This is a genomic window from Candidatus Pelagibacter sp. HIMB1517, assembly GCF_052047895.1.
Classification (GTDB): Bacteria; Pseudomonadota; Alphaproteobacteria; order Pelagibacterales; family Pelagibacteraceae; genus HIMB114.
Window position 1 is genome coordinate 1 of sequence record NZ_JBNAIW010000005.1, and the last position, 55,931, is coordinate 55,931.

Annotated in this window: 65 protein-coding genes, 2 tRNA genes, 1 rRNA gene, 1 other RNA gene and 1 pseudogene (1 of these 70 running past the window's edge); 48 read left to right on the forward strand and 22 right to left on the reverse strand. The window is 30.4% G+C overall.

Annotated elements, in window-relative coordinates; translation table 11 throughout:
- Positions 1-646 (reverse strand): annotated as a pseudogene (locus tag ACTTAT_RS03070) (hypothetical protein); the annotation flags it as partial.
- Positions 636-1,322: a glycosyltransferase family 2 protein gene (locus tag ACTTAT_RS03075; RefSeq protein ID WP_440679603.1), complete on the reverse strand. Its 687-nt coding sequence runs from the start codon at positions 1,320-1,322 to the stop codon at positions 636-638. The gene ACTTAT_RS03075 and the pseudogene ACTTAT_RS03070, both read right to left, overlap by 11 nt.
- A gap of 11 nt (positions 1,323-1,333) precedes the next feature.
- Between ACTTAT_RS03075 and ACTTAT_RS03080 the strand changes: the two genes are divergently transcribed.
- Genes ACTTAT_RS03080 through ACTTAT_RS03090 form a run of 3 tightly spaced genes read left to right on the forward strand, consistent with a single transcriptional unit; the run spans position 1,334 to position 4,399 of the window.
- Positions 1,334-2,206, forward strand: a complete 873-nt coding sequence (locus tag ACTTAT_RS03080) for an FkbM family methyltransferase (protein ID WP_440679604.1) — start codon at positions 1,334-1,336, stop codon at positions 2,204-2,206.
- Positions 2,206-3,447: a class I SAM-dependent methyltransferase gene (locus ACTTAT_RS03085; RefSeq protein WP_440679605.1), complete on the forward strand. Its 1,242-nt coding sequence runs from the start codon at positions 2,206-2,208 to the stop codon at positions 3,445-3,447. The genes ACTTAT_RS03080 and ACTTAT_RS03085 overlap by 1 nt, the downstream gene beginning before the upstream one ends.
- Positions 3,448-3,460: 13 nt before the next feature.
- Positions 3,461-4,399, forward strand: coding sequence for a GDP-L-fucose synthase family protein (locus tag ACTTAT_RS03090; protein WP_440679606.1), 939 nt, complete (start codon positions 3,461-3,463; stop codon positions 4,397-4,399).
- A 6-nt stretch (positions 4,400-4,405) separates the two neighbouring features.
- Here the strand turns inward: ACTTAT_RS03090 and gmd are convergent, their stop codons facing one another.
- Positions 4,406-5,437 (reverse strand): GDP-mannose 4,6-dehydratase, encoded by a 1,032-nt coding sequence (gene gmd / locus ACTTAT_RS03095; RefSeq protein ID WP_440679608.1) that lies wholly within the window; start codon positions 5,435-5,437, stop codon positions 4,406-4,408.
- 80 nt (positions 5,438-5,517) lie between these two features.
- On the opposite strand from gmd, the gene rrf reads away from it, so the two are divergent.
- The 8 genes from rrf to ACTTAT_RS03135 all read left to right on the forward strand — a co-directional run bounded on the left by rrf (position 5,518) and on the right by ACTTAT_RS03135 (position 9,884).
- Positions 5,518-5,631: ribosomal RNA gene (gene rrf / locus ACTTAT_RS03100) — 5S ribosomal RNA — on the forward strand.
- An 11-nt stretch (positions 5,632-5,642) separates the two neighbouring features.
- Positions 5,643-6,647 (forward strand): NAD-dependent epimerase/dehydratase family protein, encoded by a 1,005-nt coding sequence (locus ACTTAT_RS03105; RefSeq protein WP_440679609.1) that lies wholly within the window; start codon positions 5,643-5,645, stop codon positions 6,645-6,647.
- 30 nt (positions 6,648-6,677) lie between these two features.
- Positions 6,678-6,803 (forward strand): type B 50S ribosomal protein L36, encoded by a 126-nt coding sequence (ykgO, locus tag ACTTAT_RS03110; RefSeq protein ID WP_009360555.1) that lies wholly within the window; start codon positions 6,678-6,680, stop codon positions 6,801-6,803.
- Entirely contained in the window at positions 6,803-6,913 is a 111-nt protein-coding gene (locus tag ACTTAT_RS03115) for an aa3-type cytochrome c oxidase subunit IV (RefSeq protein ID WP_440679610.1), read from the forward strand. Before ykgO ends, ACTTAT_RS03115 begins: the two co-directional genes overlap by 1 nt.
- 91 nt (positions 6,914-7,004) lie before the next feature.
- Positions 7,005-8,084, forward strand: coding sequence for an NAD(P) transhydrogenase subunit alpha (locus tag ACTTAT_RS03120; protein ID WP_440679611.1), 1,080 nt, complete (start codon positions 7,005-7,007; stop codon positions 8,082-8,084).
- Between the two features lie 3 nt (positions 8,085-8,087).
- Positions 8,088-8,393: a proton-translocating transhydrogenase family protein gene (locus ACTTAT_RS03125; protein ID WP_440679612.1), complete on the forward strand. Its 306-nt coding sequence runs from the start codon at positions 8,088-8,090 to the stop codon at positions 8,391-8,393.
- Positions 8,394-9,803, forward strand: a complete 1,410-nt coding sequence (locus tag ACTTAT_RS03130; RefSeq protein ID WP_440679613.1) for an NAD(P)(+) transhydrogenase (Re/Si-specific) subunit beta — start codon at positions 8,394-8,396, stop codon at positions 9,801-9,803.
- 6 nt (positions 9,804-9,809) lie between these two features.
- Positions 9,810-9,884, forward strand: a tRNA-Val gene (locus ACTTAT_RS03135).
- 4 nt (positions 9,885-9,888) lie between these two features.
- Here the strand turns inward: ACTTAT_RS03135 and ACTTAT_RS03140 are convergent.
- Both ACTTAT_RS03140 and rpsU read right to left on the reverse strand, forming a co-directional pair.
- Positions 9,889-9,965 (reverse strand) — tRNA-Met (locus tag ACTTAT_RS03140).
- Positions 9,966-9,987: 22 nt separating this feature from the next.
- On the reverse strand, positions 9,988-10,182 hold the full coding sequence (rpsU, locus tag ACTTAT_RS03145; RefSeq protein WP_440679723.1) for a 30S ribosomal protein S21: 195 nt from the start codon (positions 10,180-10,182) through the stop codon (positions 9,988-9,990).
- 69 nt (positions 10,183-10,251) lie between these two features.
- On the opposite strand from rpsU, the gene mrdA reads away from it, so the two are divergent.
- The 5 genes from mrdA to ACTTAT_RS03170 all read left to right on the forward strand — a co-directional run bounded on the left by mrdA (position 10,252) and on the right by ACTTAT_RS03170 (position 14,899).
- Positions 10,252-12,099, forward strand: a complete 1,848-nt coding sequence (gene mrdA, locus ACTTAT_RS03150; protein ID WP_440679615.1) for a penicillin-binding protein 2 — start codon at positions 10,252-10,254, stop codon at positions 12,097-12,099.
- Positions 12,092-13,210 carry a rod shape-determining protein RodA gene (gene rodA / locus ACTTAT_RS03155; RefSeq protein WP_440679617.1) on the forward strand — a complete coding sequence of 373 codons (1,119 nt, stop codon included), beginning with the start codon at positions 12,092-12,094 and terminating at the stop codon, positions 13,208-13,210. The genes mrdA and rodA overlap by 8 nt, the downstream gene beginning before the upstream one ends.
- A 75-nt stretch (positions 13,211-13,285) precedes the next feature.
- Positions 13,286-13,744 carry a bactofilin family protein gene (locus ACTTAT_RS03160; RefSeq protein WP_440679618.1) on the forward strand — a complete coding sequence of 153 codons (459 nt, stop codon included), beginning with the start codon at positions 13,286-13,288 and terminating at the stop codon, positions 13,742-13,744.
- A gap of 24 nt (positions 13,745-13,768) precedes the next feature.
- On the forward strand, positions 13,769-13,996 hold the full coding sequence (locus ACTTAT_RS03165; protein ID WP_440679619.1) for a DUF6356 family protein: 228 nt from the start codon (positions 13,769-13,771) through the stop codon (positions 13,994-13,996).
- A gap of 18 nt (positions 13,997-14,014) precedes the next feature.
- On the forward strand, positions 14,015-14,899 hold the full coding sequence (locus tag ACTTAT_RS03170; RefSeq protein WP_440679620.1) for a DMT family transporter: 885 nt from the start codon (positions 14,015-14,017) through the stop codon (positions 14,897-14,899).
- 27 nt (positions 14,900-14,926) lie between these two features.
- Here ACTTAT_RS03170 and ACTTAT_RS03175 read toward each other — a convergent pair whose 3' ends face one another.
- Genes ACTTAT_RS03175 through ACTTAT_RS03185 form a run of 3 tightly spaced genes read right to left on the reverse strand, consistent with a single transcriptional unit; the run spans position 14,927 to position 16,592 of the window.
- On the reverse strand, positions 14,927-15,640 hold the full coding sequence (locus tag ACTTAT_RS03175) for a cytochrome c biogenesis CcdA family protein (RefSeq protein ID WP_440679621.1): 714 nt from the start codon (positions 15,638-15,640) through the stop codon (positions 14,927-14,929).
- Positions 15,640-15,897, reverse strand: a complete 258-nt coding sequence (grxC, locus tag ACTTAT_RS03180) for a glutaredoxin 3 (protein ID WP_440679623.1) — start codon at positions 15,895-15,897, stop codon at positions 15,640-15,642. The genes ACTTAT_RS03175 and grxC overlap by 1 nt, the downstream gene beginning before the upstream one ends.
- Positions 15,898-15,902: 5 nt before the next feature.
- Entirely contained in the window at positions 15,903-16,592 is a 690-nt protein-coding gene (locus ACTTAT_RS03185) for a formylglycine-generating enzyme family protein (protein ID WP_440679624.1), read from the reverse strand.
- A 21-nt stretch (positions 16,593-16,613) separates the two neighbouring features.
- Between ACTTAT_RS03185 and ACTTAT_RS03190 the strand changes: the two genes are divergently transcribed.
- The gene (locus tag ACTTAT_RS03190; RefSeq protein ID WP_440679625.1) at positions 16,614-16,985 is read left to right on the forward strand and encodes a phosphoribosyl-ATP diphosphatase; all 372 of its coding nucleotides are present in this window, start codon (positions 16,614-16,616) and stop codon (positions 16,983-16,985) included.
- Positions 16,982-18,046, forward strand: coding sequence for a tartrate dehydrogenase (locus ACTTAT_RS03195; protein ID WP_440679626.1), 1,065 nt, complete (start codon positions 16,982-16,984; stop codon positions 18,044-18,046). The genes ACTTAT_RS03190 and ACTTAT_RS03195 overlap by 4 nt, the downstream gene beginning before the upstream one ends.
- On the opposite strand, the gene ssrA is transcribed toward ACTTAT_RS03195, so the two are convergent.
- Positions 18,046-18,347: a transfer-messenger RNA gene (gene ssrA / locus ACTTAT_RS03200) on the reverse strand. The genes ACTTAT_RS03195 and ssrA overlap by 1 nt on opposite strands.
- 9 nt (positions 18,348-18,356) lie before the next feature.
- Here ssrA and thyX point away from each other — a divergent pair.
- Entirely contained in the window at positions 18,357-19,304 is a 948-nt protein-coding gene (gene thyX, locus ACTTAT_RS03205) for an FAD-dependent thymidylate synthase (RefSeq protein ID WP_440679628.1), read from the forward strand.
- Here thyX and ACTTAT_RS03210 read toward each other — a convergent pair.
- Positions 19,301-20,119 carry an Mrp/NBP35 family ATP-binding protein gene (locus ACTTAT_RS03210; RefSeq protein ID WP_440679629.1) on the reverse strand — a complete coding sequence of 273 codons (819 nt, stop codon included), beginning with the start codon at positions 20,117-20,119 and terminating at the stop codon, positions 19,301-19,303. The two genes, thyX and ACTTAT_RS03210, sit on opposite strands and share 4 nt — an antisense overlap.
- A gap of 76 nt (positions 20,120-20,195) precedes the next feature.
- Here ACTTAT_RS03210 and hflK point away from each other — a divergent pair, with 76 nt between their 5' ends.
- The 13 genes from hflK to ACTTAT_RS03275 all read left to right on the forward strand — a co-directional run bounded on the left by hflK (position 20,196) and on the right by ACTTAT_RS03275 (position 32,572).
- Positions 20,196-21,275: an FtsH protease activity modulator HflK gene (hflK, locus tag ACTTAT_RS03215; RefSeq protein ID WP_440679630.1), complete on the forward strand. Its 1,080-nt coding sequence runs from the start codon at positions 20,196-20,198 to the stop codon at positions 21,273-21,275.
- The gene (gene hflC, locus ACTTAT_RS03220) at positions 21,276-22,181 is read left to right on the forward strand and encodes a protease modulator HflC (protein WP_440679631.1); all 906 of its coding nucleotides are present in this window, start codon (positions 21,276-21,278) and stop codon (positions 22,179-22,181) included.
- A gap of 2 nt (positions 22,182-22,183) precedes the next feature.
- Positions 22,184-22,369, forward strand: a complete 186-nt coding sequence (locus tag ACTTAT_RS03225; RefSeq protein ID WP_440679632.1) for a DUF2065 domain-containing protein — start codon at positions 22,184-22,186, stop codon at positions 22,367-22,369.
- Positions 22,366-23,784 (forward strand): DegQ family serine endoprotease, encoded by a 1,419-nt coding sequence (locus tag ACTTAT_RS03230; RefSeq protein WP_440679633.1) that lies wholly within the window; start codon positions 22,366-22,368, stop codon positions 23,782-23,784. Before ACTTAT_RS03225 ends, ACTTAT_RS03230 begins: the two co-directional genes overlap by 4 nt.
- A 7-nt stretch (positions 23,785-23,791) precedes the next feature.
- Positions 23,792-24,706: a tRNA (adenosine(37)-N6)-dimethylallyltransferase MiaA gene (gene miaA, locus ACTTAT_RS03235; RefSeq protein ID WP_440679634.1), complete on the forward strand. Its 915-nt coding sequence runs from the start codon at positions 23,792-23,794 to the stop codon at positions 24,704-24,706.
- 39 nt (positions 24,707-24,745) lie between these two features.
- Positions 24,746-26,506 carry an acetolactate synthase 3 large subunit gene (locus tag ACTTAT_RS03240; RefSeq protein WP_440679635.1) on the forward strand — a complete coding sequence of 587 codons (1,761 nt, stop codon included), beginning with the start codon at positions 24,746-24,748 and terminating at the stop codon, positions 26,504-26,506.
- Between the two features lies 1 nt (position 26,507).
- Positions 26,508-27,068, forward strand: a complete 561-nt coding sequence (gene ilvN / locus ACTTAT_RS03245) for an acetolactate synthase small subunit (RefSeq protein ID WP_440679636.1) — start codon at positions 26,508-26,510, stop codon at positions 27,066-27,068.
- Entirely contained in the window at positions 27,065-28,084 is a 1,020-nt protein-coding gene (ilvC, locus tag ACTTAT_RS03250) for a ketol-acid reductoisomerase (RefSeq protein WP_440679637.1), read from the forward strand. Before ilvN ends, ilvC begins: the two co-directional genes overlap by 4 nt.
- A 93-nt stretch (positions 28,085-28,177) precedes the next feature.
- A complete protein-coding gene (locus ACTTAT_RS03255; RefSeq protein ID WP_440679638.1) occupies positions 28,178-29,731 on the forward strand; it encodes a 2-isopropylmalate synthase in 1,554 nt (517 codons plus the stop codon).
- 14 nt (positions 29,732-29,745) lie between these two features.
- Positions 29,746-30,783, forward strand: coding sequence for a rod shape-determining protein (locus ACTTAT_RS03260; protein WP_440679639.1), 1,038 nt, complete (start codon positions 29,746-29,748; stop codon positions 30,781-30,783).
- Positions 30,784-30,788: 5 nt separating this feature from the next.
- Positions 30,789-31,601, forward strand: a complete 813-nt coding sequence (mreC, locus tag ACTTAT_RS03265; protein WP_440679641.1) for a rod shape-determining protein MreC — start codon at positions 30,789-30,791, stop codon at positions 31,599-31,601.
- 1 nt (position 31,602) lies between these two features.
- Positions 31,603-32,133, forward strand: a complete 531-nt coding sequence (locus tag ACTTAT_RS03270; RefSeq protein ID WP_440679642.1) for a hypothetical protein — start codon at positions 31,603-31,605, stop codon at positions 32,131-32,133.
- Positions 32,120-32,572, forward strand: coding sequence for a ubiquinone biosynthesis protein COQ9 (locus ACTTAT_RS03275; protein ID WP_440679643.1), 453 nt, complete (start codon positions 32,120-32,122; stop codon positions 32,570-32,572). The genes ACTTAT_RS03270 and ACTTAT_RS03275 overlap by 14 nt, the downstream gene beginning before the upstream one ends.
- Here ACTTAT_RS03275 and ACTTAT_RS03280 read toward each other — a convergent pair.
- The 12 genes from ACTTAT_RS03280 to tkt are packed head-to-tail and all read right to left on the reverse strand — an operon-like array spanning position 32,569 to position 43,319.
- Positions 32,569-33,612 (reverse strand): 5-(carboxyamino)imidazole ribonucleotide synthase, encoded by a 1,044-nt coding sequence (locus tag ACTTAT_RS03280; protein WP_440679644.1) that lies wholly within the window; start codon positions 33,610-33,612, stop codon positions 32,569-32,571. The genes ACTTAT_RS03275 and ACTTAT_RS03280 overlap by 4 nt on opposite strands.
- A gap of 2 nt (positions 33,613-33,614) precedes the next feature.
- Positions 33,615-34,112, reverse strand: a complete 498-nt coding sequence (gene purE / locus ACTTAT_RS03285) for a 5-(carboxyamino)imidazole ribonucleotide mutase (protein WP_440679645.1) — start codon at positions 34,110-34,112, stop codon at positions 33,615-33,617.
- An 11-nt stretch (positions 34,113-34,123) separates the two neighbouring features.
- Positions 34,124-34,723 (reverse strand): cell cycle transcriptional regulator TrcR, encoded by a 600-nt coding sequence (locus tag ACTTAT_RS03290; RefSeq protein ID WP_440679646.1) that lies wholly within the window; start codon positions 34,721-34,723, stop codon positions 34,124-34,126.
- A 2-nt stretch (positions 34,724-34,725) separates the two neighbouring features.
- Positions 34,726-34,947, reverse strand: coding sequence for a 50S ribosomal protein L31 (gene rpmE / locus ACTTAT_RS03295; protein ID WP_440679647.1), 222 nt, complete (start codon positions 34,945-34,947; stop codon positions 34,726-34,728).
- 48 nt (positions 34,948-34,995) lie between these two features.
- Positions 34,996-36,165, reverse strand: coding sequence for an MFS transporter (locus tag ACTTAT_RS03300; protein ID WP_440679648.1), 1,170 nt, complete (start codon positions 36,163-36,165; stop codon positions 34,996-34,998).
- Complete coding sequence (locus tag ACTTAT_RS03305) at positions 36,165-36,950, reverse strand: inositol monophosphatase family protein (RefSeq protein ID WP_440679649.1); 786 nt, start codon at positions 36,948-36,950, stop codon at positions 36,165-36,167. The genes ACTTAT_RS03300 and ACTTAT_RS03305 overlap by 1 nt, the downstream gene beginning before the upstream one ends.
- On the reverse strand, positions 36,950-37,513 hold the full coding sequence (gene efp, locus ACTTAT_RS03310; protein WP_440679650.1) for an elongation factor P: 564 nt from the start codon (positions 37,511-37,513) through the stop codon (positions 36,950-36,952). Before efp ends, ACTTAT_RS03305 begins: the two co-directional genes overlap by 1 nt.
- A 38-nt stretch (positions 37,514-37,551) precedes the next feature.
- A complete protein-coding gene (locus tag ACTTAT_RS03315; RefSeq protein WP_440679651.1) occupies positions 37,552-38,151 on the reverse strand; it encodes a thiamine phosphate synthase in 600 nt (199 codons plus the stop codon).
- 3 nt (positions 38,152-38,154) lie between these two features.
- The gene (locus tag ACTTAT_RS03320) at positions 38,155-39,159 is read right to left on the reverse strand and encodes a class I fructose-bisphosphate aldolase (protein WP_440679652.1); all 1,005 of its coding nucleotides are present in this window, start codon (positions 39,157-39,159) and stop codon (positions 38,155-38,157) included.
- Between the two features lie 26 nt (positions 39,160-39,185).
- Positions 39,186-40,367 (reverse strand): phosphoglycerate kinase, encoded by a 1,182-nt coding sequence (locus ACTTAT_RS03325; protein WP_440679653.1) that lies wholly within the window; start codon positions 40,365-40,367, stop codon positions 39,186-39,188.
- The gene (gap, locus tag ACTTAT_RS03330; RefSeq protein WP_440679724.1) at positions 40,367-41,329 is read right to left on the reverse strand and encodes a type I glyceraldehyde-3-phosphate dehydrogenase; all 963 of its coding nucleotides are present in this window, start codon (positions 41,327-41,329) and stop codon (positions 40,367-40,369) included. The genes ACTTAT_RS03325 and gap overlap by 1 nt, the downstream gene beginning before the upstream one ends.
- Before the next feature lie 46 nt (positions 41,330-41,375).
- A complete protein-coding gene (tkt, locus tag ACTTAT_RS03335) occupies positions 41,376-43,319 on the reverse strand; it encodes a transketolase (RefSeq protein ID WP_440679654.1) in 1,944 nt (647 codons plus the stop codon).
- A 79-nt stretch (positions 43,320-43,398) separates the two neighbouring features.
- Here tkt and ACTTAT_RS03340 point away from each other — a divergent pair, with 79 nt between their 5' ends.
- From ACTTAT_RS03340 to folP, 16 genes are all read left to right on the forward strand, one after another.
- Complete coding sequence (locus ACTTAT_RS03340) at positions 43,399-43,839, forward strand: hypothetical protein (RefSeq protein ID WP_009360508.1); 441 nt, start codon at positions 43,399-43,401, stop codon at positions 43,837-43,839.
- The gene (locus ACTTAT_RS03345) at positions 43,833-44,261 is read left to right on the forward strand and encodes a cell division protein ZapA (RefSeq protein ID WP_440679655.1); all 429 of its coding nucleotides are present in this window, start codon (positions 43,833-43,835) and stop codon (positions 44,259-44,261) included. Before ACTTAT_RS03340 ends, ACTTAT_RS03345 begins: the two co-directional genes overlap by 7 nt.
- A gap of 5 nt (positions 44,262-44,266) precedes the next feature.
- Positions 44,267-44,818, forward strand: coding sequence for a 5-formyltetrahydrofolate cyclo-ligase (locus ACTTAT_RS03350; protein ID WP_440679657.1), 552 nt, complete (start codon positions 44,267-44,269; stop codon positions 44,816-44,818).
- Positions 44,818-45,618, forward strand: coding sequence for a TIGR00282 family metallophosphoesterase (locus tag ACTTAT_RS03355; protein ID WP_440679659.1), 801 nt, complete (start codon positions 44,818-44,820; stop codon positions 45,616-45,618). The genes ACTTAT_RS03350 and ACTTAT_RS03355 overlap by 1 nt, the downstream gene beginning before the upstream one ends.
- 1 nt (position 45,619) lies before the next feature.
- Positions 45,620-46,363 (forward strand): YebC/PmpR family DNA-binding transcriptional regulator, encoded by a 744-nt coding sequence (locus ACTTAT_RS03360; protein ID WP_440679660.1) that lies wholly within the window; start codon positions 45,620-45,622, stop codon positions 46,361-46,363.
- Positions 46,360-46,857 (forward strand): crossover junction endodeoxyribonuclease, encoded by a 498-nt coding sequence (locus tag ACTTAT_RS03365; RefSeq protein ID WP_440679661.1) that lies wholly within the window; start codon positions 46,360-46,362, stop codon positions 46,855-46,857. Before ACTTAT_RS03360 ends, ACTTAT_RS03365 begins: the two co-directional genes overlap by 4 nt.
- Positions 46,850-47,251 (forward strand): YbgC/FadM family acyl-CoA thioesterase, encoded by a 402-nt coding sequence (locus ACTTAT_RS03370; RefSeq protein ID WP_440679662.1) that lies wholly within the window; start codon positions 46,850-46,852, stop codon positions 47,249-47,251. Before ACTTAT_RS03365 ends, ACTTAT_RS03370 begins: the two co-directional genes overlap by 8 nt.
- Before the next feature lie 63 nt (positions 47,252-47,314).
- Positions 47,315-47,992 (forward strand): protein TolQ, encoded by a 678-nt coding sequence (gene tolQ, locus ACTTAT_RS03375; protein ID WP_440679663.1) that lies wholly within the window; start codon positions 47,315-47,317, stop codon positions 47,990-47,992.
- Positions 47,992-48,411, forward strand: a complete 420-nt coding sequence (tolR, locus tag ACTTAT_RS03380; protein ID WP_009360500.1) for a protein TolR — start codon at positions 47,992-47,994, stop codon at positions 48,409-48,411. The genes tolQ and tolR overlap by 1 nt, the downstream gene beginning before the upstream one ends.
- 1 nt (position 48,412) lies before the next feature.
- Positions 48,413-49,225 carry a cell envelope biogenesis protein TolA gene (locus ACTTAT_RS03385; protein WP_440679664.1) on the forward strand — a complete coding sequence of 271 codons (813 nt, stop codon included), beginning with the start codon at positions 48,413-48,415 and terminating at the stop codon, positions 49,223-49,225.
- The gene (tolB, locus tag ACTTAT_RS03390; RefSeq protein WP_440679725.1) at positions 49,225-50,565 is read left to right on the forward strand and encodes a Tol-Pal system beta propeller repeat protein TolB; all 1,341 of its coding nucleotides are present in this window, start codon (positions 49,225-49,227) and stop codon (positions 50,563-50,565) included. Before ACTTAT_RS03385 ends, tolB begins: the two co-directional genes overlap by 1 nt.
- Before the next feature lie 94 nt (positions 50,566-50,659).
- Positions 50,660-51,127: a peptidoglycan-associated lipoprotein Pal gene (pal, locus tag ACTTAT_RS03395; protein WP_440679665.1), complete on the forward strand. Its 468-nt coding sequence runs from the start codon at positions 50,660-50,662 to the stop codon at positions 51,125-51,127.
- A gap of 91 nt (positions 51,128-51,218) precedes the next feature.
- A complete protein-coding gene (ybgF, locus tag ACTTAT_RS03400) occupies positions 51,219-52,142 on the forward strand; it encodes a tol-pal system protein YbgF (protein ID WP_009360496.1) in 924 nt (307 codons plus the stop codon).
- Positions 52,105-53,106 (forward strand): tRNA lysidine(34) synthetase TilS, encoded by a 1,002-nt coding sequence (gene tilS / locus ACTTAT_RS03405; protein WP_440679666.1) that lies wholly within the window; start codon positions 52,105-52,107, stop codon positions 53,104-53,106. Before ybgF ends, tilS begins: the two co-directional genes overlap by 38 nt.
- Before the next feature lie 55 nt (positions 53,107-53,161).
- Positions 53,162-55,069, forward strand: a complete 1,908-nt coding sequence (gene ftsH / locus ACTTAT_RS03410; RefSeq protein ID WP_440679667.1) for an ATP-dependent zinc metalloprotease FtsH — start codon at positions 53,162-53,164, stop codon at positions 55,067-55,069.
- Positions 55,070-55,079: 10 nt separating this feature from the next.
- A protein-coding gene (gene folP, locus ACTTAT_RS03415) for a dihydropteroate synthase (RefSeq protein WP_440679668.1) crosses the window boundary here: on the forward strand, positions 55,080-55,931 show its 5' portion. The gene runs 204 nt beyond the window's last position; 852 of the gene's 1,056 nt are visible here — the first part of the coding sequence; it begins with the start codon at positions 55,080-55,082; its stop codon lies off the right edge, out of view.

Sequence of the window (55,931 nt, forward strand, 5' to 3'; positions counted from 1 at the left end):
TTATTATTATAACCGGATAATAGAGCCACACTTGGCTTTTATTTAGTATTGAGCAATATAAAAATAGTAAAGCAAAAAAAAAATTATTTATTTTTTTAGTATTTTTGAAGAAAAATATAAAGTTTAAAAATGATAATAAAAAAAAAATCATTGACCAAGATTCGTTTCTGAATTGAGACAAATGAATAACCGAGCCAAGAGAAAATATTAAAACTACACTGGATAGTAATGCAATTATATTGTTATTAAAAATAATATTGAAAATCTTTTTAGCTATAAAAAAATACAGAATTAATGACAATGTTGTAAAAACTCTTGTATAGAAAACTATTATTTGAAGATTTTCATTAAAATTTATTGGGTTATTTAGCTCATCAATGTTACTAATTTTTAATAATTCTAAAATATTAAGTATTTTAAAAAAAATAGATAAAAAAAGGATACTAAAATATCCAGAGTGATCAATAAATTCTTGCTTAATAGATGAATTAAACAAAATAGCATTATATGCCAATGTTAATTCGTGATCATAATTTGATGACCAATGTCTATCAAATCCGAGATAGAAAGATACTGCGAAAGCAAGAAATGGGATAATTAAAAATTCTATTTTTTTAATTTGCGATGAAAAACCATCAATTGACATTACGATTTATAAAAAAAAATTTAAGTATTTTTATTAATATTAAGAAACCATCTTTGATATTATTAACTTTTTTAACACCTGAAAATCTTTTTCTTTCATGCATTGCTATTTCATTATAATTAAACTTTTGATTAACTTTATATGGTAACTCTATACAGAAAGTAAAATCCTGTGAATTCATTTTTAATTTGTTAAAGCTTTTAACATCACACATGACATATGTATAAAGAACATCGGATAATTTAAAATTAAATAATAATTTACATAATGATGTAAAAAACATATTTCCTACAAAAGTGAACATATCATCATCATCTGTAGAACCATTCTTTTTGTATCTTGAGCCAAAGGTAAATGGTAATTTTTTTTTATTTTTTAACATTAAACTTAAATATTTTGGATGAAAAGAATAGTCCGCATTAAAAATGCATCCATATTTAGTATTAGTTCTTTTAAAACCCTCAATTATAGCTGATCCATAGCCTTTTTTAGACTGTTTAATTATTTTGACATTTTTAAATTTTGAAAGCATTTTTTTTATTTGCCTTTTCTCACTATTTTTATCTACCACAATTAATATCTGTTTTATAAAAGAATAAACTGTTACTTCATTAATAACTTTTAGAATGTTACCTTTTTCATTTTTGCATGGTATTATTAGAGTTAAATCTTTCATAAAATTATTTAATGCGAACTAGTTATAAAATTGCAATTTCTAAAGTTATATATTTTATATTAACAAAAATTTTTTTTATAAGAGAAAAACAAATAGTCAATAGAAAGGGCATTGTTTGGAACCTAGATTTATCTGAAGGAATTGACTTATCAATTTTTTTATTTGGAGATTTTCAATCAGATATAACAAATCAGATTTTAAAATTATCAAAAAATTATGATGGAAAATATATTATTTTAGATATTGGATCAAATATTGGTGATAAATCATTAACATTAGTAAAAAAATATTCAAATTTAAAAAAACAAATTTATGTTTATTCTTTAGAACCCACTTCTTATGCTTTAAGTAAACAAAGAAAAAACTTAAAACTAAATATAAAATTATCAGAAAAAATTTCTTTAAATAAAATTTTTATTACTGACAAAAAAAAAGTTAATAAAAAATCAACATATTCAAGTTGGAATATTTCAAAAAAAGCAAAAGGTAAAACGAAGCATAATGTACATCATGGTTTATTAAAAAAAATAGATAAAAAAACAAGATTTTGTTCTTTAGATTACTTTGTAAAATTAAAAAAAATTAATGAAATTTTTTTTATAAAAATAGATGTAGATGGATATGAATTAAATGTTTTAAAATCAGGTTATAAAACAATTAAAAAGTTTGAGCCATTTATAATGTTAGAATATGCGGAGTATGCTTTAAAAGAACAAGGCTTTTCTTTCAAAGATTTTCAAAATTTTTTAAAAAAAATTAATTATGAAATATATGATTTAAAATTAAAAAAATTAGATAAACTAAATGTTGCTGAAGGTAGCAGTAAAGATATACTAATAGCTAATTCAGAAAAACTTAAAAATTTGTTAAATAATGATACTTAATGGTTAAAAAAATAAAAAATTGTAGATCTTGCCAAAGTAAAAAATTAATAAATCTATTTAATCTCGGAAATTTTAATCTTCTTGGATCATTTTATAAAAAAAATTTTTCAAACCCCACTAGAAAAAAGTTTTCATTAAAACTAATCTTATGTAAAAACTGTTCATTGGTTCAGCTCGACGAAACAGTTAGTAAAAAAATACTTTATAAAGATTATTGGTATCTATCTGGTGTAAATTTAACCATGAGAAATCATTTAAACAGTATAGTAAATACAAATTTAAAAATATTACGATCAAAAAAAAAACAAGAAGTCAATGTATTAGATATCGGGTGTAATGATTGCACATTGCTTAATTTTTATCCAAAAAAAATTAATAAGTTTGGTATTGACCCAAGCAATGTTAAATCAAAAAAAAAAAATAAAATAAAAATAATAAAAGATTTCTTCCCTTCAAAAAAAATTAAAAAATTAGGAATTAAATTTAAAGTCATTACCTCGATAGCAATGTTTTATGATGTTGATAGTCCAGTCAATTTTGCTAAAAATATAAAAGCAATTTTGGACAAAGAAGGTTTTTGGGTAATCGAATTATCTTATTTGCTAGATATGTTAAATTTAAATTCATTTGATACAATTTGTCATGAGCATCTTGAGTATTATTCTCTAACAAGTTTAAATTTTATAATGAAAAAATCTGATCTTAAAATATTTAAAATTGAATTTAATGATATTAATGGAGGAAGCATAAGATGTTATATAACTCATAAGTCAAATAAATCTTATGATATTGAAAAAAATTTGAGTAAAATAAAAAAACAAATGAATTTGGAAAAGAACAAAAGAATTTTTTCTAAAAAACTATACTTAAATTTTTATAAAAATATTCAATTAATAAAAATTCAAATTAAGAATAAGTTAAATATGTTAATCAAAAACAAAAAAACTATCCATGGATATGGCGCTTCTACTAAAGGAAATACTATATTACAATGGATTAAGTTGAATTCTTCCTATCTAAAATGTATTGCGGACAGAAACCCATTAAAATGGGGTGCAGTAACACTAGGATCAAATATAGATATTGTGAGTGAAAGCTTCTCAAAAAAAAATAAGCCAGATTTCTATTTTGTACTCCCATGGCATTTTAGAAAAGAAATTGTTAAAAGAGAAAAGACATTTATTAAAAAAGGAGGTAAGCTAATATTTCCTTTACCGAGTTTTAAAATAATCTCAAAATAAAATTTACAATTTAATGAAAAACAAAAATAAAAAAATATTAGTCACGGGTCATAAAGGACTAGTTGGCTCTTCAGTTTTGAGAATTTTAAAAAAAAGAGGATATAAAAATATAATTACAGCAACCAGATCTAGTTTAGATTTAAGAGACTCTATTAAGGTAGAAAAATTTTTTAGAAAACATAAACCAAATGCAGTTATAAATTGCGCTGCAACTGTCGGAGGAATATATGCTAATAACACTTTAAGAGCAAAATTTATTTATGACAATTTATCTATTCAAACTAATATTATAAATTCATCTTTTCAAAATAATATTAAAGACTTAATATTTTTAGGATCAAGCTGTATTTATCCTAGAGATTGTAAACAACCCATAAAAGAAAAATATTTATTAACTGGACCATTAGAAAAAACAAACGAGCCTTATGCAATAGCAAAGATAGCAGGTGTTAAAATGTGTGAAGCCTACAACGATCAGTATAATACTAATTATAAATGTTTGATGCCAACCAATGCATTTGGACCAAATGATAATTATGATCCAAACTTATCTCATTTTATTCCAGCTTTTATAGCTAGACTTCATGCAGCAAAGATAAGAAAAGAAAAAATTTTTAAGGTTTGGGGATCTGGAAATCCTTTGAGAGAAGTTATTTATGTAGATGATATAGCTGATGCATGTATATTTTTTTTGCATAAAAAAACAAAAGATTCATTAATAAATATTGGAAGTGGAATTGAAATGAAAATCAAAGACTTTGCAAAATTTATGATTAAAGAGCTCAAATTAAATTTGAATTTAAAATATGATTCTTCTAAGCCAGATGGAACTCCTAGAAAATTATTAGATACTAGTCTAGCTAAAAGTTATGGATGGAAATCAAAGACAACCTTGCAGAAAGCATTTTGGTTAACCTATAATAATTATAAAGATAATATAAAAAAAAGATAAATCTTTTTATTTGTTTAATGGTGAATAGTAAGCAATTTCTTCATCCATCATAATTTTTACTAGCTTTTTTAAATTTGTTTTAGGTTTCCAGTTTAAGTGTTTTTTTGCTTTTTTATGATCACCTTTTAAAAAATTTACTTCTGCAGGTCTAAAAAATTTTTTATTTATTTTTATAAGTATTTTGTTATTTTTTGTATTGACTAGTTTTTCATTTACTCCTTTTCCTACCCATTTAGTTTTTAATTTTAAATATTTAACGCACTCGTTTATAAAACTTTTTATTGAATAACTTTTACCAGTCGAAATAACATAGTCTTCAGCTTTTTTTTGTTGCATCATCTTCCACATTAATTCAACATATTCTTTTGCATAACCCCAATCTCTTTTTGCATATAAATTTCCAAGTTCAATACAATCTTGGTCACCATGGATAATTTTTGTTAAGCCTAATGTAATTTTTCTAGTTACGAATTCTTCTCCCCTAAAGGGTGACTCATGATTAAAGAGTATACCCGATACTGCGAAAAGATTATATGAGTCTCTGTAATTTTTCACAAAATAATGTGCGCATGCTTTAGCTATTGCGTATGGGCTTCTTGGATTAAAAGGGGTCTTTTCGTTTTGATTATTTTCCAAAACATCTCCATACATTTCAGACGAAGATGCCTGGTAAAACTTAACTTTTGGGTTTGTTGTTCTGATTGTGTCTAATATTCTTAATGCACCAAGACCCGTAATATCAGCTGTATAAATCGGTGAATTAAAAGATGTTGCAACGAAAGACTGAGCTCCCAAATTATATATTTCACTTATTTTATATTTTTTTATTACTCTTTGAATTTGTAGTATTTCTCCAAGTTCCATTTCTTCAAATATAATTTTATCTTGAATCCCTAATCTAATTAATCTCCAATTATTGTTTCTTGCTGATCGTCTGTCACATCCAATTACTTTATATTTTTTTTTTAATAAAAAATCAGCGAGATAAGCCCCGTCCTGACCTGAAATACCTGTAATTAATGCTGTTTTTTTTGACATGTCATATTTTATTATATTTATTTTACAAAAAAACACAGTTTATAATTGATTTAATAATATAAAAATATAAAAGATTGATGCCTGGTAATTATTGCGAAAGGGCAATACCCGATCCATTTCGAACTCGGAAGTCAAGCCTTTCTGCGCCGATGGTACTTTGCCTTAAGGTATGGGAGAGTAGGTCGTTGCCAGGCTTAAAAACACAATGCATATTTTCATTACAGGTGTAGCAGGATTTCTGGGATCTAATTTAGCAGATTATTATTTAAAAAAAGGATTTGAGGTTTCTGGTTGTGATAACTTAGTTGGCGGTGAAATAGATAATGTCGATAAGAGAGTAAATTTTTTCAAAGGTAACTGTGAAAACTTAGATTTTATGACAACCGCGACAAAAAAAGATGTTAACGTTTTGTGTCATGCTGCAGCCTATGCTCATGAAGGTCTTTCAAGTATTTCGCCAACATTAATATGCAACAACAACGTCACAGGTAGTGTAGCAGTCTTCACCGCAGCAATTAAAAATAAAGTTAAAAGAATTGTCTACTGCTCCTCAATGGCAAGGTATGGAAACATAGAAATTCCTTTCAAGGAAGATGATATATTAAATCCAGTAGACCCTTACGGAGTTTCAAAAGTTGCGGCAGAAAATATTTTGAAAATTTTATCTAAAACTCATGGTATAGAGTACAATATAGCTGTTCCACACAATATTATTGGACCAAAACAGAAATATGATGATCCATTTAGAAATGTAGTTTCAATAATGACAAATTTAATGTTACAAAAAAGACAACCCATTATTTATGGTGATGGAGAGCAAAAAAGATGCTTTTCTGATATTGAAGACTGTATATATTGTTTAGACAAGATGCTAACGGATAAAAATATAACATCTCAAACAATCAATATTGGACCAGATGAAGAGTTCATTACCATTAATGATTTGTTTAAAAAAATATCCAATAAATTACAATTTAATAAAGAGCCAAAATATTTTCCTGATAGACCAAATGAAGTTAAACATGCAACTTGTTCATCGGACAAAGCGAGAAATATTTTAAATTACAAAACAAGTGTTAGTTTAGACCAGTCAATTGATAAAGTTATCAATTTTATTAAGGATAAAGGTCCAAAAAAGTTTCGATATAATTATAATTTAGAAATTGAGAATGAAAAAACCCCAAAAACATGGAAAGAAAAGCTATTTTAAATCAATTTAAATTTGCTATAACCCTCGCTTATGAAAGTAGTTAGTTCACTTAAATCGTTAAAAAAAAGAGATTTAAATAACAAGCTTGTGAAGAGAAAAGGAAAGCTTTACGTTATAAATAAAAAAAACCCAAGAATGAAATCAAGACAGGGTTAATGGATATTAAAGATCAAAAAGATACGTTTGCTGGTTTTGTAAAACTTTCAACAATTGCAGCTGCTATAATTATTTTTATACTAATTATGATGGCAATTTTTTTAGTTTAAGCCATACTTTTTGATTAATTGCGTTTAATATTAATAAATTTTCTACAATCTTAGTCTTGATCTATATTTTAAATCATTTATTTGCATATCGATGATTATCGCTTTTTTAAAAGAAAATGATGAATATGAATGTCGCTCTATGTTATTGCCAGAGCATATTTCTCCAATTGCTAAACTTGGTTTTAAAGTCTTGGTGGAGAATGGTTATGCAAAAAAGTTAAATATAGATGATAAATTCTATAAAGACTCAGGAGCAGAATTAAAATCAGCCAGTGACATCTGTTCACTTTCTGACATTATAGTTAAAATCTCAGGCAAAGGTCTGAAGACTTTTGATTTTAAAAATGGCTCTTTAATTATTACTGCTTTTTTTGACAAAAATAATGATGAAATACTAAAATTAAAAAATAGTAAAAAACTCGAAGTTTTTGGATTAAACTATTTGCCAAGAATTACTAGAGCGCAAGCCATGGATGTTTTATCATCTCAATCAAATCTTGCAGGTTATAAAGCAGTAATTGATACGGCATATGAGTTTAGCAAAGCATTACCGATGATGATGACTGCTGCAGGAACCATAACTCCTGCAAAATATTTTATCATTGGGGCTGGTGTTGCAGGTTTGCAAGCGATTGCAACTGCAAAAAGATTAGGTGCAGTTGTATCTGCCACTGATGTAAGATTAGCATCTAAAGAGCAAGTCGAAAGTTTAGGGGCAAAATTTGTATTTGTAGAAAGTGATGAAAATTTAGAGACTGAGGGTGGATATGCAAAAGAAGCAACTGAAAATTACAAAAAAAAACAAGAAGAATTAATGAAACAAACTGTTAAAAATCAAGACGTGGTAATTACGACCGCATTAATACCCGGTAAGAAAGCTCCATTAATAATTAGTGAAGAGATGGTTCTTTCAATGAAACCTGGTTCTGTAATATGTGACCTTGCAACATCACAAGGAGGAAATGTTGCGTTTTCCGAGAGAGATAAAGTTATTGAAAAGAATGGTGTTAAAATTATTGGTTATTCAAACTATGCATCCAGAACAGCTTACTCAGCCTCTGGTTTATTGGCAAAAAATATAATTAATTTTTTATCCTTATTAGTTGATAAAGAAACTAAATCTTTAAAAATTGATTTTGAAGATGAAATTATTAAAGGAGTAAGAATTTAATTTATGGAAACTATAGATCCTTTTATTTTTAGGTTAGCAATATTTATTCTTTCAATTTTTGTAGGGTATTATGTAGTTTGGAGTGTAACTCCTGCATTGCATACACCTTTAATGTCAGTCACAAATGCAATTTCATCAGTGATAATTGTTGGTGCTTTAATTGCAGTTGCAGTATCAAGTGCAGACTCTAGTCAGATTTCACTTTATGTTGGAAGTTTTGCAGTTTTCTTGGCGGCAATAAATATCTTTGGTGGATTTTTGGTCACTATGCGAATGCTTGCAATGTATAAAAAAGGGAAAAAGAAATAAATGTTATCGATTAATATTGTTGCAATTTTATATTTGATCTCAGGGATATTTTTTATCTTAGCTTTAAGGGGCTTATCATCTCCAGAAACATCAAGGACTGGAAATATTTTTGGAATGACAGGGATGACCATAGCAATCATCTCTACTCTTTTTAGTGTGAGTAGTATTGAAATATTACTGAATAATATAGAATTTATTATTGTCCCTTTGTTATTAGGTGCAATCATAGGAGGATTTGTTGCGGCAAGAATTGCTATGACGGCAATGCCGCAGTTAGTTGCTGGTTTTCATAGTTTAGTTGGCTTGGCTGCAGTTTTAATTGCTGCTGCAGCATTTTATAACCCATCAGCATTTGGCATAGGTCAGTTTGGAAGTATCAAAATTTCATCATTGATTGAAATGTCGTTGGGTGTATCAATTGGAGCAATAACATTTACAGGATCTTGTATTGCTTTTTTAAAGTTGCAAGGATTAATGTCAGGATCTCCAATTACATTTAAGGGTCAACATTTTTTAAATTTAATTCTAGGTATTCTAATAATTGTTTCAATTGTTTTTTTAGTAAAAGAACAAACAACCAATTATTTTTGGATAGTAACAAGTTTATCTTTATTAATTGGTTTTCTTATTATTATTCCAATTGGTGGAGCTGATATGCCAGTTGTCGTTTCAATGCTAAACTCATATTCAGGTTGGGCAGCAGCAGGAATTGGATTTACTTTAGAAAATACAGCTTTAATAATTACCGGAGCATTGGTAGGATCGTCAGGTGCAATATTATCTTATATAATGTGTAAAGGGATGAATAGATCATTCTTTAACGTTATTCTTGGTGGATTTGGTGGAGAAGAGAATTCAGGAGAAGTTCATCAAAAAACAGCTAAACCAGTAAAACAAGCAGGTGCAGATGATGCGGCTTTTTTAATGAAAAATGCATCATCAGTTATAATTGTACCTGGATATGGTATGGCAGTAGCTCAAGCTCAACATGCATTGAGAGAGATGTGTGATAAACTAAAAGAAGCAGGAGTAAAAGTAAGTTATGCTATACATCCGGTTGCTGGAAGAATGCCAGGACATATGAATGTTTTATTAGCAGAAGCAAATGTTCCATATGATGAGGTATTTGAATTAGAAAGTATTAACAGTGATTTTTCAAATACAGATGTTGCATTTGTAATTGGAGCAAATGATGTCACAAATCCTGCTGCAAAAACAGATCCACAAAGTCCAATTTACGGAATGCCAATTTTAGATGTTGAAAAAGCTAAATCTGTTTTATTTGTCAAAAGAGGAATGGCCGCTGGCTATGCTGGTGTCGATAATGAATTATTTTTTAAAGATAATACTTTAATGCTATTTTCAGATGCGAAGAAAATGGTTGAAGAAATTTCTAAAGCTTTAGATTAAATTATTGGGCATGTAGTTCATTGGTAGAACGCTACGTTGACATCGTAGAGGTAGCAAGTTCAATTCTTGCCATGCCCACCAAAATTGGTTGCGGGGCTAGGATTTGAACCTAGGACCTTCAGGTTATGAGCCTGACGAGCTACCAGACTGCTCCACCCCGCGATATTAATAGAATTAAGATAAGTTAAAATCTTGCCTTTAATTTTCTTAATTTTTTGAATCTTTTAACGTTTTCTTCTTTTTCTCTTTTTTTCTTCTCAGAGGGCTTTTCGAAATGACTTTTTAATTTAAGTATTCTGAAAGTTCCTTCCTTTTGAAGCTTTTTTTTCAAAACTCTTAAAGCCTGTTCAAGATTGTCATTTTTTACTTCTATTTTAATAACCTACCTCCTAAAGCGGGGTCAGATAGCATTTTGGAATAAAAAAGTCTATATATAACTAACGTATTAATGGAATATTTTAGTCCAAAAGTTAAAAAAGGAATAGAGAGCAAATCCAAAACCATTTCACGTCGAGGTTTTGTTTTAGGATTGGCGAAAGTTGCTTTCTTCGGAATAATAACATCCAGATTAGCTTATTTACAATTATTTAAAACCAAAGAGTTTAAGCAACTTTCAGATAGAAATAGATATAGAGAAATTAAAGAGGTTCCTGAAAGAGGGGTTATTTATGATTTTAAAAATAAGATTATTGCATCAAATAATCAAGTTTATCTCTTAAGTATATTTCCAAGTGAGATAAAAAATTTAAATGAGTTTTTCTACAGTTTAAGACCTTATGTTGATTTTGATATTTTAGAGATCAAAAGATTTAAAAGAGAAATCTACAGGCACAAGAAGACAAAAAAATATCAGGCTTATATAATTGATAAAAAATTACCATGGAAAGTAATTTCAAATATTAATTATAATCTTAGCAATATTTCGTATGTGCAGCCAATAGTATCCTTTGAAAGAACTTATTCTCATGCCAAAGAGTTTGCTCATATTGTAGGTTACGTTGGTGAACCAAATAAAAAAGATTTAAAAAGTATATCAGAGAATTTTCTTAATACACCAAATCTTAAAATTGGAAAAAATGGTATCGAGAAAAAATTTGAAGATTTAATCATTGGATCACCTGGAAAATCTGTAATTGAAACAAATGCCTTTGGAAGGCAGTTAAAACAAATCAGTTACAAACAAGGAATAAAAGGTAAAAATTTTAATTCTACTTTAGACTCTGAGCTTCAAGTTTTTGCAAATAAAACATTGGGTAATGAAAGTGGATCTGTCATTGTAATGACTACGAGAGGTGAAATAAGATGCTGTACGTCTTCACCGTCATTTGATGCAAACTTATTTACATATGGAATTAATTCTTTTGAATACAAAAAGTATCTAAGGGATGAAAAAAAACCTCTAAGTAATAAAGCTTTATCTTCTCAATATCCTCCCGGAAGTACTTTAAAAATGCTAGTTGCAATCTCTGCAATGGAGAATGGAATTGTGAACAGTAACTTTAAAATTAGATGCAAAGAGAGCACCGAATATTTTGGTCAAAAATATCATTGCTGGAAAGAAAAAGGACATGGTGTAGTTGATATGAAAAAAGCAATAAAAGAGTCGTGTGACATTTATTTTTATGAGGTGGCAAGATTACTTGGCGTAGACAGAATGTATAAAACAGCTTTAAAGTTTGGCTTAGGTCAATATGTTCTAGATAACTTTTTAGAAGAAAAAAAAGGTGTTTTTCCAAATACAAAATGGAAGAAAAAATATATTGGCCAACCTTGGTATCTTGGAGAAACAATTATCGCAGGAATTGGACAGGGATATATTCAAACCACACCAATACAACTTTGTAAAATGATTGCTCAAATTGCAAATGGAGGTTTTAAAATCAAACCCTCATTAAATGCAAATGATAACTTTGAACTTGGTGAAAAAATTATTGAAAATGATGATCATTTAAAAATTATCAAAGACTCTTTAGATGTCGCTACAAATGAGTGGAAGGGAACATCATATAATTCTAGGATAAAAGGAGATTTAAAGTTTTGTGGTAAAACTGGAACATCTCAAGTTAGAAGAATTTCTCAAAGACAAAGAGAACTAGATATTAAAAACAAAGATCTACCTTGGAAATTTAGAGATCATTCTTTATTCACTGGTTATGGCCCGGTTTCTAATCCAGAATATGCAATATCTGTTATTATTGATCATGGTGGATCAGGCTCTTCAAAAGCAGCTCCTATAGCAAAAAAAGTTATGCAAAAAGTTTTTGAACTATATTACCCAAAAGGAACTAATGCTTAGACTGAATAAAAGTTTTTTAGAAAATTTTTCTACTAAAATAAAATCCATGGACTTTGTTATTTTTTCTTTGATGATATTAATTGCTTTAATAAGTTTAACTGTACTGTCTAGCTTAGATTTTAATAATAAAGGACTTGTTGATAAACACTTTTTGAGAATTTGTTTTTCATTAATAGTTTTTTTAATTGCAGCATCAATAAATATTAAAACTTGGTATAAATTTTCATATTTTTTTTATGGTTTTGTTATTTTACTTTTAATTCTTGTAGATTTTTATGGACTTGTAGGAAAAGGTGCAAAAAGATGGTTAGACATTGGTATTTTTAATTTACAACCTTCTGAATTAATGAAAGTTGGAGTAATCATGGCTTTGGCAAGATATTATCAATATATTAAAACAGATGAAATAGACCGTATAAAAAATCTAGTTATTCCAATTACACTAATTATCATACCTTTTCTTTTAGTTATTAAGCAACCAGATTTAGGAACAGCTCTTTTTATTTTATTAGTTGCTATATCTATTCTTTGGTTAGCTGGTTTAAATTTAAAAATTTTTACATTCGGAACATTATCACTTTTAATATTAGCGCCATTATCAATTTCATTTTTAAAACCATATCAAAAGCAAAGGATATTGACTTTTTTAAATCCAGAAAACGATCCAACGGGAGCGGGCTATCATGTTATACAGTCTAAAATTGCAATTGGCTCTGGTGGATTTTTTGGTCAGGGTTATAAGGAAGGGTCGCAAAGTAATTTATCTTTTTTACCTGAACCTCATACAGATTTTATCTTTACAGCTTTTGCTGAACAATTTGGTTTTATTGGAAGTTTAATTTTATTAATTCTATTTCTTATATTAATTTTTAGAATTGACAGTATTTCAAAAGTTTCTAGATCTACATTTGGAAGATTGCTGTGTTTTGGTGTTTCATTTAATTTTTTTGTATACATTGCAATAAACATTGGAATGGTAACTGGACTTTTGCCAGTTGTAGGAGTTCCTATTCCAATTATGTCCTATGGAGGTACAGCTATGTTAACTTCTATGTTTGCTCTTGGTCTTGTTATGAGTGCCAAAATTCATAAAGATGAAAATATTTACTAAAATTCACTAAAAACAGCATTAAAATGGGTTAAGTTTTCTTAGACTCTTAATAATTTAATTTGTATAAATTCAACGATGTTTAACAACAATAACTCTGAGCGTGCTGATGGAACTTCTCTTATTGGAGAGGGCTTAACAATCGAAGGTGATTTAAGCTGTAAGGGTGAAATTGAAATTGCTGGTATTATGAACGGTAATATTAGAGCAGAAGGTTTAAAAGTTTTAGAAACTGGCTCAATAATTGGCGGTGTTAAAGCCTCAAAGTTTGAAGTTTTTGGTTTTATAGAAGGCGAAATATATGCAGATGATATAGTTATTGGAAAAACTGCCACAATTAAAGGTGATATATTTTTCAAGGAGAATTTGAAAATTGATGAAGGCGCAGATGTTGATGGATACATCAAGAGAGTAAATCAAGGTAAGCAAACTTCTTCAAAGCCACAACAATCTCAAAAAGCAAAAGTTAAGGAAGAAAAAAAAGAAAAGCAACTAGAGATTGAAGACACAGAGAAAAAAGCTGTAAATCAATCTTAATTTTAATAAATATTTATTAAAATTATGATTCAAAAAATCAAACAACATTTAAAAGATGCCAATAAAACTTACTTTGAACATCAAAGATTTGCTTTTAAAGCAAGCTTTGTTTGTCTAAAATCTTCATTCACTGCACTCGTTCATGGTATTTGCCCTGCGCTATTTGAATATGACACGTCTACTAATATAAAAAAAATGCATGACGATATGCAACCAATCTATAAGATGCGAGAAGAAAAAAATAATAATTAATTATTTTTTATCTTTTAGATGCAAAATATAAAAGCTTATATTTTTTTAGTTCTTTGTACTTTATTTTGGGCTGGTAATTTCATAGTTGGTAAAGTCGCCACTTTGTTTGATGTGCCTCCTTTTACTTTAAATTTTTATAGATGGTTAATTGCATTTCTTATTCTTTTTCCATTTACCTATAAAAAAATCTTTCAGAATATTGACGAAGTTAAAAATAACTTAATACCCTTATCTATTATGGGATTTGCAAGTATAACAATTTTTAATTCGGTTGTTTACTATTCATTAAATTATACTCAAGTTCTTAACGGTGTTTTGATGATTTCAACAATTCCAGTATTAATTATTTTTTTTTCATCATGTTTTACAAATGAAAAAATTAAAATTACACAAATTGTTGGAGTGATAACATCTTTAATGGGAGTTTTAATTATTATTACTAAGCTAGAATTTAATAAATTATTAACTTTAAATTTAAATAAAGGAGATTTATGGATTCTGGTCGCAATGATTTCTTGGGCAACCTATTCAATTATGGTCAAAGAAAAAAAAATTAATCTAGAACCTTTTGCTCTATTGGAAACTTTAATTTTTATTGGATTAATTTTTTTAATACCATTTTATTTTTATGAACTATACACTGGGCAATATTTACAAATAAACATTCCTGTAATCCTAACAATTGGTTATGTCGTTTTGTTTGCTGGAATTGGAGCATACATTTTTTGGATTGGTGCAATACAATTAATTGGTCCATCTAGATCAGGAATATTTCTTCATTTGATGCCAGTATTTAGCTCTTTGATGGCAATATTTTTAATAGGTGAGAGATTAGCAAATTTTCATATTGTGGGAGCATTATTTATTTTGACTGGTATTTTTGTATCCACTAAATACAAATAACTTTTTAATACCGTGCAAATTAGCTAATTAGCCAAGCTTACCCAATATCGGAAACCAATCTAAAAGATAATAACCCAGAGTCTGTAATTTACCTGTTACAATTAGAACTCCAGTTACCAGTAAAATGTAACCACTAATTTTTTGAATTTTAATAATATGCACCTTTGTTTTTTTTGAAAAAATTAAAAATTTAGTGATAAATAATCCGGATAGAATAAAAGGAATTGCCAAACCAATTGAATAGATTGACAACAAAATTATCCCCTTAGTTATTGTAGTTTCTAATGATGCAAGGGCCAAAACAGAGCCCAGTATTGGACCAATGCATGGTGACCATCCAAATCCAAATCCAATCCCAACTAAAAAAGACATGTAAGGTTTTGTGATTTGATTATGAAAATGATATTTTAATTCTTGATTGAGTAGTCTTAATTGTAAAATCCCAATCATATTAAGACTAAAGAAAATTATAACTATCCCAACAAAATAAGTAAAAAATGTTGAATACTTAAATATTAAAGATCCAAAAAAAGTAGCAGTTGCGCCTAATGAAATAAAAACAACTGAAAAGCCCAGTGTAAATAAAAGCGTTTCCTTAAATATAAAATTTTTTTTTTTATCTTCTAGGTTTTCAAGAGTAGTTCCATTTATAAAAGATATGTATCCAGGTATTAATGGTAATACGCAAGGCGATAAAAAACTCACAAAACCTGCAAAAAAAGATAAGAAATATAAACTCATTATATTCCTAAAATTTTATCTAATTTACCTTTATTATCAAGTTCATGAATATAATCGCAGTCTCCAATATGAGTATCATCAACAAAAATTTGAGGAACTGTCCTTGCTCCATTTGATTTTTTACTCATTTCATCAAATTGACCTGGTTCTTCAGACAGATCGATTTCTTGAAATTCTATATTTTTATTTTTAAGCAATTGTTTTGCCCTTATACAAAAAGGACAATAAGGAGTAGTATAAATAGTAATTTTTTTCATTTTGGTTAATTATCAAAAGCACATCTAAATCCAATATAAATCACATAAAAGTCAGAAGGTTTATACTGAACGCCTGTTACTCGTGTCTTGTAAGCTCCGTACCACCACGATGCACCTGCGGTGAGTGACTCACTTCCTTTTTGATCATCAATCCATTCCCAGACATTGCCTCCCATGGCAACTAATCCATTGATACCTTCCGGCAGGGATGTCACATCAACATGTTTATCGAAATTTAAAATTCCTTGTGAATTTAAACCTTCAGCCTTATTGCCGCTTGGGTAAGTATAGGTTTCGCCTTTATTATATTTTTTTGAATTTAAAACCTGCGTGTAAGCTGCAAGTTTCCATTCTTCAAATGTTGGAAGTCTACCATCTTTATATTTGCAATATTTTTCAGACTCAAATCGATTTAGGTGTGTTGCAGGTTCTAGATTACTCTCAGGTTTTTTTCCAAAAGGTGTCTTATAGTTCCATCCAGATCTTTTTTCCCATCCAGCACCCCATTCATATCCTCCGCCATTTTTTTCCGCCAAGGTAATAATATTATTTTTTGAAGCATATTCAGAAAATTCTTTGATGGTTATTTCGTATTTATTAATACTAAATTTACCAAGTTTAATTTTTGGGTTCTCAAATGCATTTAAAATTGTGGATAACAAGGTAAAACAAATAATATTTATTATTAATTTCATAGTAATTGATATCCTAAATATATGAGTAATTTTAGCAGTGTCAAAAAATTTATGGAAACCTTTGGTCAGGAAGTAAAAAATAAAGCTGAATTTCCAAGTAAAAAAATTCAAGATTTGCGTATCAGTCTTATAGAAGAAGAGTTATCTGAGTTAAAAGAGGCTATAGAAAACAAAGATATTAAAGAAGTTGCGGATGCTCTTACAGATATACTCTATGTTACCTATGGTGCTGGGCATGCTTTTGGTATTGATCTTGATAAATGTTTTGATGAAGTGCAAAGATCAAATATGAGCAAGCTTGACGAAAATGGAAAACCAATATTTAATGAGCATGGTAAAGTATTAAAAGGTCCAAATTATTTTAAACCAAACTTGGAGAAATTTATTAAATGAAAGAATATAAAATCGCATCAATTGCTGGGGATGGAATTGGAAAAGAAGTTGTTCCTGAGGGAATAAAGATTTTAAAAGAGGTTGCTAAACAACATCAATTTAAACTTTCCATTGAAGAATATGATTTTGCTTCTTGTGACTATTATGAAAAACATGGAAAAATGCTCCCAGATGACTGGCAAGAAAAATTAAAAAAACACGATGCTATATTCTTTGGAGCTGTAGGAGATCCTGATAGATTACCAGATCATATTTCTTTATGGGGATCTTTGTTAAAATTTAGAAGAGATTTTGATCAATATATTAATTTAAGACCAGTTAAATTAATGCCTAGTGTTCCTTGCCCATTAGCAAACAAAAAACCTGGCGATATTGATATGATGATTGTTCGTGAAAATACAGAAGGAGAATATTCTTCAGTGGGTGGAAGAATGTATCAAGGCACAGATAGGGAAATCGTTGTTCAAGAAACAGTAATGTCAAAGGTTGGAATAGATAGAGTGCAAAAATTTGCTTTTGAATTAGCAAAAACAAGGTCTAGAAAAAAATTAACTAGTGCAACAAAATCAAATGGTATTTCAATTACTATGCCATACTGGGATGAAAGATTTGAGGAAAATAAAAAAGCTTTTCCTGATGTAGAAACTGATCAATATCACATTGATATTTTAACGGCGCGATTTGTGCTTACTCCAGAATGGTTTGATGTTGTTGTTGGATCAAATTTATTTGGAGATATTTTATCAGACCTTGGACCAGCTTGTACTGGTACAATTGGAATTGCACCTTCTGGAAACATTAACCCAGAGAATAAATTCCCATCTTTATTTGAACCTGTACATGGTTCAGCACCAGATATTGCAGGTAAAGGAATTGCAAACCCAGTAGGTCAAATTTGGTCCGGTGCAATGATGTTAGATTATCTTGGTGAGAAAGAGGCAAGTGACAGAATAATTAAATCAATTGAAAAAACTTTATCTGATAAAAAATCAAGAACAAAAGATCTTCATGGAGAATCTAATACTAAAGATTGTGGAGATGCAGTTTTAGGAAATTTATAATTGGGGCGTTCTGTTGCAAGGTGCCCCGGACCCCTGCTAATTAATTAACCGAAGTTAATTAAGCAGCAATAGCATAACTTTCGTTAGCATTTATAAATTAGCCCGTTACGGCGGAACAATACCGAGTAAAAGAAAAGCCTTTAGACATCCGTCGAGCCTATTTCACCCCCATGAGTTGTATTTGGTGGAGGTGCAGGGTACCGCCCCCTGGTCCGAAATGTTTATTACGAATTTCGTTTATCACCATAGTTGGAAAACCAACACAAATTAATATAAGTGATAGATTCTAAATTTAAAGAAATTAATTTTAATGGCGCTTACAGAACAACAAAAGATAGAAATAAAAGAACAGCAATCACAACAAAATACAACAAAAAGAGTTACCTCACCTGAGTTAGAAAAAATTTTATATGAGGCTATACCAATACTTGATCATGGCTTTATTAGAGTAGTTGATTACATGGGCGATGATAGTTCAATTGTTCAAGCAGCAAGAGTTTCATATGGCAAAGGTACAAAAAAAGTTTCAACTGATGAAGGGCTAATAAGATATTTGTTACGTCATTGGCACAGCACTCCATTTGAAATGTGTGAAATTAAATACCACATTAAATTACCAATCTTTATTGCAAGACAATGGATTAGACACAGAACAGCAAATGTAAATGAATATTCAGCTAGATACTCTATTTTAGACAAAGAATTTTATATTCCCGCACCAGATAAGTTAGCTGCTCAAGCAGTAAACAACAGACAAGGTAGGGGAGATATTCTTGAAGGCGATCAGGCTAAAGAAGTACTTGATATTTTAAAAGAAGATTCTCAACGAACATATGAGAATTATGAAAAAATGTTAAATGAACGTTATGATGGTTCTGTTATTGATGAAAACAAATCAGGTTTAGCAAGAGAATTAGCTAGAATGAATTTAACATTAAATTCTTACACTCAGTGGTATTGGAAAACAGATTTGTTAAATCTAATGAATTTTTTATTCTTAAGAGCGGATATTCACGCTCAATATGAGATAAGAGTTTATGCAGATGCGATGATTGAAACATTAAAAAAATGGGTACCAATTACTCATTCAGCATTTTTAGATTACAGAGTTGGCGCTGCTCACGTTTCTGCAAAAGGTTTAAAGGTAATCAAATCACTTTTAAATGGAGAAAAGGTTAATTTAGAAAGTTCTGGTCTGAGCAAAAGAGAATGGAATGAATTAATGGAAGTTTTAGAAAAAAAAGATTTAATCTCCTAACTCAATATTTCCTTAGTAATAGTTTCAAACTGAATTTTAATATCATCGGACAAATTTTCAAAAACCAACCCTTTTTCTACACAATGATTAAAAGACTCATCAATTTTAATTTTGTCTAACAATTTTATTTTTTGTTTTTCACATAATTCTTTTGCTCCATTTTTTCCAAATGGATAAGAAGGGTTATTATTTTTATCTAATATAAAAGACATATTCTCAATTACACCCAAAACTGGAATGTCAGTTTTCTTAAACATTTCTATCCCTCTGTTTGCATCTGTAATTGATAATTTTTGCGGTGTTGTAATTATAATACTTCCATCAACCTTCAATTCCTGTGCAAATGTCAAAATTGCATCTCCTGTGCCAGGAGGTAGATCAACAAATAAACAATCTAATTCACCCCAATTCACGTTGTTTATAAATGATTTGATTGCATTAATAACCATTGGACCACGCCAAACCATTGGAGAATTTTTATCAATTAAAAACCCCATGGAAATTAGTTTAATGTTTTGAGCAATTATAGGATTTATTTTTTTATTTTCATCTGCAGTTGGTTTTTCTGAAATATTAAATAAATCTGGTATCGATGGACCATAAATATCAGCATCTAACAAGCCAACAGAAAAACCTTGTTTTGACGCTGCGATTGCAAGATTTGCGCAAACTGTTGATTTTCCAACACCGCCCTTAGCACTTGAGATTGATAAAATTTTTTTTACTCCAGGAATACTTTTTTTTTGAAATTGTGACCTTGGTTCAATTTTTTCTTTGAAATTCTTGCTTAAATTAACTTTTTTTTTGTTATCCACCTTGTTTTTTCCTTTTAAACTACTAACTAAATATATAGTAGTAACTCAATTAAATTTTTAAAACAACGGAGTTTAAATGTCAGGTTCCCCTTGGGGCAGCGGAGGTAACGGTAGACCATCTGGAGGTGGTGGAGGAAATAATAGACCGCCTAACATTGATGATTTAGCAAATCAGTTTCAAGACAATTTAAAAAAGATGTTCCCTGGGAAAAAAATGCCAGGTGGAAATAAGCCAATTTTATTATTTGGAATAATTATTTTAGGTTTGTGGTTGGCGAGCGGTTTTTACAGAGTATTACCCGATGAGCAAGGTGTGGTTTTAAGGTTTGGTAAATATGTAAACCAAACACAACCTGGATTGCATTATCACTTACCATATCCAATAGAAACAGCGCTGACTCCAAAAGTTACGCGAGTTAATAGAATTGATGTGGGTTATAGATCAGCTTCTGATACTGGAAGAGCTACTGGTGTAAGCGATGTTCCAGAAGAAAGTTTAATGTTAACTGGAGATGAAAACATTGTTGATATTGATTACTCAGTATTTTGGATCATTAAAGATGCTGGAAAATTTTTATTTAATATTCAAGCTCCAGAAGACACAGTTAAAAGTGTAGCTGAAACAGCCATGAGAGAAGTGATAGCTAAAAACGGAATTCAATCAATTTTAACTGAGGGAAGAGCTCAGGTAGAAATTGATACTCAAAATATTATGCAAGAAATTTTAGATAGTTATGATTCTGGAATTTCTATAACACAAGTTCAAACACAAAAAGCTGACCCGCCAAAAGAAGTGATTGATGCTTTTAGAGATGTGCAAGCCGCTAAGGCAGATAAAGAACGAGCACAAAACGAAGCCGAAGCTTATGCAAACGATGTGATACCAAGAGCACGAGGAGAAGCTGCACAAATATTACAGCAAGCTGAAGCTTATAAAAGAGAAGTTGTTGCTCTTGCAGAAGGAGAAGCAAGTAGATTTTTAGCAATTTATAATGAGTACAGAAAAGCAAGAACCGTAACACAAGAAAGAATGTATTTAGAAACTATGGAAAAAGTAATGGCTGATATTAATAAGATTATTATAGACAAAAAATCTGGTGGAGGTGTAGTTCCATACTTACCTTTGCCTGAACTAAAAAAGAATGCAGGAAATTAAATGAGTGAAAAAGCTTTAAAATTTTTAGGACCAGTTATTATTCTTTTAGGATTTCTAGGATACTCGACTTTCTTTACCGTATCTGAAGTTCAACAAGCAATCGTATTACAGTTTGGTGACCCTAAACGAATTGTACAAAAAGCTGGATTAAATTATAAAATTCCATTTATTCAAAACACAGTATTTTTAGATACTAGAATTTTAAATTTAGATGCTCCACCAGAAGAGGTGATTGCATCTGATCAAAAAAGATTAATTGTTGATGCATTTGCAAGATTTCAAATTAAAGATCCTTTACAATTTTATATCTCAGTTGGAAATGAGAGAGTTGCAAGATCAAGATTGTCTACAATTGTTAATGCAAGAATTAGAGGTGTTTTAGGTAAAGAAGAATTAGCAACTTTAGTTTCCAAAGATAGAGCAAGGTTAATGGACCAAATTACAAAAGATGTTAACACTGAAGCAGAAAAATTAGGAATTCGAATTATTGATGTTAGAATTAAAAGAGCAGACCTTCCCCAAGCAAACAGTGAAGCAATTTATAGAAGAATGCAAACTGAGAGACAAAGAGAAGCAAAAGAATTTCGTGCAGAAGGAGCTGAGATAGCTCAAACAGTTAGATCCACTGCTGATAAAGAAGTGACAATTATATTAGCTGAAGCAAATAAAAAATCACAAATTTTAAAAGGAGAAGGTGATGGTCAAAGAAATAAGATTTTTGCAGACGCTTTTGGAAAAGATCCAAGTTTCTTTAGTTTCTATCGTTCAATGCAATCTTATGAAAAATCTTTAATTGGGAAAGATACTTCTTTGATTTTGTCACCTGATAGCGATTTTTTCAAATATTTTGGAAAGTCTGGAACTAATAGAAGAAGCTCTGCACCATCTACACCTGTAAAAAAATAATTATGAAAGAACTTATCGTAGCGATTGGATTGCTATTTGTAATTGAGGGACTTTTGTATTCAATTTTTCCTGAACAGATGAAAGGTATGATGGAAAAAATGAAATCTATTCCAGCCTCAAATTTGAGAACAGGTGGCCTTTTTTTTGCTTTAATTGGATTTATTATTGTATGGAGTATTAAAGGATGAAAAAGTTTTTAAAAATTTTAGTTATTATCTTTATTTTTCAAGGTTTAAATAATTCCGCCTATTCTATAGATATTTCAAAAGGCTTTTCTAAGCTTGCGGAAAAATTAATGCCATCAGTTGTTAATATTTCAGCTACAACAATAGTGGAAACACGCTCTCAAGAGTTTCCATTTCAATTTCCTCCAGGCTCGCCATTTGAGGAATTTTTTAAGGATTTTCAGCAAAATCAAGGACCACAAAAAAGAAAATCAACTGCCTTAGGTTCTGGGTTTGTGATTAAAGAAAATGGAACAGTGATTACAAACAATCATGTCATTCAAAATGCTGAAGGTATTTTTGTAAAGTTTACCGATGGTAAGGAATATGAGGCTAAACTCATAGGAACTGATCCTGTTAGCGATATTGCAGTATTAAAAATTCAGTCTGATAAGAAATTCCCAGCTGTAAATTTTGCGAATTCAGACGAGGCAAAAGTAGGAGACTGGGTTATCGCAATTGGAAACCCATTTGGATTAGGTGGAACTGTTACCCAAGGAATAGTCTCAGCAATTAATAGAGACATAAATATGGGGCGATATGATAATTTTATCCAAACAGATGCATCAATAAACCAAGGAAACTCTGGTGGTCCATTGTTTAATATAGACGGTGAAGTTCTTGGAATTAATACTGCAATTTTTTCTAATTCAGGCGGTTCAGTTGGTATTGGTTTTGCAATTCCTTCAAACTTTGCAAAAAATGTTATCGACCAATTAATTAAATTTGGCGAGACTAAAAGAGGATGGTTAGGCGTTAGAATTCAAACAGTCACAAAAGAAATTGCAGATAGTCTAGGATTAAAAGAAGCTATCGGTGCATTGATTACTGATATTAACAAAGGTAGTCCTGCTGATAAAGCGGGTTTAAATTCTGGAGATATTATAATCGAGTTTAATGGAAAAAAAGTAAAAACAACAAGAGACCTACAAAGGTTAGTAGGAGAGGCACCAGTTGGAAAAGCTGCAAATTTAAAAGTCTGGAGAGATAAAAAAGAAATTTCTAAAACCGTAGTACTTGGAAGATTAGAAGATACAGCTGAATTTAAAAATAAAATTCCTGCAAAGTCAAAAGAACAAACTTTATCAAGCTTGGGTATCGATGTTAGAGATATTAAAGAAGAAGATAAAAAAAATAGAAATAAATTAGAAAAAAAATCAGGTGTTATTATTCATAAAATAGATCCAAACGGTGCTATGGCGTTACTACCTGTTAGACCAGGTGATGCAATTATTTCATTACAAAATAATTCGATTAAAAATGTAAAAGATTTTGAAAAACAGTTAAAAAAACAAATTAAATCCGGTAAAAAAACATTATTACTGACAATTATCGACCTTCAAAATACGACAAGATATATTGGCGTAAAAATAAAATAATCAATTCATGAAAAAAGTTATTCTTTTAGCTGGTCCAACAGCTTCAGGAAAATCTGAGCTCGCAATTTATATTGCAAAAAAAATAAATGGAGAAATTATAAATGCAGATAGCATGCAAGTTTTTAAAGAGATTAAAATTTTATCTGCAAGACCTGAAGATTATAAAAACATTAAACACCATCTATATGGTTTTATAAGTGTTAAGAAAAACTTTTCTACTGGCGAATGGATCAAGTATACAGAAAAAAAAATTAAAGAAATTCTTAAAAAGAAAAAAACACCTATTATTGTAGGCGGTACAGGACTATATTTTAAATCTTTAATTGATGGAATTGCTCAGATACCAAACATTTCTAAAGCTAAAAGAGATAAAATAATTAAATTATTTAATCAAATAGGAGCTGGTGAGTTTTATAAAAAATTAATCAAATTAGACCCAAAGTGTAAAAATAAGATAATTAAAAATGACAAACAGCGAATGATAAGATTTTATGAAGTTAAATTTTATACAAAAAAGTCTATTTTTGATTGGCAAAAAAATACAAAAAATAATTTAAAAGATATACATTTTAAAAAAATATTTTTAAATTTTCCAAGGGAAGTCTTGTTGGTCAAAATTGAAAAAAGATTTAAGAAAATGGTTGATCAGGGAGCTATTAAAGAGGCCAAAAAATTTAAAAAATTAGGAGTATCTAAGACTTTGACTTCAAATAATATTCTAGGCCTGAAAGAAATCATGTCTTATCTGGAGGGCAAAATGACCTTAAAAGATGCTGTAGAAAGGTCTATAATAAGAACGCGACAATATATAAAGAGACAAATGACCTGGTTTAGAGGCCAAATGAAAGATTGGAATGAGTTTAACGATCTTAAACAGGCAGATCTTAGAAAAAAAGTTTTAAAGTTTATCAGAACACCTTGACCCAGAAATAAGTTACGCTACATTCAACTACTTGGAGAAATGAGCGAACAGTTAACAGGGGCAGAAATAGTTTTTAAGGCGCTAAATGAACATGGCGTTGATCATATATTTGGCTATCCAGGTGGAGCAGTCCTACCTTTGTATGATCAAATTTCAAAAGAAAAAAATATTAAACATATTTTAGTTCGACATGAACAAGGCGCTGGTCATGCTGCAGAAGGTTATGCAAGATCATCAGGTAAACCTGGAATTGCATTAGTAACCTCGGGTCCTGGAGCAACAAATATGGTGACTGCACTGACAGATGCATATATGGATTCTATACCATTAGTTTGTATATCTGGACAAGTTCCAACACATCTTATCGGAACAGATGCTTTTCAAGAATGTGATACCACGGGAATTACGAGACCATGCACAAAACATAACTGGCTTGTAAAAGATGTTAATCAATTAGCTGAAACAATTCATAAAGCATTTCATATTGCAACTTCTGGAAGACCTGGACCAGTCTTAGTTGACATTCCAAAAGATGTTCAGTTTCAAAAAGGAGTTTATAAAAGTGCAAATCAGGTTGTTGTTGAAACTTACAAACCAAAATTAAAAGCAGAATTAACAAGTATCGAAAAGGCAGTTGAATTAATTGTAAAATCAAAAAAACCAATCATCTATTCTGGTGGAGGAGTTATTAATGCTGGAACAAAAGCTTCAGATGCTTTGACTGAATTTACTCGAGTTACAAATTTTCCAATCACATCAACTTTACAAGGTCTTGGAGCATTTCCAGGAAGTGATCCTCAGTTTTTAGGAATGCTTGGTATGCATGGAACTTATGAGGCAAACAACGCAATGCACGAATGTGATCTTATGATAAATGTTGGCGCAAGATTTGATGATAGAATTACAGGGCGTGTTGATGCTTTTTCTCCGAATTCAAAAAAAATACACATTGATATTGATCCATCATCAATAAATAAAATTGTAAAAGTAGATGTTGCAATTGTTGGTGATTGTTTAAGTGTATTAAATGATATGCTTACAACATTAAAAAATAAACATTCTGATTTTTGTAGTTCAAATAAAGAAAAAATTAGTGATTGGTGGAAACAAATTAATAAGTGGAGAGAAAAAAAATCTTTATCATACAAACATGATGATAAACTCATTATGCCTCAATATGCAGTTGAAAGATTATATGAACTAACAAAGAACAAGGATTCATTTATAACTACAGAGGTTGGTCAGCATCAAATGTGGGCTGCACAGTATTATAAATTTGACAAACCTAATAGATGGATGACCTCAGGAGGTCTTGGGACAATGGGATATGGTTTACCTGCAGCAATTGGTACACAAATTGCAAACCCAGGAAAACTTGTTGTTGATATTGCTGGAGAAGCTTCAATCTTGATGAATATTCAGGAGATGTCGACTGCTGTTCAATATAAACTTCCTATAAAAATATTTATTTTAAATAATCAGTGGATGGGAATGGTGAGACAATGGCAAGAGTTATTACATGGTAAAAATTACTCTGAAAGCTACACCGAAGCACTACCAGATTTTGTAAAACTAGCAGAGGCGTATGGTGCAGTTGGAATTCGAGCCAAAACACCAAAGGAATTAGATGATAAAATTAATGAAATGGTTGATATAGATAGGCCAGTAATTTTTGATTGTTTAGTAAAAAAGGATGAAAACTGTTTCCCAATGATACCTTCAGGTAAACCACATAATGAAATGATTTTAGGTCCAGAGGATGAAGAAGGAATAACTGAAGAGGGAAAAGTTTTAGTATAATATGTCTAAATCGGCTTATGAAATAGATGACCATCACGATAGCGTTGAAAGATACGTTGTTGTGGCATGGGTTGATAATGAAGCTGGTGTTTTAGCAAGAGTATCAGGATTATTTTCAGGACGCGGTTATAACATCGAGTCACTAGCAGTTTCTGAAGTTGATCATGAAAGAAAAATTTCAAGAATAACTATTGCAACAAATGGTACCAAGGAAGTTATCAAACAAATTCAAGCGCAAGTTTTAAAATTAGTCCCAGTTCATAAGGTTAATATTTATCCAATTAATGAAGAGACAATTTTTAGAGAACTTGCTTTGGTGAAATTTATTGGAGAAGGTGAAATACTTCAAAAAGCAGAGGAATTATGTGTTGACAATAAGTTTGAGTTTTTAGATAAGACATCAAAATCTTTTATTGTTCAAGCTTTAGGGCTTAGAACAGAGATTGATGAGTTTATTAAAAAAATTAAGGCACTTGGAACAGTGAGTATTTCTAGAACAGGTGCTTTAGCTATGAAAAAAGGATCAGAAACAGTAAAGGATAACAAAGGACTAGTATTATGAAAATGTATTATGACAAAGATGCAGATGTAAATTTAATTAAATCTAAAAAAGTTGCGATTGTTGGTTTTGGTAGTCAAGGTCATGCTCACGCATTAAATTTAAAAGATAGTGGTGTCGAAGAAGTAGTTGTTGCCCTAAGAGAAAATTCTCCGAGTATTCAAAAAGCTGAGTCTGCAGGTTTAAAAGTTATGAATATTTCTGATGCTGCTGAGTGGGCAGATGTGTTAATGATTTTAGCCCCTGACGAATTACAATCTGGAATTTATAAAAATCATGTTGAACAAAGAATTAAACAAGGAGCAAGTTTAGCTTTTGCTCATGGTTTAAATATTCATTATGATTTGATCAAAGCAAGAGATGATCTTGATGTATTTATGATTGCTCCAAAAGGTCCTGGTCATTTAGTTAGAACTGAGTATCAAAAAGGTGGCGGAGTTCCATGTTTAATGGCAGTTCATAAAGATAGTACAGGAAAAGCAAAAGATTTAGCTTTATCATATGCTTCAGCTGTGGGTGGCGGAAGATCTGGAATTATTGAAACAACTTTCAAAGACGAATGCGAAACAGATTTATTCGGTGAACAAGTTGTTCTTTGCGGTGGTTTAGTTGAATTAATCAAAAAAGGTTTTGAGACATTAACTGAAGCTGGATACCCACCTGAGATGGCATACTTTGAATGTTTGCATGAAGTTAAGTTAATTGTAGATTTAATTTACGAAGGTGGAATTGCAAATATGAATTATTCAATTTCAAATACAGCTGAATATGGTGAATACGTATCAGGCAAAAAGATTGTTGATGATAAAACAAAAGAAAGAATGAAAGAGGTTTTAAAAGACATACAATCTGGAAAATTTACAAGAGATTGGATGAAGGAAAACGAAGATGGTCAAAAAAACTTCCTTAAAATGAGAAAAGATTTATCTGAACATCAGATTGAAAAAGTTGGAGAAAAACTAAGAGCCTTGATGCCTTGGATTTCTAAGAATAAGATTATCGATAAGTCAAAAAACTAGAATTATAGCTGGTTTTTAATTTGAGGGATTTGATCGATACAATTTATGCGTTAATTACTAGATTTTTTCCTAAAGGATGATTACATATCATTTATGTCAAAAAATAGAGTAATTATTTTCGATACAACTTTACGAGATGGCGAGCAATCTCCGGGTGCTTCTATGTCTTTAGAAGGCAAACTTCAAATTGCTTCCGCCTTTCAGGACTTGGGTGTTGACGTTATGGAGGCTGGGTTTCCAGCTGCATCACCAGGAGATTTTGAAGCAGTATCTGAAATTTCAAAATTACTTAAAACTACTGTTCCATGCGGATTAGCAAGAGCTGTAAAAAATGATTTAGAAAAATGTGTAGACTCATTGAAGCATGCAAAAAATTATAGAATTCACACTTTTATTTCTACAAGTGATTTACACATCAAGCATAAATTGCAAAAAACAAAAGAAGAAGTTTTAGATTTAATTAAATATAGTGTTGAGTTTGCTAAAAAAAATACTGATGATGTTGAATGGTCTCCAGAAGATGCAACACGAACAGACCCTGATTATTTATGCAAAACAGTAGAGCTTGCAATTAAATGCGGAGCTACAACAATTAATATTCCAGATACAGTCGGTTACGCATTACCAGGTGATTATGAAAGGATTATAAAAGATTTATTTAATAGAGTTCCTAATATTGATAAAGTTACAGTTTCAACACATACTCATAACGATTTAGGATTAGCTGTTGCTAATGCATTAGCTGGTGTTGCAGCAGGAGCTAGACAAATTGAATGTACAATAAATGGAATTGGTGAAAGAGCGGGTAATGCAGCTTTAGAAGAAGTGGTTATGGCAATGAAAACACGTCATGATTTAATGCCATATGAAACTAATATTGTTACAAATAAAATTAATAGTTGTTCAAAATTATTATCAAATATTATTGGTTTTCCAGTTCAATATAACAAAGCTATTGTTGGAAAAAATGCTTTTGCTCACGAGTCAGGTATTCACCAAGATGGAATGTTAAAAAATAGCCAAACTTACGAAATTATGACACCTGAGAGTGTTGGTGTAAATAAATCATCATTAGTTATGGGCAAGCACTCTGGTAGACATGCGTTTAAAGAAAAATTAGCTAACCTTGGATATTTTAATTTAAATGAGGATAAGATTGATCATGCTTTTAATAAATTTAAGGATTTGGCTGACAAAAAAAGACATGTATTTGATGAAGATATTGCTGCCTTAGTTGACGATGATTTAATGAAAAATAATAATGTTATTAAATTAATATCATTGGATGTTGAAGCTGGGACTAAAGGACAAAAAGCAAAATTAGAATTAGAAGTTTATGGTGAAAACAAATCTACTGAGCAATCAGGAGATGGACCAGTTGACTCTATATTTAAGTGTATCAAAGAAATTTTCCCTCATGATGTGAATTTACAACTTTACCAAGTTCATGCAGTGACAGAAGGAACAGACGCACAAGCTACGGTAAGTGTAAGGATTGAGGAAAAAGGAAGAATTTCTGTAGGTCAAGCAGCTGATACTGATACTTTAGTAGCTTCTGCTCAAGCTTATATAAATGCATTAAACAAATTAATATTAAAACGAAAAAGATCTGCACCGAGTGACAAGGATTACTCGGCAGCTATTTAAATAGAAAGGATAATATGTCGATTTTTTCAAAGGTAATGGGAATGTGGTCTACTGATATGGCCATTGACCTTGGTACTGCAAATACACTTGTTTATGTAAAAGGGAAGGGTATCGTGTTGAACGAACCTTCTGTTGTTGCAATTGTTAATGAAAAAGGAAAAAATCAAGTATTAGCAGTTGGCGAGGATGCTAAGCAAATGCTAGGTAGAACGCCGGGATCTATTCAGGCGATAAGACCACTAAGAGATGGTGTAATTGCTGACTTTATTGTGACAGAGGAAATGATTAAGCACTTTATTAAAAAAGTGCATCAAAGAAGTGCATTTGCAAATCCAAGAATTATTATTTGTGTTCCAACAGGATCAACGCCAGTTGAAAGACGAGCTATTCAAGAGTCTGCTCATGCAGCAGGTGCTAGAAAAGTTCAACTCATTGAAGAGCCAGTTGCAGCAGCGATTGGAGCTGGATTACCTATTTCGGAACCTACAGGATCTATGATCGTAGATATTGGTGGTGGCACAACCGAGATAGCAGTTATGTCACTTGGTGGAATTGTTTATTCTCAATCTTTAAGAGTTGCAGGAGATGCCCTTGATCAGTCAATAGTCACCTATATGAGAAAAAAGTTTAATTTGCTTATTGGAGACTCAACAGCAGAAAAAATTAAAAAAGAGATTGGAACATGCATTCCAACTAACTCGGACAATACTTATATTATGAAAGGAAGAGACATAAGAACAGGCGTACCAAAAGAGGTAACACTTACAGAAAAAGATTCAGCAGAAGCTATGTCTCCAATTATTACTCAAATGATTCAAGCTATTAAGGATGCATTAGAGCAAACTCCGCCAGAGCTTTCAGCTGATCTTGTTGATATGGGATTAGTATTAGCTGGAGGTGGTGCATATCTTAAGAATTTAGATAAATTAATCTCAAAAGAAACTGGTTTACCCGTTTCTATTGCAGAGGATCCATTATCTTGTGTTGCGATTGGTACTGGTAAAGCTTTGGAGCAAGAAGGTATCTTTTCATCAATGCTGACTGAATATTAATAATAATGAAGTTTGCATCTTCTGAAAATGTAGATGTAAAAAAAAATATTATTATATTTATTATAATATCTTTAATATTATTTTTTATCGATCGAAGTCAAAATAAATATATTAAGACTACAAGATCTGTAATTAATGATGGAATAATTTATACCACAGTAGTTTTAAAGTCTCCATTTAATTTTATTTCAGATACATTTTCTTCATTTAATAATTTCTTTGTTGATGAGAAAATTATCGCCAAAAACAAATTATTAGATTTGGAAAATGAAGTTACAAAGTTAAAGAATGAAAAAATTACCTTGTTACTTCAGCTTGAAAATTTAAAAAAAATTACTGGTGAAGAGAATTATAAATTTGAAACAATCAAAACAAAGGTTCTAAGTTATAAAAGTAACATCTTAAGCGAGTCTATAATTATTAATAAGGGGTCACGCCACGGAATTTCATCTGGAGATCCTATAATTAAAAATAATATTTTAGTTGGAAAAATTACTAATGTAAATTTCAATTCATCCTATGGTGTTTTAATCACAAGTATTAATAGTCGTGTTCCAGTAAGAATTGGACAAAAAAATTATAATGCAATTGCGGTTGGAAATCCCAGTAAAGCAAACACTATTAATTTAGATTTTTTACCTAAGGAATATTCATTAAACGAAGATGATTATGTTTATACAACAAGTATAGATAATATTATGCCGGATGGAATTTTAGTTGGGCAAATTAAAAAAGATAAACAAGATAAATTTTATCTAAAACCAATGTATGATTTTAATCAAATGGACTATTTAACAATTGTAAAAATGGGTAAATAAAATGATAGGTTTTATTAATCGATATGTTGCAACAATTGTTTTATTATTGAGCGTCCTAATTAGTTCTTTTGAAATAAACATTTTAGGCAAACCAATTTCAAATTATGCAAATATACAACTTATTTTAATCTACGTTTTTAAAATATCTAATCCTGGTTTAAATTTTGGAAAAGGGGTATTTTTATTTCTAATCAGTATTATTAGTGATGTGTTAAATGGACTTTGGTTTGGAACTTCAGGAGTATTATATTTTATTGTATTTGCAGTAGCGGCATTTCAAGCATCAATTAAATTAAGAAGTTTTTTTATTTCAGAATGGATTTCATTTGGAGTATCGTTAATCATTGCATACTGCATATTTTTTGGTTTAGAATTTTTACACCATGAAACAATTTATAAATATGCTCAAACAGCCCATAATCATATGTCAGAGCTTGTGCCATTATTAACTAACTTCATTATAACATTATTGGTATATCCAATATTTTGGTTTATTATTTCAAAATTAGTTTCACAAAATGCTTACAGATAAAGAAAAAAAAAACTTAGAAAAAAAAATCAAAGGTATTAATAGCATCAATCAGAAAATTACTATTATGCTTTTAGATAAACTTAAGAGTGATTTAAAGTCAAAAGATATCATTAAAAATGATATTAAATCTAAAATATCAAAATGCGATGGTGAAATATTCTACTTATATAATATTGCTAGCGATATGTGGTATTTGGCAGGAGATAAATCTACTGACTATAATTTTTACACAAAACGATTAATTTTAGCTGGAATACTTTCAAAATTATATTTTAAGATATTAGCATTAAAAGATTATAGTCTAGAGCAATTGGAAGTAGATATAAAAGGTGAAATTAAAAATATTGGAAAATTTAATAAATTAAAATCAAAAATAATTTCTACTTTTCAGAATTTAAAGGACAGACCATTTTCAAAAAATACTGGTAGAGGTTATTAATCTAATAACTTTGTTATATGGCCCATTTTTCTTTTATTTTTTGACTCCTTTTTTAAGTAATCAAAGAAAAATTCATCAGAATTTGTTTCTTTATTTCTATATTCAAAAATTTCATCTCCAATAATATTTTTCATGACAGCTTTTGATGTCATTTTAGGTTCAATTTTTTCTAGATTACATACCGCTCTTACATGAGATTCGAACTGACTGACATTGTACGCATTAATTGTCAGGTGTCCTGAATTGTGTACTCTTGGCGCTATCTCATTTACAAGTAGGTTATCATTTTCATCAATAAAATACTCAATACACATGGTTCCAATATAGTCTAATTTATCTGCTAAAAGTTTTGCATATTTTTTACTTAAATTTGTAATTTCATTGCTCACACTCGAAGGAATAGTGGAAGTATCCAGTATTTGGTCTTTATGAATATTTTCAATTGGCTCATAAGTTGCACTGCTACCATTTTGATATCTGGTAATGATTACAGATATCTCTTTTTTTAAGGTAATTTTTTTTTCTAAAATAAAATCGTTATTTAATGGAATTTTATTTAGATCGTTATTTTTAGAAATGATATATTGTCCCTTTCCATCATATCCTAAAGTTGTAGTTTTTAAAATTCCTGGAATAAGTTTATCTATATTTTCAAGATCTTTTTGAGATGATATTTTTTTATAACTCACGGTTTCTATACCAAGATCATTAATAAATTTTTTCTCCCTGCTTCTATCTTGAATAATAAAATTAATATTAGGATCAGGGTAGACTGGTTTTACAGATTTAATTTTTTTTAGAGTAGGAACAGGAATATTTTCAAATTCAAAAGTTACAACATCAACCTGATTTGCAAACTCAATGATTTTATCATCATCATTATATGCTCCGTATATAAATTCATCAGAGTAATTTTGTGCAGGTGCATCTTTATCATCACAATAAATTTTTGTTTTAATATTAATTTTAGACGCTGCTTGACAAAGCATACTTCCTAATTGGCCACCACCAATAATACCCAGTACTTTATGATTAGACATATCTAGGGTTTTAATTTAACTGATTTTGTTTGTCGAATTCTATATTGTTTAAGTTGATTGCTTATTTTTGAATTAGAAATTCCAAGAATTGATGCAGCAAGTAAAGCAGCATTCATTGCTCCACCTTCTCCGATTGCAACCGTTCCCACGGGAATACCTCTTGGCATTTGAACTATTGATAATAGACTATCAAGTCCTTTTAATTTTTTACTCTCTACAGGTACACCAAGCACTGGTACTTCGGTTAAAGATGCTATCATTCCTGGCAGATGAGCTGAACCTCCAGCGCCTGCAATTATAACTCCTATATTATTCTTTTTTGCATTAACTGCATACTCAAACATTCTTTTTGGAGTTCGGTGAGCTGATACTATTTTTTTTTCAAACTTTACTTTAAGAGATTTTAAAACATTTGCAGCATGTTTCATTGTGGGCCAATCTGATTTACTTCCCATAACAATAGAAACAATTGGAGAATTATTTTTTTTTCTCTTTTTCATTATTAATTAAATTAATTTTGGACTTCAGTTGATGCTGCAGCTTTTGCTGCTTTTTTGGCTTCTCGCTCTTTTTTCTTTGCTTCTCTTTCTTGTCTTCTTTTAGCTTTATCGATTGCCGCTTGTAATTCAGTTTGAGAACATAAGCTTGCCATCACAGGATCTTTAGGTGAAATATTTGACATGTTCCAATGCTTTCTATTTCTAATCGCATCCACAGTATTTTTTGTTGAACCAACTAACTTACAAATTTGAGCATCAGTTAAAATAGGATAATTTTTTGTCAGCCAAGCAATTGCATTTGGCTTATCTTCTCTTTGAGAAATTGGAGTGTATTTTGTACCAACCATTTTTTTAACTTCAAACTCAACATTTTTTTCAACAAGTTTTAATGGTCTATTTGGATCTTTTGATGAAGCTTCAATTTCATCTCTAGTTAACTGATTTGATAAAATTGGATTATAAGCTTTTATACCTACTGCAACATCGCCATCCGCAATGCCTTTAATTTCTAGTTCATGAAGCCCACAAAAATCTGCAATTTGTTTAAAAGTTAAACTCGTATTTTCAATTAACCAAACAGCAGTTGCTTTTGGCATTAATGGTAAATTCATAATTAGTTCTTTTTTAAATTAGCAAAACGCTTATTAAATTTACTTACTCGACCTTTGTCTTGAGCTTTTTGACTTTCTCCTGTCCAAGCAGGATGAGATTTAGGATCAATTTCGAGTTTCATTACTTCTCCATCTGAACCCCATGCAGACAAAGTCTCGAACTCTGATCCATCAGTCATTTGAACTTTAATTTTATTTAGCTTTGGATGTAAATCTTTTTTCATAATTAAAGGCTGGTTTATAGCAAATAAAGTAGGATACTCAATGGAGATTTAACCCTCATTTTTAATACTTTTGAATAAAAACACATACCCTGTGGCTACAATCATTAAGAATATCACATCAAAATAGAAGGGAACATTTTTGCCAAAATACAAAAACATAAAGCCTGCTAAAGGTTGTCCAATAAACCTTGCCGCTGCCTGACAAGAGTACCCCGTTCCAAGAACTAGTCCTTTATTTTGTTCTGATTTTTTTGACAAAATACTATTAATACAAGGGTTAGAAATTCCCATACCATAACTTAATAAAATTATTGCAACAGGAATAAGATATATATTTTCTGTAGGGATTAGTGCAAAGCCAAAAATAAAACAAACAAAACCTGAGATGATTAATTTTATTTCATCAAATTTTTTAATTAAAACTCTTAACAAGCCACCTTGAACTATAATTTGACATATGCCAGCAAGCAACATCACAAAACCAACTTCCCTTGGCCCCCATGTAAATGTTTCTTTTGTCCAAACTGCAATAGTGCCCTCCATTCCTGCAAAAGAAATATAGATTAAAAAAATAAGTAAAAAGAATGGGAATAAAATAGGATTTTTTAATGTTTCTATTTGTTTATATAAAGCTTTATCTGATTTTTTATTTTCTGTTTCAGTTTTGTTAATATTGGTTTCCTTTAAAGACGTTACAACAAAAATTAGATTAAATAGATTTATTGCAGAAGCTAACCAAGCTACATAACTCAAAGTTTCCTGGGAATAATCAGATCCAGCTATTAATCCACCTGCAAGTGGACCAAAGGTGAAACCTAATCCAAAAGCAACACCAAACATTCCCATGCCTTTTGCTCGGTTCTTTTCATCTGTAATATCTGCGATATAAGCTGTTCCAACTGATATGTTTGTTTTAAACAAACCAGCGATAACTCGAGCTAAAAAAATAATTGGCAAATTAGTTGCAACTGCAAGTAATATATTTGCGATTAATTCTGCAACACAATTTAAAATTAAAAGAGGCTTTCTACCTATTCGGTCAGATAAACTACCCCAGAAAGGTGAGACAAAAAATTGAAAAAAAGAAAAAGAACCAAATGCAATTGTAACCAGCAATACCGAACCTCCAAAATTATTTATAACAAAGGGAAGGGTTGCAACCAGAACACCACTGAAAGCAACAACATCTAGAAAAAGAAAGATTACAAATTTAAGCATTAATTTTTAAAAAGAATTTTTATAACTTCATCATGAATATATGAGTTAGAAATAAATGTTTCTTTTTGTTTAACAAAACTTTTGCCAGCAAAATCTGTAATAGTCCCACCTGCTTCGAGTAAAATAATTTTACCCGCTGCATAATCCCAGTAATTTAGATGATCGTACCAGGCAAAATCAGCTCGGCCAGCTGCAACGTAGGCAAAATCTAAAGCAGCGCTTCCATAGTTTCTTAATTTATGAATTTGGGAAGATGCTTTTTTTATTTGATCAAAAAATTTATTTCCGTCAATTTTTATCATTGGCGGACAACCATATAAACCAATAACTTCATCCAAACTTTTTCTAGACGAAACTCTAATTCGCCTATTATTTAAATAAGCACCTCGGCCTTTTTCTGCATAAAATGTTTCATTTTTAATGGGGTCACAAACAATTCCAGATATAACTTCGCCGTTTTTTTCTAATGCTATTGAAATAGCAAAGTGCGGAATACCATGCATAAAATTTGAAGTTCCATCTATTGGATCTATGATCCAATTAAACTCACTTTCATTTTTTCTTTCACCAGACTCTTCGGCAATAAAACCATATTTGGGCCTTGCTTTTTCAAGCTCTTCAATAATGATTTTTTCAACTTTCTTATCTGTTTTGGTCACAAAATCTCCAGGACCTTTTCTTGAAACCTGTAATTTTTCAACTTCACCAAAGTCTCGAATAATAACTTTGCTTACTTTGTCACAAATTTTTTCTAAAACATTTATTTCTGCTGAAAGAAGAGGCATTAGTTAGCCTTCTTGATGTATTCTCTAGTATGACAATCTATAGAAACAGTATCACCTTGATTTATAAAAGGTGGAACCATAATCTTTACATTATTTTGAATGATGGCTGGCTTATATGAGCTTGAAACAGTTTGACCTTTTACCACTGCCTCAGTTTCTAAAATTTCATAATCTGCACTCTTAGGAAGTGTAACAATTAGTGGGTTTTCTTCATGAAATTCTATTTTTACTTCCATATTTTCTTTTAAGATATTTTCATCATCACCAATGGTATCCTTTGATACATTAATTTGTTCAAAGCTTTTGCTATCCATGAACACTAAGTTATCATTGTCACTGTATAAATATTGAAAATCCCTTTCATCTAATGAAGCTTTTTCAATAGTCTCACTAGATCTAAATCTTTCATTTAGTTTAGTACCTTTCGTAATACTTTTGAGTTCTACTTGATTAAATGCACCGCCTTTGCCAGGTTTTACTGCTTGGCTTTTAAGACAACGCCACAAATCATTTTTGTATTCAATAATGGTACCTGGCTTTATTTCGTTAGCAGAAATTTTCATAGGCTTGTTAATACACCTTTTTTTGTAAAAATTAACAGTTATTTAAAAAGTTTTATTGCTTGAACAGGATTAAATTGTTTGTTTTTCCAGATAAAGCCAGAGATCGCAATATAATCGGCACCATTTTTAATAAGTTCTTTATAGTTTTTGTTTGTAATTCCTCCGATTGCCACAACTTTAGTTTTAAATTTTTTAGCTTTTTTTAAAATATCTTTTTTAGCGATATACTTAACCTGCTTAGTTTTTGTGGGATAGAATGCGCCAAATGCAATGTAACGAGGTTTAAATTTTAATGCCTTTTTTGCTAGTGAAATAGAGTTGTGGCATGTAATACCAAAACAATTATTTTTATTTAAATTAGAAATATTATCTTTTTTCATTAAATCTTTTTGACCTAAATGAAAGCCAGTATTTTTATATTTTTTTATAAAGAATGAATCGTCGTTAATAATTAGTTTTACATTATGTCTTTTTGTAATCGTTAACATTTTTTTTAAATGAATATCAATTTTAGATCGAGAATATGATTTGCATCTTAGTTGCAAAAACTTAACTTTTTTAGATGCTAATACTTTAGGTAAAAATGAATAGAATTTTTTTGTTAAGATATTTGGTGTGATTAGATAAATTCTTTTCAATTTTTAAGCAGCGTTTTCAAGGTCAGCTTTCCACTCACCTTTAGCAGCTAAACTATTCATTCTCGATCTTTCATCAAAAACTTTTTGAACAGCTTCAGTATCTTTTAAGTTTTTAGCCCAAGTTTTTAGAGCACTTTGTTGCAAAGCTCTCCCATAAGAATAAGTAAAAGCAAATGATGTTTTGTTTTGTTTATTTATCTCGTTTAAATTCTCTGTTGCTTCAAATTCTGATTGACCACCAGATAAAAATGCTACGCCAGGAACTTCGCTTGGCAAATGGTTTTGGATGCATTTAAGTGTTAATTCAGCAACTTGCTCTTTTTTATTTTTTATACCTGATTCACTTCCATTTAAAATCATATTAGGCTTAAGGACCATGCCTGAAAAATCTATACCTGCAATTCTTAATTGATTCATACATTCTTCTAAAACTTTAGAGGTAACATCATAACATTTCTGGATATCATGTTTGCCATCCATTAATACTTCAGGCTCTACAATTGGAGCCATACCTGCTTCTTGTACAAGTGCCGCATATCTTGCTAATGCATGCGCATTTGCAACCATCGAATTATTGCTTGGAAATTCATTGCTTATTTTATAAACACCTCTCCATTTTGCAAATCTTGCACCTAATATATAATATTCACTTAGTCTTTCTCTTAAACCATCTAAGCCTTCAGTCACTGTCTCATCACTACCAACTAATTTTTTAGCACCTTTATCAACTTTAATTCCAGGGAGTACTTTTTGTTCGCTTAAAATTTCAGGGATAGATTTGCCATTTTTTTTTTGGCGAATTGTTTCATCGTATAAGATCACCCCGCTAATGTAATTTTGAAAGTTTTTTGAGGTAAATAATGTATGTCTAAATGCTAAACGGTTTTCTTCATTGGACTCAATATTTACGCTATCCAATCTCTTAGTCATTGTACCAGTACTTTCATCAGCAGCCAGAATCCCTTTTCCTTTGGCAACCATCAATTTTGCAATTTCATTTATATTCATTACTGGACTCAATATTTATTGTTTTATTATTTTTCAAGAACTTTCAAACCAGGTAGCATTTTACCCTCAAGCCATTCTAAAAAAGCACCACCTGCGGTTGAGATATATGTAAAGTTATTTTGTTGATTTGATTTTTTGATAGCAGCAAAGGTATCTCCACCACCCGCTACTGAAATGAGGTTATTGTTTTTTGTATATCTTGCAATGGATCTAGAAATATCATTTGTCCCGTTTGCAAAATCATCATATTCAAAAAGACCAAATGGACCATTCCATAAAACAGTTTTAGATTGTTTTAAAATTTCATCTATTTTACCAGTTCCTTCAATTCCAATATCAAGGATAATATCATTATCTTCTATCTCATTTAATTTTTTGTTCTCACCTGGTTGATCAAATTTTTTTGAACAAACAACGTCAACTGGTAGTATGAGTTCACAATTATTTCTCTTAGCTTCTTGGTAAATTTGTTTAATTGTTTGTTCTATGTTTTCTTCAAGCAGTGATTTGCCGACATTAAAACCTTCGTATTTAAAAAAGTTATTTGCCATTGCTCCACCAATGATCATGAAATCCATTTTTGGCATTAAATTAATAATTAAGTCAATTTTAGTAGAGATTTTTGATCCACCAATCAAACATGCAACTGGCTTTTTAGAGTTTAAAAAAACTTTCTCAAGCGCTTCAACTTCATTAATAATACTTGAGCCAGCATAAGACACTAAAAATTGAGTTATAGCATCGATTGATGCATGCGCACGGTGCGAACAAGAAAATGCTTCATTAATATAAACATTGGCAAATGATGCCAAGAGTTTTGCATAATCTTTACTGTTGGCTTCTTCGCCTGGATCAAATCTTAAATTCTCTAGCATAAATATTTTATTATCACTCTCACTGATTATTTTTTTAGCTTCATTATTGATCTCTAAAAAATTTATTTCTTCATTTAAAATTTTTTCTGTCATTTTTTTAACAGGTTGCAAAGACAACCCAGATTTACCTTTTTTTTGAGGTCTACCGAGATGAGATCCTAAAATAATTTTACAGTTTTGGTTTAATAAATCTTTGATATTTTCTTCTAACTTTTCAATTTTAGTAGCATCTGAAACTCTTCCTCCAGATATTGGAACATTAAAATCAACTCTTAGAAAAACTTTTTTTCCTTTAATTTTTGATAAATCTTTTAAAGATTTAAGTTGGCTCATTATAGTTTATTTTTTAATGTCAAAGCCACATCGATCATTCGATTAGAAAAACCCCATTCATTATCATACCAAGAAAATACAGTTCCGAAATTATCACCAATTACTTTTGTTAAAGCAACATCAATAATTGAAGACCTTGGATCATGATTAAAATCTGAAGAAACAAGTGGTTTGTGCTCAATACCTAATACGTTTTTGAGATAAGTCTTACTAGCTTTTACCAATGCATTGTTAACGGAGTCTTTTGTAATTTTTTTCTTGGAACTGAAGCTCAATTGAACCAAAGATACATTTGGAGTAGGCACACGAACTGAAATACCATCAACCTTACCTTCTAATTCTGGAATAATTAATTTTAAAGATTTTGCAGCACCTGTACTTGTTGGTACCATTGAATTAGGAGCACTTCTTGCTCTTCTCATATCTTTGTGCGAGTTATCCAACAGTCTTTGATCAGTAGTATAAGAATGGATTGTTGTCATATATCCTTTTTCAATTTTAAAATTTTTATGCATAACATAGGCAAGTGGAGCCAGACAATTTGTTGTACAAGATGCAACCGAAATAATTTCATCCTTTTTTGTAATAGCTTTTTGGTTAATACCGTACACCACTGTTTGATCAGCTTCTTTGCATGGAGCTGAAACAATTACTTTTTTTGCCCCAGCTTCTATGTGTTTATACGACTCGTCTCTTGAATTAAATTTTCCAGTACATTCAAATACAATATCAACTTTTTCTTCATCCCAAGGACAGTTGATAGGATCACTCTCGTGATAGCATTGAATTTTATCTTTACCAATAATGATCTCATCTTTCGTATGTTTAATATTAAAATTAAACCTACCGTGAATGGTGTCTCTTTCTAATAAAAAGGCACTTGTTTCTGGTTTAGCTCTATTATTAATTGCAACAACTTTTAATCCTTTGTATTTATTTTCATAAATAGCTCTAAGGACCATTCTGCCAATTCTTCCAAAACCATTAATTGCAACTCTCAACACTTTTTTAACTCCTTAATTTTAAAGCTTTATTAACTATATCATCATCAGTTAATTTAAAATATTTATAAACATCTTTATAAGGTGCACTTCTACCAAAATCTTCAATGCCAAGTGTTACACCATTATTTCCAACATATTTTTTCCATGACATTGGATAAGAAGCTTCAATTGAAATTTTTAATTTAGTCTCTTCTAATATCTTAGATTTATATTGTTCAGATTGAGCATCAAATAATTCCATTGATGGAAAAGAGATTACTTTGGAATTCAGGTTTTTTTGAGCCAATTTCTTTGAAGCTGAAATTGCAATTTCAACCTCAGAGCCACTTGCCATTAAAGTTAGGTCAATATTATCTGAACTTCTAAATATTTCATATGCTCCAAGTTCACAAAGATTTTCATTTTTCATTTGGTCTCTTGGTTGGGAAAGGTTTTGTCTCGTCAAAGATATCACCGTTGGCTTATCTTTGCTATTAAGTGCAATATCCCAACATTCTATTGTTTCAGTGGTGTCGCATGGTCTTAATACATTTAGATTTGGAATTGATCTTAAGCTACTCAAATGCTCAATGGGTTGATGTGTTGGGCCATCTTCACCAAGACCAATAGAGTCATGTGACATGACATAAATGACTCTTTGTTTCATCAAAGCAGATAATCTTATTGATGGTTTGCAATAATCACTAAAAACTAAAAAGGTTCCTCCGTATGGTATTAAATGACTGTGAAGTGCGAGGCCGTTCATAACAGATGCCATTGCATGCTCTCTTACTCCATAGTGAATATAATTACCTTTAAACTTACCTGGTGAAATAATTTGTTGGTGGTCTGTTTTAGTATTATTTGATCCAGTTAAATCAGCAGATCCACCTATAATTAAAGGTAAGTCTTTGGTTATATTTTTTAATATATTTTCAGAAGATTTTCTTGTTGCCAGTGGTTTCAACTCTTTAGCAGCAGTTTCTTTTGAATGATTTATTATCGATTTAATTTTTTTCTTAATTGTTTCTTCTTTAAAAGAAAACTGTTTTGATTTTTTTTCTTCAGCTTTACCTTTTTTTCCAATTTCTCTCCAAGCTTTTAAAATATATTCTGGAACTTCAAATGGCTCATATGACCATTTTAATTTTTTTCTTATTAATTTAATTTCATCATCACCCATTGGACTACCATGCGCTGAAGATTTACCCGCTTTGTTTGGTGAGCCAAACCCAATTTTAGTCTTGCATGAAATTACAGTTGGTTTTTTTGCTTTTTGCGCTTTCTTGAGTGCTTTAAAAATTTCTTTTTCTTTGTGACCATTAATTTCAATAAAATCCCAATTATAACTTTCAAATCTTTTTTTATATTTATCTGACACAGCAAGATTTGTTGGACCATCGATTGAGATTGAATTATTATCAAACAGCATGATCAAGTTTTTAAGTTTTAAATGACCAGCTAAACTCATGGCTTCGTGACTGATACCCTCCATTAAGCAACCATCACCAGCTAAGACATAAGTTTTATGATTAAATATTTTTTTTCCAAATTTGGCTTGTAGAATTTGTTCAGCCAAGGCAAACCCTACTGCATTTCCAATACCTTGACCCAATGGACCTGTGGTCGTTTCAATTCCAGTCCCATGTTCATATTCAGGGTGACCTGCACATATTGAATTTAATTGTCTAAAGTTTTTAATATCCTCAATCGAAATGCTTTTGTAACCCGTAAGATAAAGTAGAGAGTATAAAAGCATAGACCCATGACCTGCAGACAAAATAAATCTATCTCTATTTTCCCAGTTTGGATTTTCAGGATTAAATTTTAAAAAGTCTTTAAATAGGACTGTGCAAACATCTGCCATTCCCATCGGCATACCTGGATGACCGGAATTAGCTTTTTGAACAGCATCAACTGACAGAAAACGAATAGCATTCGCTAAATCATTATGTGTGCATTTTTTCATTAACAAATTATGTAAGACTTAATTTCTCGAAATTATTATTACTTTGTAGTATAATTATAAATAATAATATTCGTTTTCTATGGATAATTTAAAAGAAAAAGAGCAGAAATTACTGGAGTCTTTGGTCAGATTAGACACCATTACCGACTTAGTTGTTGGATCTAAGAAAAAGATTGTTGATCTTCAAGAGGTAAAATCAAAATTAGAGACTGAAAAAAATGATCTTACGGTTAAGTTATCCACACTTGAAAATGAAAACGAAGGTCTAAAAGCAGAGCTTCAAGAGCTTGAGAACAAAATGAACAGCGATGATGTTTCAAATGAAAATTTAAAAGAAAAAATTTTGAACATGGAAACAGAAAATGCAGAGTTAAAAAAATCTATAGCGAAATTAGAAGAAGACTTAGAAACCTCAAGATATAAAGTAATACAGGCAGAGAAAAATAAAGATGAAGTTTCAAAAAGACTTGATGAACTAAATCAAGAAGCAAATGATTTATTAGGGTCTGACGAATGGTAAATGTTAATGTAAATTTTAATGGTAGAGACTATCTTCTTGCGTGTGAAGAGGGGCAAGAAGAAGATCTTCAAAAATTAACAGAAGAACTTGGAAAAAAATTTAATCAATTAAAAAAAGATCTTGGCAATTTAGGTGAAGGAAAACTTCTTTTAATTACAGCAATCCAAGTTATTGATGAATTATATACCCTGAAAACATCCTTAAAAAAATTAAAAAATCATTCAAGTGATCTTGAGAGTAAGTTTAAAGAAATTAAAAATTTATCTATTAGCTATAAAGAAGATAGAGATAAAGAAGTCGAGGAATTAAAAGTCAAGCTTGATGAATTAAAAAAAACGATTGAGGAAAATCAAAATAATTATACGCAGATTTTGAATAAGGCGAGCGAGTCTATAAATAGCTTCATCACTAAAGCTGTTTAATCTTAATGAAAAAAAAAATTAGAGATAAGTTTTTAAAACTTAGAGAAAAAAAATATTTTGATCTTGATAAAAAAAATCAAAGCTTTTTTTCTAATCAAATAACAAAAATTTGTAAAAATCATAAAGTTAAAAAAATTGGATTTTATTATCCTATTAATTATGAGGTAGATATTGTTTCTATTGTTTCTAAAATTAAAATTAAAAATTTAAAACCTTTTTTACCAGTAGTAGAAAAAAATAACAAAATGAGCTTTAGAGAATGGAAAACACTAGAACCATTTTATGTTAATCGTTTTGGTATTTTAGAGCCAAATAAAAAGAACAAAAAAACAAAACCTCAGTTAATCTTAACTCCACTTGTTGCCTTTGATCAAAATAAAAATCGCCTAGGATATGGTAGAGGATTTTATGATCGTTTTTTAAATCAGGTTTCGAAACAAAAAAACATTATATCTATTGGTATCGCTTTTTCATTTCAGGAGGCTAAAAAAATTCCTTCACAAAAACATGATAAAAAACTTGATTATATTTTAACTGAAAAGAAATTGATAAGTTAATGAACTTTTTATTTTTAGGCGACATAGTTGGAAGAGCAGGGCGCAATATTGTTATTGAAAAATTAAAAGATTTGATCGATCAATATGAAATAGATTTTGTCATTGCAAATGGTGAAAATTCGGCAGGGGGTTATGGTATTACTGAAGAAATTTGTAATAATTTATTTGACGCTGGAGTTGATGTCATTACATCTGGAAATCACATATGGGATCAAAAGGAAACCATGAACCATATTATAAAGGAAAATCGATTATTAAGACCTATGAATTTTCAAGAAGGAACACCAGGACGTGGATTTGAAATTTTTGAAAAAAAAGGTTTTAAAATTGGTGTGATGAATATCATGGGCAATGTTTATATGAAAAAATGTGAAGAAGTTTTTCCCTATGTAGAAGAGCAACTAAAAAGAATTAATTTAAAAAAAGAAGTAGACTTTTTAGCTGTAGATTTTCATGCTGAAATTACTAGTGAAAAACAAGCTATGGGTCACCTTTTAGATGGAAAAGCAACTTTTGTAGTTGGTACTCACACCCACACACCCACTCTTGATTTTAGAATTTTGGAACACGGAACGGCTTATCAAACAGATGCCGGGATGTGCGGAGATTACAATTCAGTCATAGGCATGAATAAAGAAAATGCCATTTTAAAATTTTTTAAGAAAAAAAGTGATAGACTTGTTCCTGTTATTAAAGACGCAACTATTTGTGGCATCAAAGTTATAGCGGATGATAAAACAGGCTTAGCAAAAGACATTCAACCTATTATGGTAGGTGGAAATTTAAAATATAATAATTGATATGGCAGGACACTCGCATTGGGCAGGAATTAAACATAAAAAAGGAAAAGCTGACAAGCAACGTTCAAAGCTTTTTTCAAAATTAAGTCGAGAAATTACAGTTTCAGCTAAACTTGGTATGCCGGATCCAAGTATGAATCCAAGATTAAGATCTGCAGTACAAGCTGCAAAAGAAGCAAACATGCCAAAGGACAATATTGATCGGGCGATTAAGAAATCTCAAGGTAGTGATGAAGCTAATTATGAGTCTATTGTATATGAAGGTTTTGGACCATCAGGAACTGGTATTATTGTAGAAGCACTAACAGATAATAAGAATCGTACTATCTCAAATGTAAGATCTATATTTGAAAAAAATGGTTGTTCATTAGGAAGCGAAGGATCAGTTTCCTATCAATTTGAAATTTGTGGCTTAATTCGAATAAAAAAAGACTCATGTTCAGAAGATGAGATATTTGAACAATCAACTAATTATGGCGCAAGTGATTTTAAAGTGGAAGGAGATTTTTATGAAATTTTTTCTGAAAAAAATGATCTCCATACATTACAAATTGAGCTGGAAAAAAAGTATGATCTTAGTTTTTGTGGAATAATTTATAACCCAAAAAATACAATAAAAATTGACAAAGAGGGTTTTGAAAAAATTATTAATTTTATTGATGCTTTAGAAGAGGATGATGATGTTCAAAAAGTTTACTCAAATTTTGAAGTAGATCAAAAAATATTGGAGGAAATGTCATCTTGATCGTATTTGGTATTGATCCTGGAGTAAGTGGTGCGCTTAGCATTTATGAGAATAAAAAACTCAAGGAAGTCATTGATATGCCTACAATGAGTGAAGGAAAAAAAAATAAAAAACAAATTAATGCAGCTCAATTGTCGTTAGAGATTAAACAAAGAATTAACAGATCATCAGAAACAGCAGTAGTCATTGAGCATGTGACAGCTATGCCAGGACAGGGAGTTACTAGTATGTTTAATTTTGGACAATCTTTTGGGGTGATTAAAGGAATATGTTCAGCTTTAACCCTGCCTATTTATTTTGTAAGGCCTGTTAAATGGAAGAAGCATTTTAATCTTATAGGTTCTTCAAAAGATGCAAGCAGAACCAAGGCAATAGAATTATTTCCAAGTTTTTCAAATGATATGGCCAAAAAAAAAGATGCCAATAAAGCTGATGCTATCTTGATAGGAAGATACTTTTTAGATCATTTTAATAATGAAGGATTTCATGGATAAAGCATTTACCTATAAAACAAAAATTTATTACGAAGATACAGATGCAGGTGGGATTGTCTATTACGCTAACTATTTAAAATACTTTGAAAGAGCTAGAACTGAAATGATTTATTCTTTAGGTTACGATCATAAAAAACTCAATCAAAATGACGTTTATATTGTCGTAAGATCGTGTCATACAGATTATGAAAAGCCTGTTAAATTTGAAGAAGAGGTTAGCGTTGTTACTAAGTTATCTAAAATTTCACCTGTTAGAATTAATTTAATTCAGTCTGTAAATGTGAATAGCGAAGTTCGTGTAATAGCAAATGTTGAACTAGCAGTGATTGATCAATCTGGAAAACCCAAAAAGATGCCAGAGGATCTATATAAATCTTTCAAAAGTTGTATTTAACTACAAATATCAATAGATCATTGTCATATTAATGACAATTTTCAAAAATAGGAATTTATAAATATGGAACCACAAGTAGGAGCCGCAGCTTCCGCAATTGCTGCAGCAGATTTTTCTTTTTGGACTCTTTTTACTAGAGCTGATTTTATCGTTAAATCTGTAATTATTATGTTAATTGCAGCATCAATCTATTCATGGGCACTAATTTTTGAAAAATATAAAGTATTTAAAAAAATATTTAAAAGTTCAGAAGAATTTGAAGAAGAGTTCTTAAATTCTAAATCTGTAAAAACTTTGTTTGAAAAAACTAGCTCAGATACAGATGATCCAATGACAGTAGTATTTAGATCTGGTGCTAATTATTTAATGCAAAACAAAAGTCACTCCCAAGCTGTTTTAACTGAAAAAGTTAAAAGAGTGATGGATGTAGCAATTGATAAAGAAGTTGAAAAATATGAAAACAAATTAACTTTCCTTGCAACTGTGGGTTCAGTTGCACCTTTCGTTGGATTATTCGGAACAGTTTGGGGAATTATGAATTCCTTTCAGTCAATCGCAATTTCAAGAAATACTAGTTTGGCAATTGTAGCACCAGGTATTGCCGAAGCATTATTTGCTACAGCTTTAGGTTTGTTAGCAGCAATTCCAGCAGTTGTTGCTTATAATAAATTTACAAGTAGTTCTCGAAAATTTACTCAAAAATTAGAAAACTTTACACAAACTTTCTTATCAATAATTTAATGGGTGTTAATCTAAATAAAAGTTCTTCAAGATCCAATTCTCCTATTAGTGAAATAAATGTTACTCCATTTGTGGATGTGATGTTAGTTTTATTAATTGTATTTATGGTGACCGCTCCTATGCTTACAGTTGGAGTACCAGTAAACTTACCCGAGACTAATGCGGATTCATTACCTGATGATAATGAGCCCTTAACAGTTTCAATTAATGCAAAAGGAGAAATTTTTGTACAAGATACAAGAGTTGGTTATTCTGATTTGGTTCCAAAACTTCTAGCCATATCAAAGAACAGAACTGATACTAGAATATATGTGAGGGGTGATAAAAATTTAAATTACGGACGCGTTATTGATATTATGGGTAATTTATCAGGAAACGGTTTTACAAAGGTCGCATTAATTACAGAAACAAAACGTTAATATGTATAGAAGTTTATCATTATCTATACTTTTTCATGCAGGAATATTTGCCATAACGTTTTTTACATTACCTTTTATTGTAAAAAAGCCAATCGATGTTCCACCAATCATATCAATTGACCTAATACAAATATCAGACAAAACAGCATTACCATTTGCTCCAAAAGCCAGGGAAATTATTGAAAAAATTAAGGAAGAAAAAGAAAGAGTAGTTACAAAACAAGCGCCACCAAAGATTGTGAAAAAAGAAAAGCAGGACGCTGTTCCTATGCCCGATCAAATTAAGAAAAAGAAGCCTAAAGAAACTGACAAACAAAACCCAGAAGAAGTCAAAGATGAGATTAGACAGTCATCTGAGTTTGAAAAAAAAGAGCTTTTTGATCCTAATAAAATTGCTGCTTTAATTGATAAATCTAAAGAAGAAACTGCTGATATTCAACAAAAGCAAAGCTTAGAAATTACACAGGATCAAGATTCTACTGTTAGTTTAGATAAAGGTCTTACTATTACACAAGAAGATGCCATAAAGGCGCAAATCTTTAAGTGTTGGAACATCCCACTTGGTTTGCCTTATGATGAGGATTTAACTGTAAGAGTGAGGTTAAAATTAAATAAAGATGGGTCTATAATGAGTTCAGAAATTTTAGATCACGTTAGAATGAACAGACCGGGACAAGGATTTTATAAGGTTTTAGCAGAAAGCGCACTAAGAGCAGTAAGATTATGCAATCCTTTAAAGATGCCGGCAACTGGACATGACAAGTGGAAAGATTTACAACTTAATTTTGACGCAAAAGAAATGTTAAGAGGATAATTGTGAAAAAAATATTAGTAACTTTATTTTTAATTCTATTTACCAGTAAATCTTTTGCTGTAGTTACAATTGATATTACAAGAGGAAATCTTGAACCACTGCCTACTGCGATATCAAATTTTTATATTGATAATCCAGAAAAATTTTCTGAAAAGATTAAATCGTTAAAATTAGAAGAAAATTTACCAAAAGTAATCAAGGGAAATTTAATGCGCTCAGGTTTATTTTATGTTTTAGACAATAAATCTTACATTCAGCAACCAAAACTGTCTCACTTAAAACCTAGATTTGAAGACTGGAGATTAATTAAAGCTCAAATCATGGTTTCAGGAAAATTGAGAATTGATGACAAAGGAAGATTAAGAGTAGAGTTTAGATTATGGGATGTAGTTTCAGCAAAAGAAATAGAAGGACTTGCTTTATTTGCAACACCATCGTCCTGGAGAAGAATTGCTCATATTATTTCTGATAAAATTTATCAAAGACTTACCGGTGAGGAAGGATATTTTGATACCAGAATTATTTATGTTGCGGAGAGTGGTCCAAAAACACAACGTGAAAAAAAATTAGCTATCATGGATCAAGATGGTGCGAATAATAAATTTTTAACGTTAGGAAATGAACTTGTGCTTACACCAAGATTCAGTCCAAATGGGAAAATGGTAACTTACATGTCTTATTTTAAAAATTTACCGAGAGTTTATTTATTAAATATTGAAACTGGGATTCAAGAAGTAGTCGGTGATTTTCCAGGAATGACTTTTGCACCAAGATTTTCTCCAGATGGAAGAAAAATTATTATGAGTTTTGCAAGAGATGGTAACTCAGATATTTATACAATGGATATTGAGTCAAGACGTGTCGAGCAGATAACATCTAATCCTGCAATTGATACATCTCCATCATTTTCACCTGATGGAAGATTTATTGTGTTCAATTCAGACCGAAGTGGCCTTCAACAAATTTATACCATGAGAAGTGATGGAAGAGGTGTAAAAAGAATATCAAGAGGAAAAGGTTTGTATGGAACTCCAGTTTGGTCTCCAAGAGGAGATTTAATTGCATTTACAAAAATTCATAAAGGAAAATTTTATATCGGTGTTATGCGAACCGATGGAACAGGTGAAAGATTGTTAACACAAAATTTTTATCAAGAAGCACCATCATGGTCACCAAATGGAAGAGTATTGATTTTCTATCGTGAAACAGCTGGTGGAAAAAAAGGACAAGGCTCTAGTGCAAAGTTATGGGCTATTGATATTACTGGTTACAATGAAGTCAAAATTAAAACTCCAACTGACGCATCAGACCCATCTTGGTCTGGTTTATTGTCAAAATAGGCGAATTGAAGGTTTTTTTTATTAATCTAGGGTTGAAACTCGTTTTCAATTATGTAGAAGTGGGACTAATAAAATTTAAATTTTAAGAGGATATATGTCATTAAATAATATTAGAAATTTCGCTCTTGTAGCAGTTTTAGGTTTTTTAGTATCTGCCTGTGCAACTGGCGGAAAAAAGAGAACGTCAAACGATTGGTACACTGGAACAGACACTGTTAAATTTTTAGCAGCTGGTGTTCCTGATAGAGTATTCTTTGCAACTAACAAATCAAGTTTACACACTGCATCTAAAAGTACTTTAAATAAGCAAGCAGCTTATATTAAGTCTTCTGGAATTAGTGTGGTGGTAGAAGGTCATGCCGATGAAAGAGGTACTAGAGAGTACAACTTAGCATTAGGTGAAAGAAGAGCAAACGCTGTAAGAGATTATTTAATGTCTCAAGGTGTTAGCGGAAGTAACGTGACTGTAATCAGTTACGGCAAAGAAAGACCTGTAAACCCAGAATCTTCAAGACTAGCATGGTCTCAAAACAGAAGATCTGTAACTGTAAAAGCAAAGTAATCAGTTTACATAAGGTTTAAAAGATTAATTAAAGACCCTGTCTAAACGCAGGGTCTTTTTTTTGCCAATTTTTTAGGTATTACTTAACTTAATGAGATTTATTATTTTTATTTTTTCATTCCTATTAATTTTTTCTACCGCAAGAGCAGATGAAAAATTAAATCAAGTTTTAAAAGAATTACAGCAAATCAAAAAAGATATGCAAACTTTAGAAAAAGCAGTTTACTCACAAAGCTTTAAAGGTTCTGGAAAAACTCAAGCATCAGGTTCACTGGAAGGTGCTTTAACTCGACAGCTTGTAAAAATAACAGAGCTTGAAGAACAAATGCAAAAACTTACTGCTAGTCACGAAGAAGTTATGTTTTCATTTGAACAGTTAAATGAAAGATTAAACAAAACGCAAAAAGATAATGAATTAAGATTATCAGATTTAGAAACAGGAGATGTTAAACAAGTTACAAAAAAAACAAAACCAAAACAATTTCCTGGAACAGACAAACCTCAAAATTTAGGTAACATGGTGGTTCAAAAAGAACCTGAGCAACAACAAACAAGTTCAATTAATCCTGCAAGTGTTGTGAAAATTGAAGAACCAGAAGTAAAAGAAATTTTACCAAAAAAATCTCCTGAGGAGCAATACAAATTTGCAACAAGTTTAATTAAAGTTGGTGATTATGATCAAGCCGAATTAGCTTTAAGAGAATTTGTTAAAAAAAATTCAAAACATAAACTCGCTGGAAATGCACAATACTGGTACGCAGAAACTTTTTATATCAGACAACTTTATCATGATGCAGCAGCTGCTTATTTAGATGGATATCAAAAATATCCTCAAAGTTCTAAAGGACCACAAAATTTATTAAAGCTTGGAGTCACATTATCTGAGCTGGGTGAAAAAGACCAAGGTTGTCAGATGCTTGATGGTATAAAGAAACAGTATCCTAAAGCTAAACAGTCTGTTATCCAAAAGGCGAAGTATGAAAAGAAAAAATACAAGTGCCCAAGCATTGGATAAAAGCTTAGAAAATATATTTCCTCATTTTAAAAACTTTTTAGACAAAAATTTAAAAGAAAAAAAATTTGTTATTGGGGTATCTGGTGGACCAGATAGTATGGCTTTAGCTTATTTGTCCAAAGTATATTCTATTGATCGCAATAAAAACTTTGAATGCGTAATTATTGATCACGGTGTTAGAAAAAATAGTGATAAAGAAGCCAAAAAAGTTAAATCATCTTTATTAAAACATAAAATAAAATCTATTATTTTTAAGATAAAATTTGAGAATTCTAGCAATTTTCACTCTGAAGCTAGAGTTAAAAGATATGATAAAATCATTGAATTTTGTAAAAGAAAAAAAGTTAAAAAAATTCTATTAGGGCATCATCTAGATGATCAAGTTGAAAATTTTTATATTAGGTTAAGTCGAGGTAGTGGTTTAACAGGACTATCGCCAATTAAAAAAATATCAAAATATAAGAACACTTACTTTTTAAGACCATTTTTAAATAATAAAAAAAATGAACTAGTTAAAATTGCTAAAAAAAACTTTGGTTTTTTTGTTAATGATCCATCTAATTTTAAAGATAAATACCTAAGATCCAGAGTAAGAAAATTAAGAAATTTTATGGAAAAAGAGGGTCTTGGTGATCAGAGACTTTTAAAAACCTTAACTAATTTAGATAAGGCAAGTGAGGCATTAGAATTTTATTCTAATCAAGCTGTAAAAAAACATATTACAAACAAAGGAAACGTTTCTAGTATTTCAAAAAAATTATTTAAAGAACCTAATGAGGTCATTTTTAGATCTATCTCTTCTTTTTTGACAAAAAAAAAGAATTATCCTCCAAGAGCAAAAGGTATTGATCGCCTAATTACAGATTTATCTAAAAATAACACTAATAAAGTTACTCTTGGTGGTTATGTTTTTGAAAATGGCCTTAATTTAGTCAAAGTAAAAAAAGAAAATAGAAAACGTTGATAAATAGGACCTTTTTGATCTTGTTTAAAACGAATTAATAATTACTTTATATTATATGAATATTAAAAATCTGATGATGTGGGGTATCATTGCCCTTTTGGTTTTAGGTTTGTTTAATCTATTCCAAAATCCAAATAATACATCATCTAGAGACCTTCCATTTTCTACCTTCATTACTGAAGTAGACAAAGGTAATGTAACTTCAGTTGACATTAGAGGAAGTGAAGTTTCAGGAACTTTTTCAAATGGAACAAGATTTAAAACTTATTCTCCAAATTATCCTGAACTAGTTCAAAAATTAACTGATAAAGGAGTAGCAATTACTGCAGGACCTTCTGAAGATGGTATGCCATCTTTCTTTGGCGTTTTATTGTCATGGTTCCCAATGTTATTATTAATTGGAGTTTGGATTTTCTTCATGCGTCAAATGCAAGGAGGAAAAGGTGGAGCGATGGGTTTTGGAAAATCTAAAGCAAAACTAATGAATGAAGTTAAAGGCCGAGTGACATTCAAAGATGTTGCAGGAGTTGAAGAGGCTAAAGAAGAGTTAGAAGAAGTTGTAGAATTTTTAAAGGATCCAAGAAAATATCAAAGACTTGGTGGAAAAATTCCAAAAGGTGCTTTATTAGTTGGACCTCCAGGTACAGGTAAAACTTTAATTGCAAGAGCAGTAGCTGGTGAAGCTAATGTGCCATTCTTTACAATTTCAGGATCAGATTTCGTAGAAATGTTTGTTGGAGTTGGAGCATCACGAGTAAGAGATATGTTCGAACAGGGAAAGAAAAATTCGCCTTGTATTATTTTCATAGATGAAATCGATGCAGTTGGAAGAAGTAGAGGTGCAGGACTTGGTGGAGGAAATGATGAAAGAGAGCAAACATTAAACCAATTACTAGTTGAGATGGATGGATTTGAAACAAATGATGGTGTCATTTTAATCGCAGCTACAAACAGACCTGATGTCCTAGACCCAGCCTTATTAAGACCTGGAAGATTTGATAGACAAGTTATTGTCCCAAGACCTGATATTATTGGAAGAGAAGCAATATTAAAAGTACACGCAAAAAAAATCCAAACAGGACCAGATGTAGATTTAAGAACAATTGCAAGAGGAACACCTGGGTTTTCTGGAGCGGATTTAGCAAATATTATTAACGAGTCAGCATTACTTGCTGCTAGAAAAAATAAAAGAATTGTAACCATGATTGATGTTGAAGAAGCAAAAGACAAAATCATGATGGGAGCTGAAAGACGTTCTAAAGTCATTACAGAAGATGATAAAAAATTAACGGCTTATCATGAAGCAGGTCATGCAATCATTGGATTAAATGTAAAAATTAAAAATATTAAAATGCATAAAGCAACAATTATTCCAAGAGGAATGGCTGGTGGAATGGTAATGTGGTTACCTGAAAAAGATGAAGATTATCAATCAAAAGATCAATTTGAAGGAATGATTGCCATGGCAATGGGCGGAAGAGTTGCTGAAGAAAAAATATTTGGAAAAGATAAGGTCACAACAGGTGCAGGTGGTGGAGGAAGTTCTGATATTGGAAAAGTCACACAAATAGCAAAAGACATGGTGACGAAATATGGAATGTCCGAAGAATTAGGACCAATTGCTTATGGTGATAATGAAGAAGAAGTATTTCTTGGAAGATCAATTACTAAAAACCAAAGCATGTCAGAAGAGACTGTGCAAAAAATTGACAAAGAAGTTAAACGAATTGTATTTGAAGGTTACCAAAAAGCTCAAAAGATTATGGAAGATAAAATTGATGATCTACACAAACTTGCAAAGGCTTTGATGGATTATGAAACTTTAACTTTTGATGAAATCTCAAATATTTTATACAAAGATACTTATCCAACTAGACATTCTGATAAACCAGATCAAAATCAAGGTAGTGGTAAAAAAGAATCTGCTCTAGGCTCAATTGGTTTAAAGCCAAAGCTTACTTAATCAATAATCGATGCAAAAAATTTATGTAAGACCCATAAGTATGTCTTATGGTTCAGACGCCAGAAAATTAATTAAATCAAAACAGGCTTTACCCATATGTGCAAATAAAAACTTAGCTTTTGGTAAATTAGAAATCACAACTCGAGGTAAAAAAAACCAAATTAAAACAATAAATATAAATCAATTAAAAAATTTACCATCCAGGTTGAAAAAAGAAGTTTTAAAAAAAATAAGAAACGTCACCCAAAAAAGAAAAAAAATATCAGGTCTAAATCTTGATACCTTCAAAATTTTTGGTGTTTTAAATGTCACACCAGATAGCTTTTCCGATGGTGGTAAATTTAATAAATTAAAACAAGCAATCAAGCATTCTAAAGAAATGATAAATCAAGGTGCTGATATCATTGATATTGGTGGAGAGTCTACGCGTCCAGGTGCAAAACTTATTTCAGTAGAAAATGAGAAAAAAAGGGTATTACAAGTTATCTCAAAAATTAAGAAATATAAAATCTCAATCGATACAAGAAAATCGCAAGTGATGGTTGCTGCAATAAAAAAAGGTGCAAAAATAATTAATGATGTTTCTGCGATGGATTTTGACTCACAATCATTAAGCGTTGTAGCCAAGTTAAAAAAACCAATTATTTTAAATCATTCTCAAGGAACACCTGACATTATGCAAAACAACCCAAGCTATCAAAATGTGCTTTTAGATATTTATGATTATTTTGAAAATAAAATTAATCAGTTAACCAAAAGAAAGTTTTTAAAACAAAATATTATTTTAGATCCAGGTATTGGCTTTGGTAAAAATTTGGATCACAATTTAAATCTTATTTCTAACATTGGTTTATTCCATGCT

What these genes read in the sequence shown, in the direction of transcription:
- ACTTAT_RS03290 (WP_440679646.1), bottom strand. Translation starts at nt 34,723, where the DNA reads ATGAATTTACCATTAATGCCAAAAGCAACTGCTGTTTGGTTAATTGAA.
- ybgF (WP_009360496.1), top strand. Translation starts at nt 51,219, where the DNA reads ATGAGATTTATTATTTTTATTTTTTCATTCCTATTAATTTTTTCTACC.
- purE (WP_440679645.1), bottom strand. Translation starts at nt 34,112, where the DNA reads ATGAAAAAGAGAAAAAAAAATAATTCTCCAATTGTTTCTATTGTTATG.
- pal (WP_440679665.1), top strand. Translation starts at nt 50,660, where the DNA reads ATGTCATTAAATAATATTAGAAATTTCGCTCTTGTAGCAGTTTTAGGT.
- ACTTAT_RS03225 (WP_440679632.1), top strand. Translation starts at nt 22,184, where the DNA reads ATGAAAGAACTTATCGTAGCGATTGGATTGCTATTTGTAATTGAGGGA.
- ACTTAT_RS03255 (WP_440679638.1), top strand. Translation starts at nt 28,178, where the DNA reads ATGTCAAAAAATAGAGTAATTATTTTCGATACAACTTTACGAGATGGC.
- ACTTAT_RS03075 (WP_440679603.1), bottom strand. Translation starts at nt 1,322, where the DNA reads ATGAAAGATTTAACTCTAATAATACCATGCAAAAATGAAAAAGGTAAC.
- ACTTAT_RS03165 (WP_440679619.1), top strand. Translation starts at nt 13,769, where the DNA reads ATGATTCAAAAAATCAAACAACATTTAAAAGATGCCAATAAAACTTAC.
- ACTTAT_RS03125 (WP_440679612.1), top strand. Translation starts at nt 8,088, where the DNA reads ATGGAAACTATAGATCCTTTTATTTTTAGGTTAGCAATATTTATTCTT.
- ACTTAT_RS03350 (WP_440679657.1), top strand. Translation starts at nt 44,267, where the DNA reads ATGAAAAAAAAAATTAGAGATAAGTTTTTAAAACTTAGAGAAAAAAAA.
- rpmE (WP_440679647.1), bottom strand. Translation starts at nt 34,947, where the DNA reads ATGAAAAAAGATTTACATCCAAAGCTAAATAAAATTAAAGTTCAAATG.
- ilvN (WP_440679636.1), top strand. Translation starts at nt 26,508, where the DNA reads ATGTCTAAATCGGCTTATGAAATAGATGACCATCACGATAGCGTTGAA.
- ACTTAT_RS03175 (WP_440679621.1), bottom strand. Translation starts at nt 15,640, where the DNA reads ATGAGTTTATATTTCTTATCTTTTTTTGCAGGTTTTGTGAGTTTTTTA.
- tolR (WP_009360500.1), top strand. Translation starts at nt 47,992, where the DNA reads ATGGGTGTTAATCTAAATAAAAGTTCTTCAAGATCCAATTCTCCTATT.
- ACTTAT_RS03270 (WP_440679642.1), top strand. Translation starts at nt 31,603, where the DNA reads ATGATAGGTTTTATTAATCGATATGTTGCAACAATTGTTTTATTATTG.
- ACTTAT_RS03120 (WP_440679611.1), top strand. Translation starts at nt 7,005, where the DNA reads ATGATTATCGCTTTTTTAAAAGAAAATGATGAATATGAATGTCGCTCT.
- ACTTAT_RS03275 (WP_440679643.1), top strand. Translation starts at nt 32,120, where the DNA reads ATGCTTACAGATAAAGAAAAAAAAAACTTAGAAAAAAAAATCAAAGGT.
- ACTTAT_RS03115 (WP_440679610.1), top strand. Translation starts at nt 6,803, where the DNA reads ATGGATATTAAAGATCAAAAAGATACGTTTGCTGGTTTTGTAAAACTT.
- ACTTAT_RS03185 (WP_440679624.1), bottom strand. Translation starts at nt 16,592, where the DNA reads ATGAAATTAATAATAAATATTATTTGTTTTACCTTGTTATCCACAATT.
- ACTTAT_RS03105 (WP_440679609.1), top strand. Translation starts at nt 5,643, where the DNA reads ATGCATATTTTCATTACAGGTGTAGCAGGATTTCTGGGATCTAATTTA.
- ftsH (WP_440679667.1), top strand. Translation starts at nt 53,162, where the DNA reads ATGAATATTAAAAATCTGATGATGTGGGGTATCATTGCCCTTTTGGTT.
- hflC (WP_440679631.1), top strand. Translation starts at nt 21,276, where the DNA reads ATGAGTGAAAAAGCTTTAAAATTTTTAGGACCAGTTATTATTCTTTTA.
- ACTTAT_RS03260 (WP_440679639.1), top strand. Translation starts at nt 29,746, where the DNA reads ATGTCGATTTTTTCAAAGGTAATGGGAATGTGGTCTACTGATATGGCC.
- ACTTAT_RS03385 (WP_440679664.1), top strand. Translation starts at nt 48,413, where the DNA reads ATGTATAGAAGTTTATCATTATCTATACTTTTTCATGCAGGAATATTT.
- ACTTAT_RS03280 (WP_440679644.1), bottom strand. Translation starts at nt 33,612, where the DNA reads ATGTCTAATCATAAAGTACTGGGTATTATTGGTGGTGGCCAATTAGGA.
- ACTTAT_RS03300 (WP_440679648.1), bottom strand. Translation starts at nt 36,165, where the DNA reads ATGCTTAAATTTGTAATCTTTCTTTTTCTAGATGTTGTTGCTTTCAGT.
- ACTTAT_RS03325 (WP_440679653.1), bottom strand. Translation starts at nt 40,367, where the DNA reads ATGAGCCAACTTAAATCTTTAAAAGATTTATCAAAAATTAAAGGAAAA.
- rodA (WP_440679617.1), top strand. Translation starts at nt 12,092, where the DNA reads ATGCTTAGACTGAATAAAAGTTTTTTAGAAAATTTTTCTACTAAAATA.
- thyX (WP_440679628.1), top strand. Translation starts at nt 18,357, where the DNA reads ATGGCGCTTACAGAACAACAAAAGATAGAAATAAAAGAACAGCAATCA.
- ACTTAT_RS03085 (WP_440679605.1), top strand. Translation starts at nt 2,206, where the DNA reads ATGGTTAAAAAAATAAAAAATTGTAGATCTTGCCAAAGTAAAAAATTA.
- ACTTAT_RS03370 (WP_440679662.1), top strand. Translation starts at nt 46,850, where the DNA reads ATGGATAAAGCATTTACCTATAAAACAAAAATTTATTACGAAGATACA.
- ACTTAT_RS03130 (WP_440679613.1), top strand. Translation starts at nt 8,394, where the DNA reads ATGTTATCGATTAATATTGTTGCAATTTTATATTTGATCTCAGGGATA.
- ilvC (WP_440679637.1), top strand. Translation starts at nt 27,065, where the DNA reads ATGAAAATGTATTATGACAAAGATGCAGATGTAAATTTAATTAAATCT.
- tkt (WP_440679654.1), bottom strand. Translation starts at nt 43,319, where the DNA reads ATGAAAAAATGCACACATAATGATTTAGCGAATGCTATTCGTTTTCTG.
- ACTTAT_RS03240 (WP_440679635.1), top strand. Translation starts at nt 24,746, where the DNA reads ATGAGCGAACAGTTAACAGGGGCAGAAATAGTTTTTAAGGCGCTAAAT.
- ACTTAT_RS03230 (WP_440679633.1), top strand. Translation starts at nt 22,366, where the DNA reads ATGAAAAAGTTTTTAAAAATTTTAGTTATTATCTTTATTTTTCAAGGT.
- mreC (WP_440679641.1), top strand. Translation starts at nt 30,789, where the DNA reads ATGAAGTTTGCATCTTCTGAAAATGTAGATGTAAAAAAAAATATTATT.
- ACTTAT_RS03360 (WP_440679660.1), top strand. Translation starts at nt 45,620, where the DNA reads ATGGCAGGACACTCGCATTGGGCAGGAATTAAACATAAAAAAGGAAAA.
- ACTTAT_RS03320 (WP_440679652.1), bottom strand. Translation starts at nt 39,159, where the DNA reads ATGAATATAAATGAAATTGCAAAATTGATGGTTGCCAAAGGAAAAGGG.
- ACTTAT_RS03305 (WP_440679649.1), bottom strand. Translation starts at nt 36,950, where the DNA reads ATGCCTCTTCTTTCAGCAGAAATAAATGTTTTAGAAAAAATTTGTGAC.
- miaA (WP_440679634.1), top strand. Translation starts at nt 23,792, where the DNA reads ATGAAAAAAGTTATTCTTTTAGCTGGTCCAACAGCTTCAGGAAAATCT.
- gap (WP_440679724.1), bottom strand. Translation starts at nt 41,329, where the DNA reads ATGGTCCTTAGAGCTATTTATGAAAATAAATACAAAGGATTAAAAGTT.
- grxC (WP_440679623.1), bottom strand. Translation starts at nt 15,897, where the DNA reads ATGAAAAAAATTACTATTTATACTACTCCTTATTGTCCTTTTTGTATA.
- ACTTAT_RS03355 (WP_440679659.1), top strand. Translation starts at nt 44,818, where the DNA reads ATGAACTTTTTATTTTTAGGCGACATAGTTGGAAGAGCAGGGCGCAAT.
- tolQ (WP_440679663.1), top strand. Translation starts at nt 47,315, where the DNA reads ATGGAACCACAAGTAGGAGCCGCAGCTTCCGCAATTGCTGCAGCAGAT.
- ACTTAT_RS03190 (WP_440679625.1), top strand. Translation starts at nt 16,614, where the DNA reads ATGAGTAATTTTAGCAGTGTCAAAAAATTTATGGAAACCTTTGGTCAG.
- ACTTAT_RS03090 (WP_440679606.1), top strand. Translation starts at nt 3,461, where the DNA reads ATGAAAAACAAAAATAAAAAAATATTAGTCACGGGTCATAAAGGACTA.
- ykgO (WP_009360555.1), top strand. Translation starts at nt 6,678, where the DNA reads ATGAAAGTAGTTAGTTCACTTAAATCGTTAAAAAAAAGAGATTTAAAT.
- hflK (WP_440679630.1), top strand. Translation starts at nt 20,196, where the DNA reads ATGTCAGGTTCCCCTTGGGGCAGCGGAGGTAACGGTAGACCATCTGGA.
- ACTTAT_RS03080 (WP_440679604.1), top strand. Translation starts at nt 1,334, where the DNA reads ATGCGAACTAGTTATAAAATTGCAATTTCTAAAGTTATATATTTTATA.
- tilS (WP_440679666.1), top strand. Translation starts at nt 52,105, where the DNA reads ATGAAAAGAAAAAATACAAGTGCCCAAGCATTGGATAAAAGCTTAGAA.
- gmd (WP_440679608.1), bottom strand. Translation starts at nt 5,437, where the DNA reads ATGTCAAAAAAAACAGCATTAATTACAGGTATTTCAGGTCAGGACGGG.
- ACTTAT_RS03340 (WP_009360508.1), top strand. Translation starts at nt 43,399, where the DNA reads ATGGATAATTTAAAAGAAAAAGAGCAGAAATTACTGGAGTCTTTGGTC.
- ACTTAT_RS03170 (WP_440679620.1), top strand. Translation starts at nt 14,015, where the DNA reads ATGCAAAATATAAAAGCTTATATTTTTTTAGTTCTTTGTACTTTATTT.
- ACTTAT_RS03345 (WP_440679655.1), top strand. Translation starts at nt 43,833, where the DNA reads ATGGTAAATGTTAATGTAAATTTTAATGGTAGAGACTATCTTCTTGCG.
- ACTTAT_RS03160 (WP_440679618.1), top strand. Translation starts at nt 13,286, where the DNA reads ATGTTTAACAACAATAACTCTGAGCGTGCTGATGGAACTTCTCTTATT.
- mrdA (WP_440679615.1), top strand. Translation starts at nt 10,252, where the DNA reads ATGGAATATTTTAGTCCAAAAGTTAAAAAAGGAATAGAGAGCAAATCC.
- ACTTAT_RS03195 (WP_440679626.1), top strand. Translation starts at nt 16,982, where the DNA reads ATGAAAGAATATAAAATCGCATCAATTGCTGGGGATGGAATTGGAAAA.
- efp (WP_440679650.1), bottom strand. Translation starts at nt 37,513, where the DNA reads ATGAAAATTTCTGCTAACGAAATAAAGCCAGGTACCATTATTGAATAC.